This is a genomic window from Endozoicomonas sp. ALE010, assembly GCF_049310165.1.
Classification (GTDB): Bacteria; Pseudomonadota; Gammaproteobacteria; order Pseudomonadales; family Endozoicomonadaceae; genus Endozoicomonas.
The window spans coordinates 1-57,671 of sequence record NZ_JBLYNV010000015.1 but is presented as its reverse complement, the minus strand read 5'-3'; the positions used below and the strand labels follow the sequence as shown (position 1 = coordinate 57,671).

43 protein-coding genes, 2 tRNA genes and 1 pseudogene are annotated in these 57,671 nt (G+C 48.0%); 23 read left to right on the top strand and 23 right to left on the bottom strand.

Going from position 1 to position 57,671, the window contains the following annotated elements; all coding sequences use genetic code 11:
• Nucleotides 1-142 precede the first annotated feature (142 nt).
• Nucleotides 143-233 (bottom strand) — tRNA-Ser (locus ACO6UY_RS08805).
• Between the two features lie 47 nt (nucleotides 234-280).
• Nucleotides 281-371 (bottom strand) — tRNA-Ser (locus tag ACO6UY_RS08800).
• 384 nt (nucleotides 372-755) lie between these two features.
• Between ACO6UY_RS08800 and ACO6UY_RS08795 the strand changes: the two genes are divergently transcribed.
• The 10 genes from ACO6UY_RS08795 to ACO6UY_RS08750 all read left to right on the top strand — a co-directional run bounded on the left by ACO6UY_RS08795 (nucleotide 756) and on the right by ACO6UY_RS08750 (nucleotide 9,360).
• Nucleotides 756-1,427 carry a Bax inhibitor-1/YccA family protein gene (locus ACO6UY_RS08795; RefSeq protein ID WP_209201278.1) on the top strand — a complete coding sequence of 224 codons (672 nt, stop codon included), beginning with the start codon at nucleotides 756-758 and terminating at the stop codon, nucleotides 1,425-1,427.
• An 88-nt stretch (nucleotides 1,428-1,515) separates the two neighbouring features.
• Nucleotides 1,516-1,908, top strand: coding sequence for a sulfurtransferase complex subunit TusD (gene tusD, locus ACO6UY_RS08790; RefSeq protein ID WP_422489665.1), 393 nt, complete (start codon nucleotides 1,516-1,518; stop codon nucleotides 1,906-1,908).
• Nucleotide 1,909: 1 nt separating this feature from the next.
• Nucleotides 1,910-2,269: a sulfurtransferase complex subunit TusC gene (gene tusC / locus ACO6UY_RS08785; protein WP_422448194.1), complete on the top strand. Its 360-nt coding sequence runs from the start codon at nucleotides 1,910-1,912 to the stop codon at nucleotides 2,267-2,269.
• Complete coding sequence (tusB, locus tag ACO6UY_RS08780) at nucleotides 2,269-2,550, top strand: sulfurtransferase complex subunit TusB (protein WP_422459812.1); 282 nt, start codon at nucleotides 2,269-2,271, stop codon at nucleotides 2,548-2,550. The genes tusC and tusB overlap by 1 nt, the downstream gene beginning before the upstream one ends.
• A 439-nt stretch (nucleotides 2,551-2,989) precedes the next feature.
• Nucleotides 2,990-5,080: a S9 family peptidase gene (locus ACO6UY_RS08775; RefSeq protein WP_422489663.1), complete on the top strand. Its 2,091-nt coding sequence runs from the start codon at nucleotides 2,990-2,992 to the stop codon at nucleotides 5,078-5,080.
• A 270-nt stretch (nucleotides 5,081-5,350) separates the two neighbouring features.
• Nucleotides 5,351-6,106, top strand: coding sequence for a hypothetical protein (locus ACO6UY_RS08770; RefSeq protein ID WP_422489661.1), 756 nt, complete (start codon nucleotides 5,351-5,353; stop codon nucleotides 6,104-6,106).
• Nucleotides 6,107-6,351: 245 nt separating this feature from the next.
• Nucleotides 6,352-7,278, top strand: coding sequence for an SPFH domain-containing protein (locus ACO6UY_RS08765; RefSeq protein ID WP_422448186.1), 927 nt, complete (start codon nucleotides 6,352-6,354; stop codon nucleotides 7,276-7,278).
• Nucleotides 7,278-7,727, top strand: coding sequence for an NfeD family protein (locus tag ACO6UY_RS08760; protein ID WP_422489659.1), 450 nt, complete (start codon nucleotides 7,278-7,280; stop codon nucleotides 7,725-7,727). The genes ACO6UY_RS08765 and ACO6UY_RS08760 overlap by 1 nt, the downstream gene beginning before the upstream one ends.
• A 204-nt stretch (nucleotides 7,728-7,931) precedes the next feature.
• Nucleotides 7,932-9,080 (top strand): Na/Pi symporter, encoded by a 1,149-nt coding sequence (locus ACO6UY_RS08755; protein ID WP_422489658.1) that lies wholly within the window; start codon nucleotides 7,932-7,934, stop codon nucleotides 9,078-9,080.
• 7 nt (nucleotides 9,081-9,087) lie between these two features.
• Nucleotides 9,088-9,360, top strand: a complete 273-nt coding sequence (locus ACO6UY_RS08750) for a hypothetical protein (protein WP_422459805.1) — start codon at nucleotides 9,088-9,090, stop codon at nucleotides 9,358-9,360.
• 174 nt (nucleotides 9,361-9,534) lie between these two features.
• On the opposite strand, the gene ACO6UY_RS08745 is transcribed toward ACO6UY_RS08750, so the two are convergent.
• From ACO6UY_RS08745 to ACO6UY_RS08730, 4 genes are all read right to left on the bottom strand, one after another.
• The gene (locus ACO6UY_RS08745) at nucleotides 9,535-9,849 is read right to left on the bottom strand and encodes an AzlD domain-containing protein (RefSeq protein ID WP_422459803.1); all 315 of its coding nucleotides are present in this window, start codon (nucleotides 9,847-9,849) and stop codon (nucleotides 9,535-9,537) included.
• Nucleotides 9,849-10,574: an AzlC family ABC transporter permease gene (locus ACO6UY_RS08740; RefSeq protein WP_422459801.1), complete on the bottom strand. Its 726-nt coding sequence runs from the start codon at nucleotides 10,572-10,574 to the stop codon at nucleotides 9,849-9,851. The genes ACO6UY_RS08745 and ACO6UY_RS08740 overlap by 1 nt, the downstream gene beginning before the upstream one ends.
• A 356-nt stretch (nucleotides 10,575-10,930) precedes the next feature.
• A complete protein-coding gene (locus ACO6UY_RS08735) occupies nucleotides 10,931-11,713 on the bottom strand; it encodes a hypothetical protein (RefSeq protein ID WP_422459799.1) in 783 nt (260 codons plus the stop codon).
• A gap of 44 nt (nucleotides 11,714-11,757) precedes the next feature.
• Nucleotides 11,758-12,867 carry a hypothetical protein gene (locus ACO6UY_RS08730; RefSeq protein ID WP_422489656.1) on the bottom strand — a complete coding sequence of 370 codons (1,110 nt, stop codon included), beginning with the start codon at nucleotides 12,865-12,867 and terminating at the stop codon, nucleotides 11,758-11,760.
• A 635-nt stretch (nucleotides 12,868-13,502) separates the two neighbouring features.
• On the opposite strand from ACO6UY_RS08730, the gene ACO6UY_RS08725 reads away from it, so the two are divergent.
• Nucleotides 13,503-14,171: an RraA family protein gene (locus ACO6UY_RS08725; RefSeq protein WP_422448170.1), complete on the top strand. Its 669-nt coding sequence runs from the start codon at nucleotides 13,503-13,505 to the stop codon at nucleotides 14,169-14,171.
• Nucleotides 14,172-14,289: 118 nt separating this feature from the next.
• Here ACO6UY_RS08725 and ACO6UY_RS08720 read toward each other — a convergent pair whose 3' ends face one another.
• Nucleotides 14,290-15,612, bottom strand: coding sequence for an MATE family efflux transporter (locus tag ACO6UY_RS08720; protein WP_422489654.1), 1,323 nt, complete (start codon nucleotides 15,610-15,612; stop codon nucleotides 14,290-14,292).
• Between the two features lie 81 nt (nucleotides 15,613-15,693).
• Here ACO6UY_RS08720 and ACO6UY_RS08715 point away from each other — a divergent pair, with 81 nt between their 5' ends.
• Together ACO6UY_RS08715 and ACO6UY_RS08710 are read left to right on the top strand one after the other, a co-directional pair.
• A complete protein-coding gene (locus tag ACO6UY_RS08715) occupies nucleotides 15,694-17,298 on the top strand; it encodes a hypothetical protein (RefSeq protein WP_422448166.1) in 1,605 nt (534 codons plus the stop codon).
• Nucleotides 17,299-17,586: 288 nt separating this feature from the next.
• Nucleotides 17,587-19,164, top strand: coding sequence for a hypothetical protein (locus tag ACO6UY_RS08710; RefSeq protein WP_422448164.1), 1,578 nt, complete (start codon nucleotides 17,587-17,589; stop codon nucleotides 19,162-19,164).
• Between the two features lie 160 nt (nucleotides 19,165-19,324).
• On the opposite strand, the gene metH is transcribed toward ACO6UY_RS08710, so the two are convergent.
• A complete protein-coding gene (gene metH, locus ACO6UY_RS08705; protein WP_422489686.1) occupies nucleotides 19,325-23,032 on the bottom strand; it encodes a methionine synthase in 3,708 nt (1,235 codons plus the stop codon).
• Between the two features lie 202 nt (nucleotides 23,033-23,234).
• Between metH and ACO6UY_RS08700 the strand changes: the two genes are divergently transcribed.
• Both ACO6UY_RS08700 and ACO6UY_RS08695 read left to right on the top strand, forming a co-directional pair.
• On the top strand, nucleotides 23,235-26,564 hold the full coding sequence (locus tag ACO6UY_RS08700; protein ID WP_422489652.1) for a hypothetical protein: 3,330 nt from the start codon (nucleotides 23,235-23,237) through the stop codon (nucleotides 26,562-26,564).
• A gap of 154 nt (nucleotides 26,565-26,718) precedes the next feature.
• Complete coding sequence (locus ACO6UY_RS08695) at nucleotides 26,719-29,994, top strand: hypothetical protein (RefSeq protein WP_422489650.1); 3,276 nt, start codon at nucleotides 26,719-26,721, stop codon at nucleotides 29,992-29,994.
• Here the strand turns inward: ACO6UY_RS08695 and ACO6UY_RS08690 are convergent.
• The 4 genes from ACO6UY_RS08690 to ACO6UY_RS08675 all read right to left on the bottom strand — a co-directional run bounded on the left by ACO6UY_RS08690 (nucleotide 29,987) and on the right by ACO6UY_RS08675 (nucleotide 32,472).
• Complete coding sequence (locus tag ACO6UY_RS08690) at nucleotides 29,987-30,439, bottom strand: deoxycytidylate deaminase (protein WP_422448158.1); 453 nt, start codon at nucleotides 30,437-30,439, stop codon at nucleotides 29,987-29,989. The genes ACO6UY_RS08695 and ACO6UY_RS08690 overlap by 8 nt on opposite strands.
• 63 nt (nucleotides 30,440-30,502) lie before the next feature.
• Nucleotides 30,503-30,835, bottom strand: coding sequence for a type II toxin-antitoxin system HicB family antitoxin (locus ACO6UY_RS08685; RefSeq protein ID WP_422448156.1), 333 nt, complete (start codon nucleotides 30,833-30,835; stop codon nucleotides 30,503-30,505).
• Nucleotides 30,832-31,086: a type II toxin-antitoxin system HicA family toxin gene (locus tag ACO6UY_RS08680; RefSeq protein ID WP_422448154.1), complete on the bottom strand. Its 255-nt coding sequence runs from the start codon at nucleotides 31,084-31,086 to the stop codon at nucleotides 30,832-30,834. Before ACO6UY_RS08680 ends, ACO6UY_RS08685 begins: the two co-directional genes overlap by 4 nt.
• Before the next feature lie 171 nt (nucleotides 31,087-31,257).
• Nucleotides 31,258-32,472, bottom strand: coding sequence for a multidrug effflux MFS transporter (locus ACO6UY_RS08675; RefSeq protein ID WP_422448152.1), 1,215 nt, complete (start codon nucleotides 32,470-32,472; stop codon nucleotides 31,258-31,260).
• Nucleotides 32,473-32,730: 258 nt separating this feature from the next.
• On the opposite strand from ACO6UY_RS08675, the gene ACO6UY_RS08670 reads away from it, so the two are divergent.
• The 3 genes from ACO6UY_RS08670 to ACO6UY_RS08660 all read left to right on the top strand — a co-directional run bounded on the left by ACO6UY_RS08670 (nucleotide 32,731) and on the right by ACO6UY_RS08660 (nucleotide 37,609).
• A complete protein-coding gene (locus ACO6UY_RS08670) occupies nucleotides 32,731-33,768 on the top strand; it encodes a hypothetical protein (protein WP_422489648.1) in 1,038 nt (345 codons plus the stop codon).
• A 288-nt stretch (nucleotides 33,769-34,056) separates the two neighbouring features.
• Entirely contained in the window at nucleotides 34,057-35,106 is a 1,050-nt protein-coding gene (locus tag ACO6UY_RS08665; protein WP_422489646.1) for a potassium channel family protein, read from the top strand.
• Between the two features lie 442 nt (nucleotides 35,107-35,548).
• Nucleotides 35,549-37,609 carry an AarF/UbiB family protein gene (locus ACO6UY_RS08660; protein WP_422448146.1) on the top strand — a complete coding sequence of 687 codons (2,061 nt, stop codon included), beginning with the start codon at nucleotides 35,549-35,551 and terminating at the stop codon, nucleotides 37,607-37,609.
• 108 nt (nucleotides 37,610-37,717) lie between these two features.
• Here ACO6UY_RS08660 and ACO6UY_RS08655 read toward each other — a convergent pair whose 3' ends face one another.
• The 5 genes from ACO6UY_RS08655 to ACO6UY_RS08635 form a co-directional block, all read right to left on the bottom strand.
• Nucleotides 37,718-38,206, bottom strand: a complete 489-nt coding sequence (locus ACO6UY_RS08655; RefSeq protein ID WP_422448144.1) for an efflux RND transporter permease subunit — start codon at nucleotides 38,204-38,206, stop codon at nucleotides 37,718-37,720.
• A complete protein-coding gene (locus tag ACO6UY_RS08650; protein ID WP_422448142.1) occupies nucleotides 38,203-39,486 on the bottom strand; it encodes an efflux RND transporter permease subunit in 1,284 nt (427 codons plus the stop codon). The genes ACO6UY_RS08655 and ACO6UY_RS08650 overlap by 4 nt, the downstream gene beginning before the upstream one ends.
• A gap of 2 nt (nucleotides 39,487-39,488) precedes the next feature.
• The gene (locus ACO6UY_RS08645) at nucleotides 39,489-40,382 is read right to left on the bottom strand and encodes an efflux RND transporter periplasmic adaptor subunit (RefSeq protein ID WP_422448140.1); all 894 of its coding nucleotides are present in this window, start codon (nucleotides 40,380-40,382) and stop codon (nucleotides 39,489-39,491) included.
• Between the two features lie 226 nt (nucleotides 40,383-40,608).
• Complete coding sequence (locus tag ACO6UY_RS08640; RefSeq protein WP_422459777.1) at nucleotides 40,609-41,265, bottom strand: hypothetical protein; 657 nt, start codon at nucleotides 41,263-41,265, stop codon at nucleotides 40,609-40,611.
• A 229-nt stretch (nucleotides 41,266-41,494) separates the two neighbouring features.
• Complete coding sequence (locus ACO6UY_RS08635; protein ID WP_422489644.1) at nucleotides 41,495-43,252, bottom strand: hypothetical protein; 1,758 nt, start codon at nucleotides 43,250-43,252, stop codon at nucleotides 41,495-41,497.
• A gap of 114 nt (nucleotides 43,253-43,366) precedes the next feature.
• Here ACO6UY_RS08635 and ACO6UY_RS08630 point away from each other — a divergent pair, with 114 nt between their 5' ends.
• Nucleotides 43,367-44,530 (top strand): ankyrin repeat domain-containing protein, encoded by a 1,164-nt coding sequence (locus ACO6UY_RS08630; protein WP_422489643.1) that lies wholly within the window; start codon nucleotides 43,367-43,369, stop codon nucleotides 44,528-44,530.
• A 189-nt stretch (nucleotides 44,531-44,719) separates the two neighbouring features.
• Here the strand turns inward: ACO6UY_RS08630 and ACO6UY_RS08625 are convergent, their stop codons facing one another.
• The gene (locus ACO6UY_RS08625; RefSeq protein ID WP_422448133.1) at nucleotides 44,720-45,346 is read right to left on the bottom strand and encodes a hypothetical protein; all 627 of its coding nucleotides are present in this window, start codon (nucleotides 45,344-45,346) and stop codon (nucleotides 44,720-44,722) included.
• A gap of 451 nt (nucleotides 45,347-45,797) precedes the next feature.
• On the opposite strand from ACO6UY_RS08625, the gene ACO6UY_RS08620 reads away from it, so the two are divergent.
• Nucleotides 45,798-47,954, top strand: a complete 2,157-nt coding sequence (locus ACO6UY_RS08620) for a hypothetical protein (protein WP_422489641.1) — start codon at nucleotides 45,798-45,800, stop codon at nucleotides 47,952-47,954.
• Nucleotides 47,955-47,986: 32 nt separating this feature from the next.
• On the opposite strand, the pseudogene ACO6UY_RS08615 reads toward ACO6UY_RS08620, so the two are convergent.
• Together ACO6UY_RS08615 and ACO6UY_RS08610 are read right to left on the bottom strand one after the other, a co-directional pair.
• Nucleotides 47,987-48,133, bottom strand: a pseudogene (locus tag ACO6UY_RS08615) (IS110 family transposase); the annotation flags it as partial.
• Between the two features lie 130 nt (nucleotides 48,134-48,263).
• Nucleotides 48,264-50,501: a Rho termination factor N-terminal domain-containing protein gene (locus ACO6UY_RS08610; RefSeq protein ID WP_422489639.1), complete on the bottom strand. Its 2,238-nt coding sequence runs from the start codon at nucleotides 50,499-50,501 to the stop codon at nucleotides 48,264-48,266.
• A gap of 328 nt (nucleotides 50,502-50,829) precedes the next feature.
• Here ACO6UY_RS08610 and ACO6UY_RS08605 point away from each other — a divergent pair, with 328 nt between their 5' ends.
• A complete protein-coding gene (locus ACO6UY_RS08605; RefSeq protein ID WP_422467640.1) occupies nucleotides 50,830-51,024 on the top strand; it encodes a hypothetical protein in 195 nt (64 codons plus the stop codon).
• Between the two features lie 1,028 nt (nucleotides 51,025-52,052).
• Entirely contained in the window at nucleotides 52,053-52,643 is a 591-nt protein-coding gene (locus ACO6UY_RS08600; RefSeq protein ID WP_422489638.1) for a hypothetical protein, read from the top strand.
• 325 nt (nucleotides 52,644-52,968) lie between these two features.
• On the opposite strand, the gene ACO6UY_RS08595 is transcribed toward ACO6UY_RS08600, so the two are convergent.
• The 3 genes from ACO6UY_RS08595 to ACO6UY_RS08585 form a co-directional block, all read right to left on the bottom strand.
• On the bottom strand, nucleotides 52,969-53,568 hold the full coding sequence (locus tag ACO6UY_RS08595) for an ankyrin repeat domain-containing protein (protein ID WP_422489636.1): 600 nt from the start codon (nucleotides 53,566-53,568) through the stop codon (nucleotides 52,969-52,971).
• Nucleotides 53,540-54,760, bottom strand: coding sequence for an ankyrin repeat domain-containing protein (locus tag ACO6UY_RS08590; RefSeq protein WP_422459759.1), 1,221 nt, complete (start codon nucleotides 54,758-54,760; stop codon nucleotides 53,540-53,542). The genes ACO6UY_RS08595 and ACO6UY_RS08590 overlap by 29 nt, the downstream gene beginning before the upstream one ends.
• A 172-nt stretch (nucleotides 54,761-54,932) precedes the next feature.
• On the bottom strand, nucleotides 54,933-57,092 hold the full coding sequence (locus ACO6UY_RS08585) for an ankyrin repeat domain-containing protein (protein ID WP_422448117.1): 2,160 nt from the start codon (nucleotides 57,090-57,092) through the stop codon (nucleotides 54,933-54,935).
• A gap of 202 nt (nucleotides 57,093-57,294) precedes the next feature.
• Between ACO6UY_RS08585 and ACO6UY_RS08580 the strand changes: the two genes are divergently transcribed.
• A complete protein-coding gene (locus ACO6UY_RS08580; protein ID WP_422448115.1) occupies nucleotides 57,295-57,648 on the top strand; it encodes a hypothetical protein in 354 nt (117 codons plus the stop codon).
• Nucleotides 57,649-57,671 lie beyond the last annotated feature (23 nt).

Sequence of the window (57,671 nt, the reverse complement as noted above, 5' to 3'; positions counted from 1 at the left end):
GTCGTTAGGTTACCGTAAAGGGGGTTTCAGTGGTATAGGGGGGGTAAAACATATAGCGAGATAGGGTGGTGTACAGTGATGGGGGGTGAAGAGGTCTTGCAATTCAGAAGGTTATGACTGATAAAGCCGGGGAATTAAGAAGTGGCGGAGGGACAGGGATTCGAACCCTGGGAAGGCTATTAACCTTCGCTGGTTTTCAAGACCAGTGCTTTCAACCGCTCAGCCATCCCTCCAAGGATGATTTTTCTGTCACGAAGAATGAAAGAAAAGAGTGCTGATATGGCGGAGGGACAGGGATTCGAACCCTGGGAGGGCTATTAACCCTCGCCGGTTTTCAAGACCGGTGCTTTCAACCGCTCAGCCATCCCTCCGCGACGAGAGGAATAGTACCTGAAATCAGAATTCTGTCAACGCCTTGATAAACGGTAATCTTTTTCTATGCTCCCAGCTCAGGAAATTTGAAAAATAGTAGATAGCATCTAGTACATGTAGTACATGGTTTCAATGAGTTTGACGGGTTGTCGTGCCTCCGCACTCCGTTCGTCCTGAGCTTGTCGAAGGGCGGAAACTCCGGACTCTGATAGATCGTGCCAAGCACCCTTCGACTCCGCTCAGGGTGAACGGAGGTTGTACACGTCAAACTCATTGAAACCATGTACTAGGAGGCAAAATGTCAGGAATTGTTAAAACTATAGCCCCAGTAAATTGGTCTGATATAATGACTGGTATTACATCTATATAGAGGAATGACAAAGATGGATCGCAAACCCGTAATGACCGCTGCTTCTACCAGCCTGGGTGCAGGCGTTGAAATCAACAAGGTTCTGCGCAATACCTATATGCTGCTGGGTATGACTCTGCTATTCAGTGCTGTCACCGCCGGCGTTGCCATGGCTCTGCAGATCAGCCAGATGACGGCACTGGTTCTCTCTCTGGTCGGTTTTGGCCTGCTGTTCGTGGTTAACAAGACCGCTGATTCTGCCAAGGGTATTGTCGCTGTTTTTGCCTTTACCGGTGTGCTGGGTGCTGCCCTGGGGCCAATGCTTAACCATTACCTGGGTATGGCCAATGGTCCATCCCTGATCATGCAGGCCCTGGGTGGAACTGCCGTGGTGTTCTTTGCCCTCTCTGGCTATGTTTTGACCACGCGCAAAGATTTTTCCTTTATGGGTGGCTTCCTGATGGTTGGCCTGATTGTCGCTGTGGTCGCCAGTATTGCCCTGATCTTCTTTAATATCCCTGCTGCCAGCATGGCGCTGTCTGCCCTGATTGTACTGCTGATGTCCGGTTTTATCCTGTTTGACACCAGCCGTATTATCCACGGTGGTGAGACTAACTATATCCGTGCCACTGTCTCCCTTTACCTGGATATTTATAACCTGTTCACTGCGCTGCTCCACCTGCTGGGTGCCAGTAGTGACGACTGATGTTTGATTTTGCTTTTAGCGGGCCCCGCCATTTGGTGGGGCTTTTTTTGTTTGGCTATTTTTTTCCTGTTAACGCAAGGTTATTGTTATGAAGTTTGCACTGGCCGTGTATGGCGCTCCGGCCAACAGTCAGGCACCACAAAATGCATTGCACTTTGCCCGGGCGGTGGTGGCCGGGGGGCATGAAATTGTCCGGTTGTTTTTTTATCAGGATGGGGTGAATACGGCGACCGCCATTGCCCAGCCACCCCAGGATGAGTCCAACCTACCTGAAGAGTGGCAGCAGTTTATCCAGGCGCATAATCTGGATGCCGTGGTTTGTATTGCGGCGGCATTAAGGCGGGGTATTGTGGATCAGTCAGAATCTGACCGTTATGATCTGCCTGGTCATAATCTCCGCAAGGGGTATGAGCTTTCCGGTCTGGGGCAGTTGCTTGATGGCGCACTGATGGCCGATCGCCTGATCACCTTTGGAGCCTGAGATGAGTCATTCTGTGTGTGTTATTTCCAGCCGGGCTCCTTACAGTGGACAGTCGGCCCGTGAGGCGCTTGATACGGCACTGGTATCCGCTTCTTATGATATTGAGACCAGCCTTTTACTGATGGGCGATGGGGTCTATCAGTTATTGCAAGGGCAGGAGGCCGGTGACATTCCCCGTAAGAATCTTGCTGCCATGCTTCAGGTGCTGCCTCTGTATGGCATAGATACCATTTATGTGGATCAGCAGTCTCTGGAGGAACGGGGTATCAGTCCTGATGCGCTTCAGGCAGGGGTGGCAGTGCTTGCCGGGGGCGAGTTGTCTCTGTTTATCCAACAGCATTCCAGGGTGTTTAATTTCTGATGAGTACGCTGCATACCGTTAATAAGCCTGGTCAGGCGATGGCTCTCTGTGTTCGTGCTGTTGTCAGCGGCGATTCTGTGTTGTTGATTGAAGACGCTGTTTATGAACTGCTGTCACCGGCAAGCCCGTTGAATGCTCTGCCGGATGGCTGCGCTGTTTATGTGCTGGATATTGATGCAAAGGCCCGCGGGGTGGTGGTGTCTGCGCCGTTTGAAGTCATCAACTATGATCGCTTTGTTTCATTATGTATTGATAATGAGAAAGTGTTGTCGTGGTTTTGAATGATATTATCCAATCATATATTCTATGCTTTCTTCCTAATCTCTCTATCTCTGTATATCGCCGTTAACTGGTGGACGGCTTCAATGTAATTGATGGACCTCTTCCATTGACATCCAAACTCCGTTCACCCTGAGCGTCCTCCGGCTCCGCTCAGGATGCACGGACGAAAGGCATTCAACAATACCCTTAATAAAGACTGTGCCAATCACCCTTCGACTCTGCTCAGGGTGAACGGAGATTGTACGCTTCAAACTCATCTGCTCTTGAAAGGAGATTGTACGTATCAAACTCATTTGCTCTTGAAAGGAGATTGTACGCATCAAACTCATTTGCTCTTAACTGTTGAGTTTTTTCCTCATAGGCCGTGGTATGCTGGCAAACCGTTTATTGTGTTTACTGACACTGGCTTTGACATTATCTGCCTCTGAGGAGATCCCTTTGAAAGCACCGGTCGCTCAAAAAATTCCACACTCCATTATTCAGCACGACCAGACCCGTATCGATGAGTACCACTGGTTGCGGGATGAGCACTGGCAGAAGATTGTGGCAGGCGATCTGGATTTTAAAAACCCGGAGGTGCTGGCCTATCTTAACGCTGAAAGTGATTATAAAGATGCCCAAATGAAAGACAGCAAGGTCGTTCAGGAGCAGCTTTATCAGGAAATTCTGTCCCGGATAAAAGAAGACTATCAGTCCTGGCCGGTTAAAAAGGGAGATTTTCTCTATTATTACCGTGAAGAGAAGGGGAAGAACTATCCTATTCTCTGTCGTCGCCATGGCTCGATGGATCTGCCTGAAGTGGTTTATATGGACGTTAACCAGGAGGCAGATGGCAAGGACCTCTATATGTTTGGCCCGTCCATCACCAACCGGGCAAATACTTTTCTTGCTTATGGTTATAATCTCACCGGCTCCATGGAGCGAAGCATTCGGGTTCGGAATCTGGCGAGTGGGCAGGACAGTGAGTGGATCTACCATAACAGTACCGGCTCCATACTCTGGATAGATGATGAGCACCTTCTGGTGGTGGAGCGTGATGAGCAGGCCCGTGGTAAACATGTCTATAAAATCAATATCCATCAGGGACCGGAAAAGAAAGCGCTGGTGTTCTCCAAACCTGATGAGTTTGACGGGATGTTTCTTTCGCTGGCAGAAACCACAGACCGTGAATACGTTATGGTGTATCTCAACAGTGGCTCCAGTCAGGTGGTTTATGTTTCTCCCCGCGCGGCGATCGATTTCCGTCTGTTTGCCCATGGCACTGATGATGTGGTGTTCAGCCTTGATCACTATCTTGATGGCGACAGTGATGACTTCTATATTCTCACCAATCTTCATGGTGCCAATAACTTCCAGCTGTATAAGACATCGGTAAACCAGTGGCAGCAGAAGCATTGGCATCTGATTCAGGCGGAAAGCAACACGCTCAGCCTCACCGATATTCATTTCTACAATCATTACCTGATTATTGAGCAGAAAAATAACGACAAAGCGCTGGATGAGCTGGTGGTACAGGATATGGTATCCGGTACCCGGCAGAGGGTATCCATGCCTGACGAAGCCTATGAACTGGATTTTTCCGGTGACTGGGATCATAACGCTACAACCGTCCGGCTGGATTACTCCTCACCGGTTATGCCCAGTACCGTTCTTGAGTTGGATCTGAAGACCGTGCAAACCACAGCGGTCTATACCCGGGAAACACCCAGCTTTGACCCGGAAAAATATGAGGTCAGGCGGGAGTATGCCACCGCCCGGGACGGTGAGCGTATTCCGGTCACCATTATTCATAACAAAGGTCTGGTAAAGGATGGCTCCCATCGTGCCCTGGTTTACGGTTACGGTTCCTACGGTTATGGCATGACCGCTGGTTTTTCATCCAGGCTCTTCAGCCTGGTGGATCGTGGGTTCGTTTATGCAACGGCTCATATTCGTGGCGGAGATGAAAAGGGCTATCAGTGGTATCTCAATGGCAAAATGCGTCATAAGATGAATACCTTCAATGACTTTATTGATGCTACGGAGTATCTGGTCAAACAGGGTTATACCGATAAAGGGCAGATTGCCATTAATGGTGGCAGTGCCGGTGGCTTGTTAATGGGAGCGGTTGCCAACCTGCGTCCGGATCTGTTTGGTTGCGTGGTGGCCGATGTGCCTTTTGTTGATGTTATTAACACCATCAGTGATGCATCCTTGCCATTGACACCACCGGAATGGGAAGAGTGGGGCAACCCGGTCACCAGTGCTGACGACTTTGATTACATTATGCAGTACTCGCCTTATGACAATGTGCAGGCCAGGGATTATCCTCCGATGTTGTTTAACTCCGGGATATCCGATGAGCAGGTCACCTACTGGGAACCGGCCAAGATGGTGGCACGCTTAAGGGCGCTGAAAACCGACGATAACCTGCTGCTACTGAACATGAATATGCACGCAGGCCATGCGGGTGCCAGCAAGCGTTATGAATGGATTGATGAAGAAGCGTTTAACTATGCCTTTATCCTCAAGTGTTTTGGCATGAAGTAGCCTTGATCGACGGATGTATTATGTGAATCTGTCATCGTTCCCGGACAGCCTCCCGGTCTTGAGAACAAAGATTAATTGGCCAGCAAGGTAAAAAATGCACTAACTATATAGTTGCTGGCCTTTTGATCAACAAGTTGTATTCGGTGGGTGATATTCATGCCCGAACAGGCTTTTAACCCACTACTGAATAAATATTAGACAGAGTATTTCAGGGATGAACTTTTATAAGAAAGAATGGTCTTAAGGTAAATTCAACAATTCTGTAATTCAATGGAAAGACCTGCTACCTTTGCTCAATTAAATGCAGCTTCTGATCATTTATCCTGTTTGCAGGGTACTCCTTTTTCCAAATCTCATGCATCAGGTGCGGCCTTCTCCCGGGACATCATAGAAGCTGCTGTTATTCTATGTGCTATGCGTACTGCTGAAACTGCTAAAAAGTGCCTTCAGCAATCGACGGTGCCTTTTCATAATCCAGTTGATGCTACCCGGCTGGAAAAAAGGTCGATAGCCAGCGTTGATAATATTAATAAAGAAGATCAACTATTTTACTTACCAGTCAGAATCGAATCGTTAAATAATGATCATGCCCACACAGATATTCCTGAAAATCAGTGTTTTCTGATTCAGCCTCCGACAGATACAGATCAATCAACCCCGCAAATCTCATCCGTTGTCAACAACAACCAGAATGACCCCGAATACGCTGAGCTCGAAAAGGAACGTCGAAGGACGCGCCGAAGGGCGCGCTACCAGAATGATCCCGTTTACGCAGCGCGCGAAAGGGAGCGCCTGAGGATACTTAGCAAAGATCCTGCATTCACCAGGCGCAAAAGGGAGCGCATAAAGGAACGCGAAAGGGAGCGCTGTCAGAATGACCCCGATGGCGTCGAGCGAAAAAAGGCACGCCAGAGGGCTCGCCGAAGGGAACGCTACCAGAATGATCCCGCTTTCGCAGCGCGGGAAAGGGCGCGCATAAGGGGGCACCAGAATCGCAGAATGACTTCGCTTACGCAGAGCGCATAAGGGAGCGCATAGGGGGGGCAACGAAGGGAGCGTTAAAAGAAGTTTTGCAACAATACATACAATATAAAAACCGCGACTTTTAACGCATAGGTCAAAAATATGATGATAAACTCTTTTTCAGGCCTGATTGCCACCGGCTATTCCAATTTTTTTGAGACTAAGGTGCAGTCATGCCTTATGAGATGTCATAAGTCGGACTTCGTGTGAGAATAAATAAAGTCTGTAAACAGGAGCCTCCTATGGGTATGGAAATCACAGCAATTGTGTTTGTTGTCCTTATTGCTGTTCTTATATCAACCGGTGTACGAATTGTCCCCCAGGGGTATAACTACACCGTCGAGCGATTTGGCAAATACACCAGTACGTTAACGCCCGGGCTGCATGTGATTGTGCCGGTGATTGATACGGTTGGTAAAAAAATGAACATGATGGAGCAGGTTCTGGACATCCCGCCCCAGGAGGTGATCAGTGCCGATAACGCTCAGGTGACCACGGATGCAGTCTGTTTCTACCTGGTCCAGGATGCGGTCAAAGCCTCCTATGAGGTGAACGATCTTGATCGTGCCATGAAAAACCTGGTGATGACCAATATCCGGGCGGTATTAGGGTCCATGGAACTGGATGAAATGCTGTCCAACCGGGATCGAATTAATGAACGCCTGCTGATCAAAGTGGATGAAGCCACCGATCCCTGGGGCTTGAAGGTGACCCGTATTGAGTTGCGTGATATTGCCCCGCCTGCGGACCTGGTGGAAGCCATGGCCAGGCAGATGAAGGCTGAGCGGGATAAACGCGCCCAGATCCTTGAGGCGGAAGGTGCCCGCGAAGCGGCCATTAAAGTAGCCGAGGGTGAAAAGCAGGCGCAGATCCTTAAGGCGGAAGGTGAGCTTGAAGCCGCCAGGCGGGAAGCGGAAGCCCGGGAACGTCTGGCAGAAGCCGAGGCGGTGGCAACCTCTATGGTGTCCAAGGCTATTGCGGAAGGTGATCATCGGGCAATTAACTATTTTGTTGCCCAGAAATATGTAGAAGCTCTGAAAGACGTTGCGTCTGCGGAGAATAATAAAGTGATCATGATGCCCCTGGAGGCTGGTAGTCTGATTGGCTCAATCGCCGGTATTAAGGAGCTGGTGGGAGAGGCCACTCTTAAAAAGGGAAGTGAGAAGGAGGCCTGATGACTATTGCTATTACCCTGGAACCCTGGCATTGGTTGATTCTGCTCTTTATGCTTCTGGGCGCAGAGGCGCTGGGCGCGGGTGGTTTCCTGCTGGGCAGCGCCGCTGCTGCTGCGGTTGTCGCTTTGTGGCTCTGGCTGGTGCCTGATACGAGCTGGCCCATTCAGCTGGTGATGTTTGGAACCGGCAGTTTGTTGTTCTCACTGGCATACTGGAAGCTGTTCCGCAAAGTGAACAACAAGAGCGACAGCCCTGAATTAAATAATCGGGCATCGCAGTTAATAGGCCGGACCATTGTACTTGAGCATGACTTGCCAGCCGGGCAGAGTAAACTTGCCATTGGTGATACACTCTGGAAGGTGGAATCGGACAGATCTGTCGCTAAAGGGAGCAAAGTCTCGGTAACGGGCAACCAGGGGATGATGTTACTGGTCAGAGAGCTGGTCTGATTATTTGACACCGGAATGTTGGAGTAACCGACACTGGCTTTCTTATTTCAATTCTCTCCGGGACAGGCTTGAGACTCCTTTACAGTTTCTTTATGCTTGTCCCCCTTCAATGGAACAATCGTTTTTTCGGTAATCCAGTTTGATGCCGTGACATCCAGTGTTATTTCTGGATAGTCGAGTTTATTCACCTTGCAGGATGTTCAAATGCAACCCAGTTATACAGCCGAGTCGACGCAATCGAAAAGTCAGGTTGTTCAGTGGCTATTTGTTGCGCTGATGATCTACCTATTGCTGGTCGCTGTCGGGATGATAGGTTCTGGCTTTAAGTGGGCTTCTGGTGGTGCTGATGGTGCCCGACAGTTATTTGCTTTTGCCACCAACCCGGTGATGGGGCTGGTGGCAGGTGCACTGGCAACCGCGGTTGTTCAGTCATCCAGTACCGTGACCTCGGTGATTGTTGGCCTTGTTGCCGGAGGTCTTCCGGTTGCCACCGCCATCCCGATGATTATGGGGGCCAATATTGGTACCACTGTGACCAATACGCTGGTCAGTATGGGCCACATCGGTAAGAAAAAAGAGTTTCGTCGTGCGTTTTCTGCGGCTACCGTTCATGACTTTTTCAATCTGATGGCGGTTATTATTTTTCTACCGCTGGAGATCATGACAGGGTTCCTGTCAAAGTCGTCTGATTTTCTGGCCGGACTGCTGGTTGGCGGCGACTCTGTCAGCATCAAAGGTTTGAACTTTGTCAAAGTGCTTACAGGGCCTTCTGTAGACCTGTTCAAGGGGCTCTATGGCTCTTTGCCGGACCTGTGGGCGGGTGTCTGTCTGGCGTTGACGGGGTTGGCCTTTATTTTTATTTCCATTATCTATCTTGGCAAACTGCTTAAGCATCTGATGGTGGGTAAAGCCAAGCAGATTATGCACAAAGCCGTTGGGCAGGGACCTGCTACGGGTATTTTCTCCGGCATGATGATGACCATTGCCGTTCAATCATCCTCAACCTGTACCAGTCTGATCGTACCTCTTGCCGGGAATGGCATCTTCAAGCTCAAGGAGATATATCCATTTACCCTGGGATCCAATATCGGCACTACGGTCACAGCCTTGCTGGCGGCGACAGCAGTCCAGGGAGCCATGGGATTCTTTGCCCTGCAGATAGCAGTTGTCCATCTGTTGTTTAATGTGTCAGCCGTACTGTTGATTTACAATCTTCCATTCCTTCGTAATATACCACCAAGGCTTGCCCGTCGTTTTGCCCTGGTGGCCAGCCGGAATAAATGGATGGTGCTGGCCTATGTGGTGGGTGTCTTTTTCATTTTACCTGCTATCCTGATCGCGATAACTGCCTGAGGAGGACATGATGACAACACTCAAGGAATACAAGGCACACAGGAAGGAGTTGAAAGCCCAAATCAAAGAGGTCAAGGCAACCCTGAAACGCCTTGAGCAAGAGCTGGAGGCTGAGCGGCAGGATATGCAGCATGAAGAAGTCGATCATCTTGATGAGTACCTGGACAAGGCAGAGCCACACCTGGTGGATGTTAAAAAGCTGGGTGTTTCGGCCATTGAAGACTTTAAAAAGTCAGTATCTAACCTGATGAGTTCGATTACAGGCTCCGGTAAAAAGTAGCGGGGCATACCAATAGCCGTGAAAATAAAGCCAGTGATTATTTGCTGGCTTTACTTTTGACCTGATCAATAACCCCTGCCAAAGTAATTTATACATAAGTGTTCCCCCGAAAAAGTCCCATCCCTGAAGGAGAATTCCTGAGCGGGAAGTAGACAGACCGAAGGCTTCCCGTATTTACAGCACATGTCTTAGCAGCAGAAATGAAAGCATACCCAGGATGACGGTCAGTAATGTGTTCCTGGTCATCAGGGCAAGAAATACTACGATAATGCCGGCAATCAGATAATGGTTGCCCATGGACAGGCTGAGCTGATCCTCACGAATAAAGACAATCGGTGCCGCAATGGCGGTCAGCACGGCGGGTGCGGAAAAACTCAATGCCTGCTGAACCGTGTCACTGAGTTTGAGGGGGAGCCATGGCTCCATCAGGAGGAAGCGGCTGCCAAAAACCAGGGCCGCTACGATGAACAGAATAACCCAGGTATCCATTAGCTTTCTCCTCTGTCAGTGGCTTTGGCACAGGCAAAACCAGCCACCATGGCCAGGGGGGCTGAGATCAGCAGGCCGGCCTCAATCTGCATTACCTGACAAATGACCGATGTTACCAGCGCAGTGAGGACACAAACCAGTACCGGGGCATTTTTGATGCTCGGGATAACAAGGGCGAGGAATGTGGCAGCAATGGCGAAATCCAATCCGAGGGCATCAAGATTTTCAAAGCTTGCGCCAGCGATGATGCCGCCAAGGGTGGCAAGATTCCAGCCAAGATAAAAGCATAATCCTCCTCCCAGTGCGTACCAGCGGTCAAAGCGTTTCAGCTGACCGGGGTTGGCAATGGCGAACAGTTCATCGGTTAACAGGAAGCCCAGGGCGAGACGCCATTTGAGCGGCAGCGGGCTGATGTTCTTCCGCATCACCATGGAGTAAAGGAAGTGGCGGGAGGTAATAAGCAGGGCTGAAATCAGAATGCTGCCCAAACCCACTCCGGCCTGGATCATGCCCATAATGGCCAGCTGAACGGCACCGGCGAAAATAATGCCTGACAGTGCCTGGCTCTGAACCGGGTCAAAGCCCGACTCAATAGCCAGCGATCCGGTCAGGATACCCCAGGGCAGGACCGCGACAGTCAGCGGAATAATGGCTGCGGCACCCTTGAAAAAAGCCCTGACTTTTTCATCGTTGCTCGAGTGGTGAACAATTTCAGCCTGAGACATACAACACACTTCCTTAACAATTCATCCTCATAACTGAAGATTCTGGAATCTTACAATCTTGAACAGTTTAGACATTCGGCAAGAAGAATAGTTTGTGATGGTTGTAAAAAAGTCCATTCAAGGGGCGGAATCACAGTAACCACTGTTTTCATTCTTGTTCGCCAGAGCAAGAGCATCGTACAAAAAACATCACCGGAGATGCAAGGCACAAGCTGCCCGCAGTAAGAAGCGTGGATTCTGGCGTCAGCAGTTGCCTGCAACAGGCAGATAAGCCCTTGATTAAAGGGAAAATAGTTTTCTAACAATTTAATAGGGAATGCTCGGTCAGCCTCCTGGGAGGCTTTCTGGGAATAGACTCAAACCATCGAAGAGGGAGGAATATTATTGCCCGAGTGGAAGCCATATTGACGCCAGACTTTATCGGGGGCATTGTCTGCGGTCAACAGCTGGTGACATTCAGCGCGTCGGGGCTCCAGATAAGCTCTTAATATGCCAATCCGCATATATTTTTCAGAGCGCATGTGACGGTTGTTGACACGCTCTTCTTCCAGCGACTCCAACTCTTTTGCCGCCTGCCGGTAATCATGCAGAAAGCGCTGTTCCGGCGAACGCCAGAGGTAGGCTGCTGAACGCACCAGCCCCTTGGCGACACCATAACCTGCCAACATGATCATTCCCCCGGCAGTCCCCACTAATGCCCCCACCACCGCCGCTGGGGCGCTAATAGAGAGTGACGGTATCAGGGTAACCATGGAGAGACCCCCGGTCAGCGAAGCCATCAGCAAGACGCCGGATGTCAGCCCCACCAGACCACCCAACAGGCCACTGAGCAGCAGTCGCCGGGTGGTTACGCTGTCATTAACTGCCCTGATGACATTAGCACCAATGATTTTTATGGCGGATGCCAGTTTTTTTAATCGGGAGGGTGATTGTTCATTTACAAGATTGTAATCGCTAACCTTAATGGTGCGCTTTTCCAACGGGACCTGGGCAATGTCTGTAAAATTTTCCTGGGGAGTGGTTAAAGGCGGTACCACAACGACGCTGCCTGACGAGTCAGTTGCAACTTGATCCGGGGGAAGCAAAGGCCCTTGGAAAGGGGGTAATACCTGTTGTGAGTCAAGATGTGGCAACGTCATCAGTCTTTCCCTGTTATGTTTTTATTACATATCAGTCTAGCCATTCAGGGAATACCTGCTGCGGTGGCATTCCATATCAGTTCCCGGTCAAAATGAAGTCCATCAACGGAATAGGACATTTTGACCCGATACTGTTCCCCGGCGACAAAACCTCCAATCGGAAAAACAGCGTGGAGATAACCATCAGGGCGATAGTAATTTTTAGAGGCGATTTCCTGCCATGAGCCATCGAGCATCAACTTTTGCAGCTCAAGCTCCCTGTAAAAATAAGAAAGTGGCCGATCAGCAATAAACATAAAACGTCCACGGCCAATATTGCTATTCAGGCCGATAGTTCCCCCTGGCTCAGGATACACCGTAAAATGTGGCTCAACCTGATCATGCCCCTTGAACCTTGCCCAGTAGTAATCCCATAACCTCGCAACACTGATCCCGGTATAATTGATGCCGCCAATGCCGTCCCGGTAGTTCTGCCGGAGCCATGGGTATAACCGACTGTCCATAAGATTGCTGAACGGATTGACCAGCTGCCGCTCCCAAACGGCTGCTGCCACAATATTACCCTGTCCTTCTTCAAGGTGGCTAATTTGTACTCTCGATTTCAGCAGTGGTTGCAGCGCCTGATAAACCACATCCAGCGGTGATACCGCAGTAGGATGCACATCGTAGGCTCCCTGGTAATCGTACAGGGCGTATTTGTCGACGATGGTATCCTTGGACGTGGCCAGATGATCCCCCCCACGCCCATCCACCTCGTCGGATAAACTCATCAATAAATTGTCATAAATTTCATCCTCAAAGCCATGAGCCACCATACCCATAAAATGGGAAACCAGTTTTTTACACTCTGCCAGCTGCAGCTTGTCAGGAGGGCAGGTTTTCTGGACTCGGGAGAAATAGGAGCGATGGAATTTCGACCAGTGACTGATCTCGGCATAAGGATAACCATTCAGGTAACCACCGTCCGGTAGGCCAGAACCAATCACCCACTGCGCCTGGTACTCTTGCAGGATACTCCTCAACGCCGGGTCAGAGACCAACTCAACGGCCTTCTTGCTCATCTGGATATGGACGCTGTGACCGGCACTGAAAGCCTTGACCGCCAGGCAGAGACTGACCAGCAGGACCCATCTGACCCTTGACAATCTGTTCATGGGAACGCTCCTCAATATCGACTTATTAGTAGTTGTTATTATCGGTCGATGGGGTGTAATGATGATCTCTTCTGGCCCCTGAAGGAATGGCATTCCTGCGTGAGTATTTTTGCTACAGCATCATAGGTAAAATCGGCTTTGATAAATTTCCGACCCGAATTTTCAAGTGCTTTATTTGCTGCTTTTATCTTTTCCAGGCGTTCCTGGGCGAACTGTAAATCCTCGGGAATGCTATAATCATTGGCCTCTTTGTAAGTAAGTAGTTAACCAAATGAAATCGTATTTTCTGACTAAGTGGACAGTCACTCCCGGCAACTGCTCCTGCGTTGCTCTAGCTCCTGCATCCATGCAGTCGTGCGGCGTTACAACTACGGTCACATAGCTACGGCTATGCTCCCTACGTTGTGCCTTGCATAGTAACTGCCCACTTAGCCAGAAATATACGATTCCATTTAGTTAACTACTTATCGTCTTCCTGTTGGTCAGACAGGCTGGCTTTATTGATCAGTTCATCAATTTTTGTACTGAGCTCGGCTTCTATGCTTTTCAGCCTCCTGTGTTGGTGATCTGACAGCACTTACCGGCAGAGTCTGGTGGTCAGGTCAGCTGTAAACCCGGTATACCTGAGGTTCCCCATGGAGTTAAACGAAATACGTTCCCGCCTGGCTGATTTGAAAACATCCCATCTTGCGGATGCTGACCAGCGTCTGAGAGTGATGAACTCGGCAATAAGACCGCTTCAGACGGGTCTTAAGCTGATCGGATCTGCCTATACCGTGAACTGTCATAATGACTTTCTCACGGTGATCAAGTCAATTCAGGAAGCCCAATCCGGGGATGTTATGGTTATTGAGACCCAGGGCAGTGTATTAGCCGTGGCAGGGGAGCTGTTATCAACGGAAGCGATGCGCAAAGGGGTTGCCGGTTTTGTTATTGACGGGGCCTTTCGTGATACGGCATCGGTAAGAGCAATGAATTTCCCGGTTTATGCACACACGTTTACCCCAATGTCAGGCACGTCAAAACGGATATTTCATACCCGGGAGGTTGTTGAGTGTGGCGGTGTAGAGGTTCGTCCGGGTGAGATTATCTTCGGTGATGATGATGGGGTACTGGTTTTATCTTTGGAAGAAGCAGCACATTTGATTCCTGTCGCTGAAGAGATTAAGGCCAGAGATGAACGGGTACTTGCCAGGCTTCAGGAGGGGGTTTCACTGTATGACCTGATCAATTTCGATGAACACTGGCAAAAAATAGAGGCCGGTGAAAAAAGTGAACTGACATTTACGGTCGACCAGGGGTGAAGTGCAACCAGTGCATAACTCACTTCAAGGCGGAATATTGCCTGAGCGGCTTGCTGCTGGTTGGAACAATGCAGCTCTGAATCGGATGAGTTGCTGTTTAACCGGGAAAATGCCTTCCTTAAATCTGTACTTTACTCCAGCGCCGTGAGCGCCAGACAACCAGGAAGCTGACGGAGGTAATCATTCTCTGCAGTATGGGTACTGACCAGACGGTGGTAAGTCCAAACCCCAGAACAGGGCCTATAAGCCAGCACAGCGGCAACAGAATCAGCCACTGTGCAACAAATCGGATATAGAGCACCGTTCGGTTGGCACCCGCTCCCAGTAAAGCCTGAATAAAGACCAGGGAGGGCGCATCCAGAACAATGCCTATGCCGGTTAACTGCATCGGGATTGAGCCCATTGCCAGTAGTGAAGGGTCATGGAGAAAGAGCGACAGCACAGCCTCCGGGGTAAAAATCAACGGCAGGCTCAGTACCAGTAACACGGCGCTGGCTGTATACATGACTTCCTGCCCCCAGCGCCAGGCAACCTCTGGCTCCCGGGCTCCCAGACTCTGGCTGACCAGGGTATTGGCAGCCATGCCCAGACCCAGACCCGGCAGTATCAGCATCAGGGAGGTATTCATCAACACATGGGCGATGGCCATTTCACGGATACCTAATTGGGCAACAATGGCAAACAGCATCATCATGCCAAGGGCAAACAGGGTCTGTTGCAGGGAGTCAGGAATCGCCAGAAGAACCAGGCGCTTTAAGGCCGGCCAATTTCTCCAGTGCGTCAGGAATCCGAATTTTCTGGCTCGCTTATTCAGCATCCGGAAATTAAGCAAGGCTCCCAGGTACATGGACAGCAAGGTTCCCAGGGCCGCTCCCTGCACGCCCAGGGCAGGCAGGCCAAGCTTTCCGTAGATCAGGATAAAGCTGAAGATCACATTGCAAATATGGGTGCAGACCAGCAGTTTCAGAAAACCGTTTGGCTCACCAATGCCGTTCCAGAAACCTCGAAATGAGAGGTTCATGGCGGCTGCGGTAAGGGCCATGACCCGAATCTGAAAATAGTCCGTTGCGTCCCCTTTAAAGGTGGGAGATCCCTGATCAAATAACGCCAGCAACCAGGGGGAAGTGATGACCAGGATAATACTGACTGGCATGGCAAAGCAGAAGGCAATGATCAGTCCATGATTGGTTGGCATGGCACATTCATCAAAACGGCCTGCACCAACACGGCGGGCAACCTGAGCCTGGACAGCCGCTGAAAGGCCGGTCATCAACGATAGCGCTACAAAATTCGCATAGCTGCCAGCACCCACAGCGGCAAGGGCACCTTCTCCCAGGGGACCCACCAGTGCGGCATCAACAAGGTTGATCATGCTCTGGGAGAGCATGGCCAGCATGATGGGTACGCCTAACTGAAAAATGGTGGCAAGCCTTTGCTTCATTAAGCTAAATATCTCCAGCATTTATGAACTATCGGGCAAAAAAAAGTCCAATAAAAAACCGCACAGAAACCTGAAATTATTATGAACATAACATCATCAAAACCGCTATGTGTACAGGATTTACAAGAAGCCATTGCCGATGTTGCCAATAAACCATTGGTCACCAGTCATTTTGAACGCAAAAACACGGTATCCTTGTTCAGATCTATACAAGACAGAACGATCACTGGCATTAGAATATCAGGTTCTGTGTCCGATAATCTGCAGTTTTTATCAACACTTGAAAACCGACAACTATTAACCACAGCTGAGGTCATGGCATTGTCACGGGCTGTTGTCAATGGAGAGTGCATTATTAGCCCGGAACAGTGCAAATTTCCCCTGAGTATTAACCTGTTAAGATGGCTCAGTGGGTTCCTGCGGATTATGGAGCGATCGCCGTTAGTGAAAATGGCCGTTGAGAAAATTATCATTGATGCTCCGGTTCATTCAGCCGTTGATTTTTTAATGTCTGAAATGCCGAATGAAAATAAGGATAACGTGGAAGATTTCCTCAAAATAAATGTTATGACCAGTATGCTGAAGTCACACAGCCAAATGAAGTCGGTGAAGGACCAGTGTGATAAATATATCTCTGAAAATCAAAGCTCAATGACTGATGAAGAAAAGAAGCTCTATCTCTATGGGCTATTGTTACCCTTTTGGGATGATTGGGAAGAAGATAATCAAAGTTCTTTATTGGCACGGAATCAGTTTTTCAAACTTAATTTTTCGTTCCATTACGAACATATGATTAACGTTATTAATCAACTTGATGAGAATATACAATACTCAAGCTGTATGCATGAACGAATTGATCGACTGGGTATCAACAAAGTTTTAATACTGAAAAAAGAATTCTGTGAATTGGTAAGATCGGTCGCATTCCAGCGCTTGCCTGATGAGAATATCCCTTGTCTGGATGATATGGAATTAAACAAACTGTTTGACACAAGAGCACTGCTGGATAGAAGTTATGCAGAGTTCACTAAATACCAGACTGTTGGAAGGGTACGTATGGAAAAAAGTCCGATTGTTCCAATGGCTCTGGCAGAAAAGGATTTAGAACATTTGTACGTTAACTACATGGGCATTCATCTTGAATTAGATTTAGGCGATAAAAGGCGGGCTAATCTGGTGAATTTTATTGGCTTGAATAGTAGATGTTATTCAGCGTTGGGTTCCCGGTTCAATAGTATTAACAAGTATATAGGGGATGTTTACCATAACAAATATGTTGAGCTTTGCTATACAGCATTTCAAGACTGGTTCAGGGATCATAAGACCACAAAGTTAGAAACTATGAGTTGCTTTCATCAATTGTGGTGTGATGATTATTCAAAAATGAATGATATAAAATGGTTTGTATCAATAATCGCCCGGGCTGGATTGATGCCGGGTAATTGTATCTGGTTCTCTGATAACCCGTCGTTGATCTGCCCTGAGTGTCATTTTAAAGAAAATCTCAAAAAAGTCGAAAAGTCCGGGCTGAGTAACATACCAGAAACAATCAGGCAGTTCGCATCAGAGTTGATACGTCTGTTGCAACATCACAGTGAGCGTGATTGTCATTTGGCGCAGAGTATAGATCCTCAACGATTGTGGAATGAAAAGTATGAGGGCAAACTGCCCTCCGGTTACTTTTGAGACATTGAAATGTGCAATTTATTTTGGAAATACCCCTTATCAGGTCTAGCAGACAAGATTGGGGTGGATCCAGCCTTCAGCTTCTTTTAAAGACCAGCCTTTACGTTCAGCGTATACTTCCAACTGGTCTTTATCGATTGATCTGGTTGGCAGGCCAGAAGCCTATGGTTCCCCGGGTACTGATCAACTTTTCGTTGACCAGTTTATCCAGCATATATGAACTATCAGTATAAAAAAGAGTCCAAAATCGGCGGTTGATCAAAAAATAAAAACAGGTATTGGATTATTATGGATACAACATCATCTAACCCAATATATTTACAGGATTTACACAGAGCCACTCCCGATGTTGCCAATAAACCATTGGTCAACAGTCAGCTCGAACGCAAATGCAATGGGGTGTCCTTTTTTAAATCTATTCAAGACAGGGCTATCACGGGCTACGAAATACCCGGTTCTGTGGCTGATAGCCTCCGATTTTTATCCACCCTCCAAAGCCGACAACTATTTACCCCTGTTGAGGTTTCGGCATTGTCACGGGCTGTTCTCAGGCAGGAGTGCGTTATTAGCCCGGAGCAGTGCAAGTTTCCCCTGAGTATTAACCTGTTAAGATGGCTCAGCGGATATCTGCGGATTATGGAGAGATCACCGTCAGTGAAGCAGGCCGTTGAGAAAATCATCACTGAAGCTCCGGTTCAATCAGAACCTGAATGCGTATTACCAGAGCTCAGCCTGCCACAGTTATACGACGAACTGAGTTCAGTGAAGGCTCAATGTGATGAATATATTACTGAAAATCAAAGCTCAAAAATGCTGACTGAGAGAACAAGGAGGCTCTATCTCCAAAGGTTATTGATACCCTTTAAGGGTACATTGATAAAATATTCCATAACGTCAAGACACCTGACCTGCACGAACCTGAATATTTGCTTTGACGAATGCAGTTTTGCAAAAATTTATGACAATCTGAAGAAAATGATTGGTGGACTTAAAGAGGCTATCCAGTATTCAACATGTATGCATGAGCGCATTGATCGATTGGCTATCAACAAAGTTTTAATCGTAAAAAAAGAATTCTGTGAACTGGTAAAGTTGATCGCATTCCAGCGCTTGCCTGATGAGAATATCCCCTGTCTGGATGATATGGAAATAAACAAGCTGTTTGAAACAGTGGCACTTCGCGATAGCAGTTATGCAGAGTTTATCAAATGCACAACTGTTAATTATTTATATACTTCGCAAGGGGATGATATTCCAATGGACATATCACAAAAGGACTTGCAACATTTGCACATTAACTACCTGGGCGCACACCTTGAGTTAGATTTTGAATATCAAAACCCGGGGGATCTGGTGGATTTTATCGGCAGTGAACGTTATTCAGTGTTGGGTTCCCGGTTCAATAGTGATGATAAGCGTATAGGGGACGTTTACCTTAAACAATCTTTTGAGTGGTGCTACGCGGCATTTCAAGACTGGTTTAAGGGTAAAAAAGTTGATATCGATTATTTTGTAACTGATATATTCCTTCATAAATTGTGGCATCATGATTATTCAAAAGTGGGTGATATAACATGGCTGGTATCGGTAATCGCCCGGGCTGGACTGGTGCCAGGTGATGATCTCGGTTTCTCCTATTACCCGTCATTGACCTGCCCTGCCTGTGGTTTTTCCGAAAATGTCAAAAAAGTCGAAAAGCCAGCTCTGAGTGACATGCCAGAAGCAATCAGGCAATTCGCATCGGAGCTGATACATCTGCTACAACATCACAGGAAGCGTGATTGTCATTTTGCCAGGAGTGTAGATCCTCAACGATTGTGGAATGAAAAGTATGAGGGCAAGCTGCCCTCCGGTTACCAGGTCTAATTGGCTAGGAGGCTGACCGAGAATAGCGCCCGTAGCGAGGATGGCAGAAAATTGAGGATAAAAATTTCGTTTTGTGAGGTGAATAGCGGGGCTATTTGCCGAACAAAACGTAATTTTTAGACCAATTTGCTGCCACCGCAGTAGGGCAGTCTATTCTCGGTCAGCCTCCTAGATTGGGGTGAAGCCAGCGTTCCGCTTCTGCTAAAGACCAGCCTTTACGTTCAGCATATACTTCCAACTGGTCTTTATCGATTTTACCCAGGCCGAAATATCTCGCTTCAGGATGGGAGAAATACCAGCCACTGACACTGGCCGCAGGCATCATGGCAAAGTGTTCAGTGAGTGACACGCCGGCATTTTCTTCACCGTTCAATAGAGCGAACAATGCCGTTTTCTCCGTATGGTCCGGGCAGGCCGGGTAGCCGGGCGCTGGACGAATACCGGCGTATTTCTCCCTGATCAGCTCTTCATTACTGAGCTGCTCATTGGAGGCATAACCCCAGTACTCCTTGCGCACTTTTTCATGCATACATTCAGCAAACGCTTCGGCAAAACGGTCTGCCAGCGCTTTCACCATAATGCTGTTGTAGTCATCACCGGCTTGTTCATATTGCCTGGCCAGTTGGTCTGCACCAATACCTGCCGTTACCACAAAACCGCCCACATAGTCTGGCAGGACTGATGATTCCGGGGCCACAAAGTCAGACAAGCTGTAATTGGGCTTATCCTCCGGTTTTGGTGCCTGCTGACGGAGGTGATGCAGGATTGTTTTGATGTGGCTTCTTTTTTCATCCTGATAGATGGCCAGGTCATCGTGATTGATCTGGTTGGCGGGCCAGAAACCAATGGCTGCCCGGGCACGGATCAACTTTTCGTTGACCAGTTTATCCAGCATCTGCCGTGCATCGTGATACAGGTTGGTGGCTGCTTCGCCGACCACTTCATCTTTAAGAATGGCGGGAAACTTACCGGCCAGATCCCAGGTCATAAAGAACGGAGTCCAGTCGATGTAATTGACCAGTTCTTCCAGCGGGAAGTCATCGAACACTTTAACGCCGGTAAACGTCGGAACCGGTGGCTGGTATCGGGACCAGTCCGGTTTGAAGGCGTTATCCAGGGCTTCCTGATAAGTGAGCAGTGCCCGTTTGTTGCTCCGTTTTCCGTGACGGATCCGGATTTTTTCATACTCGGAGCGGGTCTCTGTCACCAGAGCGGGCTTTAATGAATCACTCATCAGCCGGGTTGAAATCCCCACACTGCGGGAGGCATCGGTGACATAGATGGCAAGATCATCCTGGAACTGCGGCTCAATTTTTACCGCCGTATGGGCCCGTGATGTGGTCGCTCCACCAATCATCAGTGGGCGTCTGATGCCCTGACGCTGCATTTCACTGGCCACATAAACCATTTCATCCAGTGATGGGGTGATCAGACCGCTGAGCCCGATAATATCAACGTCTTCTTCCACTGCGGTTTTCAGAATGGTTTCGCAGGGAACCATGACCCCAAGGTCAATAACCTCAAAGTTGTTACAGGCCAGAACGACACCGACAATGTTTTTACCAATGTCGTGTACATCACCTTTGACCGTCGCCAGCAGAATCTTGCCATTGGATCGCGCACTCTCGCCTTTCTCTTCTTCGATAAAAGGGACCAGGTGAGCAACCGCCTGTTTCATCACCCGGGCACTCTTCACCACCTGGGGCAGAAACATTTTACCCTCACCAAACAGGTCGCCCACCACGTTCATGCCATCCATCAGTGGGCCTTCAATCACTTCAATAGGACGGCTGGCGGCCAGTCTTGCCGCTTCAGTATCGTCAACAATCCAGGTGGTAATGCCTTTGACCAGTGCATGTTCCAGCCGTTTGTTAACAGGCCATTCCCGCCAGGCCAGATCTTCCTCTTTTTTGCCGGAAGAACCACCTTCCCGATATTGGTCTGCAATGGCCAGCAGCGCTTCAGTCCCATTCGCTGAGCGGTTGAGGATGACGTCTTCAACCTTGTCTTTCAGCTCCGGGGGAATTTCTTCATAGATCTCCAGCTGTCCGGCATTGACAATGCCCATGGTCAGTCCGGCCTTGATGGCGTGGTAGAGAAAGACCCCATGAATGGCTTCCCGAACCGGGTTGTTCCCCCGGAAAGAGAAAGAGACATTACTGACCCCACCGGAACTCATGGCGTGGGGCAGATTCTCGCGAATGTATTGCACCGCATTGATGAAATCCACCGCATAGTTATTGTGCTCATCAATACCGGTGGCCACAGCAAAAATATTGGGGTCAAAAATAATATCCTGGGGCGGGAAGCCGACGTCATTGACCAGAATGTTGTACGACCGCTGACATATTTCTATTTTCCTGGCTTCGGTATCCGCCTGACCCTGCTCATCAAACGCCATAACCACAACGGCGGCCCCATAATTGCGGCAAAGACGGGCCTGACGGCGGAAAATATCTTCACCTTCCTTCAGGCTGATGGAGTTGACAATGCCCTTGCCCTGAATGCATTGCAGCCCGGCTTCGATGACCTCCCACTTGGAGGAGTCGACCATGATCGGGACCCGGGAAATATCCGGTTCAGAGGCCACCAGATTCAGGAATGTAGTCATGGCGCTTTTGGCATCCAGCATCCCTTCATCCATGTTGATGTCGATAATCTGGGCACCGTTTTCCACCTGGTCACGGGCAACATCCAGAGCCGTATCGTAATCTTCTTCGATGATTAAACGTTTGAAGCGGGCGGAACCGGTGACGTTACAGCGCTCACCGACATTGACGAACAATGAGTCCCGATCAATGGTAAATGGCTCCAGACCACTTAAACGACAGGCCACCGGAATGGTTGGCATGACTCGTCGGGGAATATCAGCAACCTTGTCGGCAATGGCTTTAATGTGTGCCGGTGTGGTACCACAGCAGCCACCAATAATATTGACCAGGCCGGATTGGGCAAACCCGGCAACAATCTCTGCCATCTCATCGGGACTCTGGTCATATTCACCAAACGCGTTGGGCAGACCGGCATTGGGGTGAGCACTGGTCCAGGTACCTGCGCAGTTGGACAGTTCTTCAAGATAGGGGCGTAACTCACTGGCACCCAGGGCACAATTCAGACCAACGGACAGTGGCCGGGCATGTTCGACCGAATTCCAGAAGGCTTCTGTCGTTTGACCTGACAGGGTGCGACCGGAAGCATCGGTAATAGTGCCGGAAATCATGATCGGCAAGGCAAAGCCCAGCTGGTCGAACAGGTCTCGCAGCGCATAGATGGCCGCTTTGGCGTTCAAGGTGTCAAAAATGGTCTCTATCAGCAGGATATCAGCGCCGCCTTCAATCAATGCTTTGGCGGCCAGCTGATAGGCGTTCACCAGTTCGTTGAAACTGGTATTTCGATAGCCGGGATTGTTGACATCAGGGGAGATGGAAGCGGTTCTGTTGGTTGGGCCAAGAACACCAGCGACAAAACGGGGTTTATCCGGGTTGGCCCGGGTAAATTCATCGGCCACTTCCCGGGCAAGAAGGGCTGCCTGGTGATTAATTTCCGGTACCAGATCTTCCATCTGGTAATCTGCCATGGCGATGGTGGTGGCATTAAAGGTGTTGGTTTCCAGAATATCAGCACCGGCTGCAAGATACTCCCGGTGGATCTGTTGAATAATGTCCGGACGGGTCAATACCAGAAGATCATTGTTGCCTTTCACATCGCAGGCATGGCTGGCAAAGCGTTCGCCACGGTAGTCCACTTCCTCCAGCTTATAGTCCTGAATCATGGTGCCCATGGCACCATCAAGGATCAGAATGCGTTTTTCCAGCAGTTGTGTCAGGTCAGAGAGGGCTTTTTTTTGGTGTGGCGTAGCTTGCAGCATAGATAGCAGACCAATGTTATTTTTTCTAGCGGGCATAGTACCAGAACTTGGCTCCCGGATGCCTCTGGTTTCTGTTGGGTCAGGAAGAAGTGTAAGTGTATGGGTTCTGTAAATAAACGACCCATGGTACCAACATAGTGAAACCTTCTTTCATCGAGGGTATCCAATTGTTATGAAAAAATAGTTAAGCAGGAGGTAAATCATGGAGCCAATGAGTAGCAGCCACACCCGGATAAGGCTTAACTCCGGGGATGGGAAGATGTGTTCTGATACACGACCGTTGATGGTTACTCCAACAAGTGATCAAGCGCTGACTGATGCAGCCGCGATCAGAGATGGTCATGGGAAGAGCTTTGTTAACAGGGAGGTTCGTGTAATTGAAGTGTCCGAACAGTTTCATGGAGTCAGTACAGGTGCTCTATTGAAACCGAGCCAGAGTGAAACGGTTCAGGTAGCGCTATGTGAAGGTGCGCCACAGGAAATTAAACCGCAGAGTGTCGAACATGTTGAACAAAAAAAAGTTCTGGACCCGGAGATGTTGACCCGGCAGCTTGATGAAATAGAAACACAGATCATTGAACTCACCGGTGTTCATGGTGAGATACCACAAAAGGAATTGATGAGATTTAAGTTAGCTGCACTGTATATCCAGGAGAATATTCTCACAAGAATGTTGTACGGCATGGCAAGTCAGGAGGAAGCATTCAGTAAGTTGGAATCGCTTGGAGACTTATTACCACAGTCATCAAATGGTGCTGCTCTCATGAGGGTGCTGGATTTATGGTGGCTTCCCGGTAACGCGAAATACTTTCCTGAAACAACCACTATTTCTTTAAAGAGGCTTAATTCTGTTAGTGAGTATTTGGAGACAGCTCTCGGGGATTTGAATACAGTTGACGAGCCTTTTGACAAAGGCCGGTTGCTTTTTAACGACGAGTTGAAAAAAAAGCTGATCCCATCAGAAGGAAGCAGTGATAACAGCACTGCAAGTTCTCTTACTTCAGAATGTTTTAGTGAAAAAGAGTTTAAAGAGGTCTTGGGCAGACTTCTTAAAAAAGGGGGCAATGAATGTTTTACGGCCAGTCAGAATAGATCTCAAGTGCATGGCTCTGCTTTAAGTGATGTAGAGGATAATCCCTGCAGGGATGAATCGGAAGGCGTAAAAAGTAATAGTATTAAGAGGGAGTTATTAGAACAGTCATCCAAAGCTATGAAGTCTGACTTCAGTTTGACCAAGCTTGATAAATTAGTGGTTATTTTCCACCATCTTTACCAAATACATAACAATAAAATGTATATTGAATCACTTAATCTTACCAATATTGATGTTCTTGAAAATTATTTTAACGAGCTTTTATTGGAAACAGAGTTATCCATTTATGAGAAAGAGATTGCCTGGTTTGCTTTTCTACAATCATTAGGACATTTTTACTACAAGATAGCTATGGAGTGCACAGTCAGTTACTGTGCTGGAAATAGTAATTATGTAAAAACAGCTCATTATAATAAGGCAATAACTTACAATGCCAGGCTTCATAAAATGGCGATGGCAAGTATTAAAAGTGATGTTTGTCAGAGTGCTGACTTTTGGGTTTTAAGCCTGCTCGGTTCAGGGTTTCTGATGAATTATCGCTGGACATCCAGAGACAGGGCTCAATTAACCTCTCTAAGCATGGCGGTGGCGAGAAGCCCTAAACAGGAATCGGAGATTGCACTGGCAAAATATACCTGTTTTTCTATCGCAGAAGTTCTGGAGGATGTTGGAGCGTACAGAAGTGTTGCTGATAATTCTGAAAAATACAATACCTTTGCACTATTAACCATGCTTTGGAATGATCTTGGGTTTTCCCGTTGGCCATACTCAAACACCTTGAATCCGGAAAAAGCGCTTGAATATCTGGAATTCATTCGATATGAAATAGCCAGTAATGATAATCAAAGTGCCGAATTGTTGAAGCAATCCATGGATATTGCCTGTGAATTTAATAAATTGATGCAGGGGTCGACGCCGATTTCACAGCTGTATTCTGAAAGAATCGCCCTGTATTACTTTATGCGGAATGATCCTCAAAAGGCATCGGAACTTCTTAAGTTTACCAAGGGTAAAAGCAAATCGCTTTATTTTGGGCTTTGCATGGCATCAAAGGGTGAATACCTGTTTGCCATTCAGTTTATTGAAAAGGATAAAATTAAAGATGCTTGTATTAAAGCACTGTTAGGTATTCTGTGCGAAAGGCATGCCAGCTCTAAGAACGAATCATCTGAAGAATATAATGAATTGCTCACAAAAGCAGAGCTTAATTATCGGGCCGTGATTGGCTCACGGCCTGAAATGAATAAATATTTAGCCATGTTGATTGAAAAACGAGGGCATCTGTCAGACTCGCTAAAACACTGGAAAGCTTACCGCTGTTTTTTACATGATCAGGAAGATAAAAGTAATATAAGGTCGGTAAGGTTTAAAATTCCCATGGAGATTAAACTGGTTGGTGAAAAAATTCTGGAGTTGGAGAGCCTGATAGGGGGAATTAAATCTGAGAAAAAGGCCGAGTCACTATTGGGTGATGATAAATCTTATGGCCAGGGAACTGTGGAAAAGAAGCCTGAACGTCAACCTGCCAGGAAAAGGAAAGGCAAGAAAAAGAGCCAACCTGCTGCCGATAGGAAACCGGCTTGCCAGGAACAAAAGCCAGCAGACATCCACAGCGAAAAGCGTTGTTCTATTCAAGTGCCGAATCCCGGGGCTGAGCTACATCTTACCAGTGGATCAGAGTTTGAGGGACAAACCGATCCTCAACACCATTATCAACAGGGCCTGAACGAAAACCAATGGCAGCTGGTCACTGGGAAGTCTGACCCGTTTCGGCTTGTTGTGAATCAAGGGGTTAAAATTCCTGTTTGCTTTTCAATAAAAGAAGTCGAGCGTCACTGGGGAAATACCCGCAATTTGAGAAATGTTTTAACCAATCGGCTACTCTTCCTTGACATTGGCCGGGGAGATTATGATGGGGTTTTGGGACTCATTGATCAATATGTGGGCAAAACTGACAATCCGGTAGCACAGTTACACTTCATACAAAATAGAGAGTGGCTGTTGAGATGTAAGAGTTTTGATAACCGTGCACTTTATGTCCATTGTCGTCGTTCTGGGCAAACGATCCAGGCATTAAAGGCAGAGTTACGGTTATCTATTTTGCAGTGTGTGCGGGAACAGGTGGAGTCTGTTTTTCAGCATGCGTTTCAGTGCTTACCTACACCTCTGTGGTTCAGTAATCCCGAGTTGTTGAAAAAGGACATGAAATACCTGATAGATCACGTTCATCCTGAATTTTGTGTACAGGTTGGCGCTCAATTTTCAACAGCGGCCCATGTAATGAAAGATATTCACTGGGAGTTTACCTGCCAGAGGGTAACCGACCAGACATGTCGCTCACTGTATGGCCACTCCCCCGGGGACTATGCCAATTTGGCTGAAAAGTTCTATAACTTTCGTGATTTTATTGATCCTCAACATCTTTCGGACATTATTTAGCCCGGATGGCGACGCCGTTTTCCCGACAGGCTCCCAGGGTATCTATTGATCAATATAAATAAACAGGCGACAGATTATGGACCCAATAAGTAGCAGCCACAGCCCGGTAAGGCACAGCTCTGAGGGCGGGGAGGTGTGTTCTGATACACAACCGTTGGAAGTTACACCAACAGTATTGGTCGGTGAAAAAGCCCTGAAGGAAGCGGGCACGTTCAGAGATGGTCATGGGAAAAGCATTGCTAACAGGGAGGTTCGTGTCATTGCAGCTTCCGAACAGTCTCATGGTACACATGATCTGTTGAAATCAAGCCAGTGTACTTCGGAGCAAGTATCGCCGTGTGAAGGTTCGCAACAGGACGTTAAACCACAGAGCACTGAACATGCTGAACAACAGACAGCTCCGGATCCGGAAATATTAGCCCGGCAGCTTGACGAAATAAAACAACAGATTATTGATCTCACCAGGGTTCATGGTGAGATACCCCATCAGGAATTGATCAGGTTTAAGTTGGCGGCTCTGTATATTCAGGAGAATTTCCTCATAAGAATGTTGTACGGCATGCCAAGTGAGCAGGAAGCATTCAGTATGCTTTATTCTCTCGGAGACTTAATACCACCATCAAATGGCAATGCTCTCATCAAGGTGTTGAATTTATGGTGGCTTCCCGATAACGACAAATACTTTCCTGAAATTGAATCCTTAACGAAATTTTATTCCGTTTGTGAGCAGATGAAGGCAGTTGATAAGGAGTTGGAAAAATCTATTGAGTCTATTGATAAAAACAAGCTTTTTCTGAAAGCTTTTGAGAAGTTGAAAAAAGCAGTTGTCTCATCAGAAGGGGACAGTGATAGCAGTAGTTTAAGTTCTTTATCTTCAAAGTTACTCGCTAAAGAGTCAGAATGCAAAGAAGCTATGGTTAGAATAAGATCTATTATTGAAAAAGTTCACCATGAAACGGCTATTGCTGGCTATAATCGGTGCCAAATGCATAGCCCTGCTTCAGGTGATGTAGAAGAGTGTCGATACGGGGATGAACCGGGAGCCGTAAAAAGTAACAGTGCCAGGGAACAGCAGGAGGGACAATTGGCTGAAGTTGCAAGATCTCCCTTTAGTTTGACCAAACTTGATAAAGTGGTGATTATTTTTCACCATCTCTACCAGGAATATTGTGATGGTCATTATGTTGAAGTAGTTAATGCTGGCAATGTTGACTTTCTTGATAATTACTTTAACGCACTTTTATTAGAAACAGAGTTGGCCGTTCATGAGAAAGAGATTGCCTATTTTGCTTTTCTTCAGGCATTGGGACATTTTTACAACAAGGTAACTATGGAATACTCAATGTCATCCTATGGCTACTCTTCCGGAAAAAATGCTGCTGTAAAGTTAGCCCTCCCGGGACAGGTAAAAACATACAACCGTATTCTTCATAAAATGACGATTGCCAGCGTTGAAAGAGGCATCTGTCGTGTTGCTGACTATTGGGTTTTAAACTTTCTGGCTGCAGGATTCTTGGTAAATTATCGCTGGAAAACGACTGACAGGGTCCAATTAGCCGCACTAAGCTCGGTATTGGAGAGATGCCCTAAACAGGAATCAGAGATTGCACTGGCAAAATGTACATGCTTTGCAATCGCAGAAGTCCTGGAGGATGTTGAAGTATTTAGAAGTGTTGCTGAAAACTCTACAAAATACAATACTCTGGCACTGTTAACCATGCTCTGGAATGATCTTGGGTTTTCCCGTTGGCCTTACTCTACCACTTTGAATCCGGAAAAGGCACTTGAATACCTGGAATTCATTCAAGTGGAAATAAATGACCATAAAAATCAATCTGCTGAAATAGTCAAAAGAGCTATGGATTATGCTTATGAATTAATTCTATTGATGCGTGGATCGACACGAAGTGCACAACTGCGTTCTGAAAGAGTTGCCCTGTATTACTATATGCTGGGTAATCCTTCCAAGGCATCAGCGCTTCTTGAATTTGCCAGGCATAAAAGTAAAACACTTTATTTTGGACTTTGCATGGCCTCAAAGGGTAAGTATCAATTAGCGATTCAGTTTATTGAAAAGGACAACATTAAAGATGTTTGTGTAAAAGCATTGTTAGGTATTCTTTACGAAAAGCTGGCCAGCTCTCAGGGCGAGTCAAGTGAACAATTTACAGACCTGCTGAATAAAGCAGAAGTTAACTATCGGTCGGCGACTGGCTCACGGCCTGAAATGAATAAATATCTTGCCATGTTACTTGAAAAACGAGGAGACCTGCCAGGCTCACTGAAGCATTGGAAAGTTTACCGATGTTTTTTACATGACCAGGCTGATAAAAGCAATGTAAGGTCGGTCAGGTTTAAAATCCCCATGGAGATTAAACTGGTTGGCGAAAAAGTTCTGCAATTGGAGAACCGGTTAGAGGAAATTCAATCTGAAAAAAATGCCTGTTCATTATCGGGAGATAATCAATTTCACTGTAAAGAGGCTGAGGGAAAGGCACCCGAAAGTGGACCTGCCAGGAAAAGCAAAGCCAGGAAAAAGAGCCCGCCTGCTGTCGTCAGAAGGCAAGCCTGCCAGGAACATCGCCAGGAGAAAAAGCTAACTGACGTCCAGAGTGAAAAGCACTTTGCTATTCAAATGCCCGATCTTGAGTCAGAGCGAAAACCTGACAGTGAATCAGAGCTTGAGGAACAAACCGATCATCAGCAACAGAGCCCGGACGAGAACCAGTGGCAACTCGTTACTGGCAAGCCTGAGCCGGTTCGCCTTACTGTGAATCAGGGCGTTAAAATTCCTTTTGGCTTGTCAATAAAAGAAGTTGAGCGTCACTGGGTGTATACCCGCGCTTTCAGAAATGATTTAACCAATCGGTTGCTCCTCCTTGACATAGGCCGGGAAAATTATAATGGGATTTTGGCAATCATTGATCAATATGTGGGTAAGATTGAAAATCCTGTAGCACAGTTACACTTTATCCAAAATAAACAGTGGCTGTTGAGATGCAAAAGCTTTGATAACCAGGCGCTGTATGCCCAATGTCGCTATTCCGGACAATCGATCCAGGCGGTAAAAGCAGAGTTACGGTTATCTATTTTGCAATGTGTGCATGAACAGGTGGAATCTGTTTTTCAGCAAGCCTTTCAGTGCCTGCCTTCATCGCTTTGGTTCAGGAACCCCGAGTTGTTGAAAAAGGACATTAACTGTCTGATAGGTCACGTTCATCCTGAATTTTGTGTGCAGTTTGGTGCTCAATTCTCAACAGCGGCACATGTCATGAAAGACATTTTTTGGGAGTTCACCTGCCAGAGGGGAAAAGGCCAGACGTGCCGCTCACTGTATGGCCACTCCCTTGACGACTATTCCGATTGGGCAGATAAGTTCTATGACTTTCGTAATTTTATCGATCCACAGCATGTCTCGGATGTTATTTAATGGATACCTGCTCAATGGCAACGCCGTTTTCCCGACAGAACTGTGATAGTTCTTCCTGGGGATTGCGGTCGTACTGGATGTCATAAACAATGCGCCGGATACCGGCCGCTAACAGGTTTTTGGTGCATTGATCACAGGGGCTGTGGGTCACATAAGCGGTAGCCCCCTCTATGGGAGTACCCAGCCGTGCTGCCCAGATAACCGCATTGAGTTCAGCATGAATTTCATGCCTGAGTGACCAGGGGTGGTGTTCTTCGTAGTCAGCCTCATTACAGTTGATATAGCCTGAAGGCGTGCCATTAACCCCTGTGGAAAGTACCCGCCCATCCTTGACCAGCAGACAGCCTACCTGAAGGCGCACACACTTTGATAATTTGGCCAGGGAGTGGGCCATCTCCATATACACAGTATCAACCGATCTAATGCCCTTGCTATCAGTGGCCATTGGTCATTTGTTCCTTGAGTTTTCTGAAAACGTCGTCTTTACGCTTACCAGACACAGAAGCTATTAATTCAGGCTCTGGCGCAATGCATCATTAATAAACTGATTCAAACTGCGGTTACTGGCCGCTGCTGCCACACTGGCGGATTCGTGCAGATCCGGGTCAATACGCAGGTTCAGCTTGCCGGAGAAAGACTTGCGTGGCTCTATACCTTCCTCCTGACAGGCCTCCAGAAACACCTTCAGGGAGACTTTGCCTTCCTGGTGCAGGCTTTTGACATCCGCCGCGTAAAAATCTGCGCCGCCATTCAGGCCAATAAACTCGCCACGGAACAGGTCAATGTCCGGGTCGTAAGTAATGACAGCGATATAGCCGTTGATGTTCATCTGGTTAATCATGGCGTCACTCCGTGGTTCTCCAGCCACCGGCGGATACTGGCCACCGCGCCCTTGTCGGTATCCGGTGACGGATGTGGGCGGTGAAAGATCCGTACCTCACCAAACAGTACCACCTTGATCCGGCTGCCTTCACGCTCTTCAACTTTGGCACCAAGAGCAAGAAACAGGTTTTCAATATCGGCCCAGTGAATGCTGCCGCTGACCGGTCTGGCAAACAGTTTGCGCAGTGTCGTGGCATGTTTCTTTTTCATTGTATTGATTGGTAAATAGTATAGTTGCAATGGTACCGGATAATAGTACTATCGACAATAATCCGTTTATATGGCCTGCTCCCCCCCCCCCCCCCCGCACTCTCTGACCCGTTGGCAAGCCGACTGAGAAACCGGGTATGGTGATTCATACCCGCTTTGATAACAACAGATTCAGGCAGCCTGTGGAGTGACTGCTGATACATCGCTGGTTTTCATCAGACAGACACCGGAGATGGCAACTGCGATTAAGGTGATCACTGACAGCGACAGGGTACCCGCTTCAGGCAGAAAGCCGATCAGTGCACTGATCAGTGTTGCCAGCAGCATCTCAATAAAGAAAATCAGGCCCGCTGCGGTACCCATATTCTCTTTCATATGTTCAGTGGCCCTGGCCTGACAGAGCGGCATAAACAGACCGAGACCCAGTTCATAAATAGCGATACCCGCAACATAGCCGGTGATGGATTGACCATCCGTCAGCAGACCGCTCACCAGGGAAACCATGGCACCAATCATCAACAGGCTACCAGCGACCAGGGTGCTCTGGGTCCGGCTCATGTTGGCGGTCAGTTTAGGGCCCATGGATGCGCTGAACAGGTAGCTGGCAATAGCCACAGCAAACAGGTAGCCATAGGTTGCCGGAGAAATGCCTAACTGACCAATAACCACAAAGGAGCCTCCGGCAACAAACACAAAGGCTCCGGCAAATGCCGCACCGGCGGCAATGGTAAAGCGCAGGTAGCGGGCATCCGTCAGCACCGCTTTATAGCCTGCCAGCACAGAATTTTTCGATGTGGTTGCCGTGGTTGTTTCCTGCTTGTGTTCTGGCAAGAGCGTCAGTGCCAGTATCGCAATCACCGCCATGGCTGCCATCACGTAAAAGCTGTACTGCCAGTCGGCATACTCCTGCAGATAACCGCCGACAATGGGTGCGGCCATGGGGGCAATGGTCAGGCAGCCGCCAATATAGGCCAGCATTTTCACTTCCATCTGGTCACGGTAATAGTCCCGGGCCATCATTCTGGCAACGGCAGTTCCGAAGCAGCCAAAAACGGCCTGGGCAAAACGGGCGGCAATGAACAGATAGATGCTATCCGTCAGCAAAGTGATTGCTGTTGCCGCAAGGTAAAGGGAATAGCCCATCAGCAGGGTTTTCTTTCGGCCCAAACGATCAGCCAACGGGCCGACAATCAGCATCGACAGGGAAAAGCCCAGCATGAATAAACCAACACTCCATTGAGCGATCGCGGAGGTGGTGCCAAAAAACGCGGTGATTGCCGGCAGCGAGGGGGTGAAAATATCAATGGACACAGGTCCTACCACCGCAAACAGGGTCAGGAGAATCAGAACAAAAGCGGGGTGTTTTTCGGGAGTCAGGTGTCGCATGGTGGTCCGCTGATAAGTTGAAAAATAGGGAGATAATGCGACAGGTACGATTGATCAACAATCCGTGTTTATGCCAATTATCAGGATGTTGATCGCTGTTTATAGAGCAGACATTAATTTAATTATGATGTCTGCGCTGGTTTGCCGGTGGAACTCAAGATTGATATAAGCGCAAAGGGCTGTTAAACCGATTGACTGAAGCCTTGACCAACTACTCAGCGGGGCTGAACTATTTGCTGATCATAAGGTCTAAAATTGGTGACTGATTATCAGTCGTTTTTACGAGCTAAATTATCGGGTGTTCAAAAAATGATTACAGCTACTCGTGACGTAAAATCACCGCAAGCAATGAGTCTTTCTATCCTGGAGGAGGGCCCAGCTTCATCGAAGGATGTAAAGTTCGGTGATACCTTCCGGACGATACAACCGGTTGTTGAGCCGGGAATTCTGCAACGGGCCAACGATGCAATCAATATAGATAGCTATGATTTTGTTAAAGATGAATATAATACAATACTGAAATCCAGACTTTGTTCACGAGTGTTGCCAGGAGTTGATGACAACCAATGTATTTTTTCTTTAATCCCTGAAGGCTATCCAGAAACCAAAGTACGCGTACAATTTGCTCCTGATTCTCGGATTGTTAATCAGAAAAGCTTTGAGTGCCAATTAATGACCAGTGATAAGGCATTGATTGATCTGGCAATAAAAGGTGTAGAGGTGTTGGCCGGGCAATTCTCATTGCAGGGTCAGACTGTGGAATTGTGTGCGTTGAGGATCATTCGAAATTACATTCGCAGTGACGGTTTAGTCGGAACTGAATGGTTTCGTGATAGGGGGGATTATAGCCTCGTGATGTTAATGAATGATGATTCAGTTAAAGAGGGTGGTCCTTATTACACGGGAGGAGGGCTGGCAACAGCGGAATTAGAGGGGAGGGATTGTTTTGGAATATATTATGCTACTAAGGGATCTGCTGAAGACCACCCTTTCGAAAAAAACCTTGGTCATGTTTACTCAAACACAGACAATCTTATTCATCGATTCGCTAATGCCAAATATGTCCCGGATGAAACTGAAAAGCAGCCGGCTAAACCTCGGGAAAACTATGTTGTAGAGCCACCCTGGGGAAAGCCTGTTGAACAGAGGTTATTGCATATTGTTATGACCCCCTCTTATGATACCCTCCAGCCAGTTGTTATGACCCCCTCTTATGATACCCACCAGCCAGTGTCGCGGTTTATGTCCGTCGTGTCTGACTTATCCAGGCGAGTGCAATCCTGGGTTAATGATTAGTTGGTGAATTTCCACCCATAGTCTCTGGTTATACATCAGGTGTCAGATAATAGGCTTTCCTGTGCAGCACACCATCATCTGCGTTGCTCTGGTACGCTGTACGGGACTATTGCCCGTAGCGAGGATCGCGAGAAATTGAGGATAAAAATTCGGTGTTGTCTGGCAAACAGGCCTGGGACCTGAAAAGGCCTGAATCACAGATCTTATAAGTTAACGTCATGAATATATGTGTTATTATCACGCACTGGTGATATATCAGACTTCTGGACCATGCATGGTAGGGTTAACTTGAGTTTTCTGAAATCAACTTTGCGGTTCTTTCACCACCAGTTTCTGAAACTGAGCTGGCTGGTTTTGCTGATCGTTTTGCTGGGCCACTTTATTTTATCCTGGGCGCTGATGTGGCTGGCCGGTGAATCAGCGCTTCTGCCTGTTGATCAGTGGTTTTATTTTTATGTCACAACATCGACCACCGTCGGCTATGGCGATCTGAGTCCGGGTACTGCCTCAGGGCGGGTTCTGGCCGCGTTGTTTATTCTCCCCGGTGGCGTTGTGCTTCTCACAGGAGGCCTGGGGAAGCTGTCATCATTTTTTCTCAGGGTATGGAGTAGAAGAATGCAGGGCAAAGGGGATTACTCAGATTTGGATAATCATATTGTCATATTTGGCTGGAAGCGAAATCACACCCCGAAAATGTTGCAACTGATTTTTGGCGACAAACGTCGTGAGAATCGTAAGATACTGCTCTGTACCAGCCAGGAAATGGAGAATCCTTTTCCTGACCAGATTTTGTTTGCCCGAGGGGAAAGCCTGACGGAGCCGTCGTTTATTCAGCGAACCGGCATTGGCAATGCGGCCAGAGTGATCGTGTTCCGTGACTCCGATGATCAGACCCTGGCCACCTGCCTGAGTATTGCCGCGACGAAAACCAAAGCCCATGTTGTTGCCTGGTTTGAAAGCCAGCAGATGGTACACCTGCTTCAGTCCCACTGCCCGCAAATAGAGTGTCACAGTAATTTGTCCATGGAACTGCTGGTTCGCTCAGCCCAGGATCCGGGGTCTTCTCGTGTGCAACAGCAACTGTTATCAACATTGACAGGGCCAACACAGTACAGTGTTCGCGTGCCTGAAGATTTTGGAGGGACGACGTTTGGTCGACTGCTGGAGTTTTTTAAAATTCATCACGAAGCCATAGCCCTTGGAGTGGCGGGGTCTGCCACCGGAGATAACCTGAGATTAAATCCGCCCGGCAATGACCGGGTGACAGCCGGACAGGTTGTTTATTACCTGTCTGCTCATCGGATTCACGGACATGAAATTCAGTGGGAGCAGCTGTAGTTCCGGCGCTGCGGTAATCAACCCTAATTCTCGGTCAGGCTCCTGGCATTGAACTTGAGACCCATGCGGTATTAAACATTAATACCGCAATTTGGCCTTTTTCGATGATTCTCTCCCTTTGCCAACCTTTTGAGCCAGTAAAAACCAATCTCTTTCGATAATGCTGCAGGTTTACCAGAATTCTTAATTGGTACCTTAGTTTTTATTTGTGAACTATGTTTTCGCCGGGTTTATCTTTTCAAATCAAGAGCATTACTTGATGAATAATCATGCTTTTAAGTAATTGGTATATTTTAAACAGAAATAATAGTGAACTTTTCATCTTTTATTCGGTCTCAATAACTAAATAACCATTATGTGATTACTCCTCAATTGGGCTTAATCACTTATTTTTCTAATTTAAACAGTAATGTTTCCACTAATAACAATAAGGAGTTCTGTTATGATGCCAGCTAATGCACGCACTGAGTCGGCCAGCGAAATCCCGGATCAGACTCATGCTCATCCAGGAGTTGGTCAGGTTGACCCATTATCCCAAGGTGTCCATTCTGCGACCTTTACCTCGCAACAATCACCTTATGGACCCGTGGCTGCCGGTCACACTGTCAGGGCTGTCCCCCCTGAGTCACACCTGGGTGAACAGCAGTTTGACCCTGAAGACCCCTCTAAAGTGCCTGATGATCAGGTCATCGTTGGACGCCAGCCTCGTACTCTATCTTCCCTTGAATGGCTGGGTGATAGGATTAAAAAGGGGTTTGCCAGCCTGGTCAGAATGTTCAAAATGATGGGGATTCTTTTCAGTATCTATCGGCATGGTGGCAGTATAGAGAGCTTCCAAAACGCTGCTGCTAAAGCCCGGGGGGGGATTCTGGTAAAGGCGATTCAGTTTGCATGCAGTTCTCCCTCAATTGCCCAAGATCTTTTTGGTGATGACCATGAGAAATTTACCAGGACTTTATCTCACGTTGCCACCAGCAATAAGCCAATGACCGAGGCAGAGCTGATTCATTGCCTTGATGAAGCAGGTATTGATTACAACCCGGATCGATTGAATGAAAGGCGTAATCTCGGTACCGGTTCAATTGGTGAGGTCAATGAGATCATCCTGAAAAGCGGAGAGAGTCTGATTGTCAAGACCGTTTCCGAGTCAAGTGAAACCAGGGTTTACTCTGATTTACGGGTTCTCAGGTTCGTACTTGGGCTGATTACCTTCCTTGCACCGGGTTCAATTGGTAAAGGGACCAAACATGCCATTTTCTCATTCTTTGACAGTGTCAAGGAAGAATTGAATCTGATCACTGAGGCCAACAGAACACGGCAACAGGATTTTGCTTTCAAGGCCGTTGCACAGCAGCATATATTTGATATTCGGCAAGACGAATTACCGGATTATGCATACGCGCTGCCTCCCCGGCCAAATGGGTGGGAAATCCAGCATCCTGGCACCGGCACGGTTTTGCTAAGTCTTCCGGTTAATTTTAAAGTTCCAGCCGTTGATGGTAATACTGCCTCTTCCCATGCCTTGGGCATGGAAAAAATTGATGGGGTTACGCTAAGTGAACATGACCAGCCAAAACTTCGGAGTCTTGCGGCAAAGTTATTGAATATCGATGAGACGAATATATCGGACGATCATTTACTCGCCTTCAGGTTAAGTCTGAAAAAACTGGCATTCGAACACTGGTTTTACTGTTATGCCCAGACGGGGTTTTTTAATGCAGATATGCATGATGGCAATGTCATGGTTACCGTTGAGGATGGCAGACTGAACATTTACTTTATTGATCTGGGTAATGCACAAAAAGTCTCGAGGGATGCGGTGAAAGCCACCTATACCATTCTTGGCGCGATGGAGCAACTCCGTGAAGAGTCCGGTGTAGCCAGGAGAAGTCAATATGCAGATCAGGTAGTTCAATGTCTGAAAACTTTGGGTGAATATGAATCTGATAAAGCAAATTGGGATAAGCTGAAGCAGGAGGTCCTGAATCTGATGCCCTATCGTGGAGAGGGCAAGATTGATCAAAAAGTCATTGACCTGTTTAACAGAGCCTATAACTGTAATGTGAAGATGCCAAAAGAAACTGTAGCGTTGTTCAGGGCCAAGGTATTAATTGACTCCCAGATCACTATTACCGATGAAGCAAGAAGGTCGTTGGACAGAATCGTGCCTTCATTGATCAAACTGCTGGGCAGTGATGCCAGTTCAAGTGTGCCTCCCGGAAACATTGCTGGTCAAAATGCTCTGCTGATCTTGCTACGGCAGCTTCCAGAATTACGTCAACAGCTAATTGAACTAATGAGCACCATTCAAGTAACTGATGAGGAATTGGAATATGCAGTGTCTCAATTACTCTCAAAAATGCACTTACCACCTGATGAATTCAGACGTGAGGTTGATGAATTAATTCGGCAATGGCAGATGCAGATGCCGCCTGCTCATCCCGGACAGACGCACAGTCATGCTGGGTCCAGCACTGCATATCCACCACCGGTGCCAAGTTAAAGTTAATTGGCAGCAAACCCGGAGTTATCAGGCTTAACCGGTAACCGATAATTCGGTAACCGGTATTAGCCTGAGTAACTTCCCCGCCTGAGAAAATCAGTGAAAGAGTTATTGAGTCAGCAGCTTCTCCAGTTGTCTTGTCACATGGTCAGGAGAGGTGGTTCTTCTGGCCATCAATGAATACATGGCTGGCACCACAAACAGGGTTAACAGGCTGGAGACGGTAACACCGGCAAAAACCACGACCCCGATAGAGAACCGGAACGCTGAACCGGCCCCTGAGGCCAGCAGCAGAGGATTGGCACCAACCACCGTGGTAAGAGCGGTCATCAGAATAGGGCGCAGCCGCAACGCTGATGCTTCAAGTACTGCCTCGTTAAAGGTCCACCCCTGATCCCGAAGCTGGTTGATAAACTCCACAATCAAAATGCCATTCTTGGCCGATAATCCGATCAGCATGATCATCGCCAGCTGGCTGAAAATATTCAGGGTCATGGCGTATTCCGAGAACAGTTGGCCAACAGAGCCTTCCATAAATATGATGGGCACGAAGGTCATCACCAGAACCACCGTGGTTGCCACCACGGCAAAGCTCACCTCCCGGGCACCTTTCCAGGCGGCGACAGGGGCGGTTCGCCACGCTCCAGATGCTGGTGGATATTTTCCAGCACCACAATCGCATCATCCACCACCAGACCAATGGCCAGCACCAGCAGCGTCAGCAGGTTGATGGAGTAGCCCAGCAGGTGGATAACGATAAACGCACTGATCAGCGACACTGGTACCGTAACGGCCGGGATCAGGGTGGCCCGCACATTGCCAAGAAAGATATAAAGCACCAGCACCACCAGGGCAATCGTCATGGCCAGGGTGGCATACACCTCATCAATGGCGGACTGGATATAAATGGAAGAGTCCCGCGTGGTGGTCATATAGGTGCCTTCCGGCAGGAAAGGGGTGAATGCATCGATCTCATCTTTCACGTTCTGAATCACTTCCAGCGGGTTAGCCTGGGAAAGTGGCACAATGCCAAGGCTCAATACGTTCCGGCCATTGGCTTTTGCCAGTGTCTCGATCTCTTTGGCCTCGGTACGGATGGAGGCAATATCTGCAAGATAGACTCTGCGGCTGCCCTCCTGACGAATCAGCAGACGACGGAAATCGTCAATGGTGTTGTAGTCACGGTTTAACCGGACGGGCAAGGTTCTCAAACTGTCGGTTAATTCACCGGCAGGCAGCTCGACATTGTCACGACGCAGGGCGCTGCGGACATCGCTGGTGGTGATTTGCCGGGCCGCCATGGCCCGGGCATCCAGTTCAATGCGCATGACATATTCCCGGGCACCCATAAGGTCAACGGAGCTGACGCCATCGACCAGGGAAAGCCGGTCCTGCAAGGTGCGTTGCGCATAGTCAGTGAGTACAATCAAAGACATGGTGTCACTTTGCAGGCTGACATTGAGAATGGTTTCGCCACTGCCATCGTTCTTCCAGACAATGGGTGACTCGGCTTCATCCGGCAGACGCCAGATAACCCGTGACATGGCTTCCCGGACATCATTGGCTGCCGTTTCCATATCCCGGTCGGGAGAAAACTCGATATTAATCCGGGACGTCCCATTACGGCTGGTGCTTTCAATAAAGCGCACCCCTTCAATACCACCGAGCTGGTCCTCAATGACATTGGTGATCTTGCTTTCAATAACCTCGGCAGAAGCCCCGGCATAGCCGGTATACACCATCACCGTCGGTGGGGTAATATCCGGCAGCTCCCGAACCGGTAACATCTGGAAACAGATAACCCCGAAGGTAATCAGCAGCAGACTGACGACAGTGGCAAATACCGGTCGTTTGATGGATAAATCAGACAGTATCATGGTTACAGCAATCCATTGGCAGCGGCATGTGTGACCGGGTTGGCAGAGAGAACAGACGGTTCTTTCTCAAGCACAGTTACCCGGCGGACATCGGTGACTTTTACCGCACCTTCATTCACTACCCGCTCGCCTTCCACCAGTCCGGATACGACAACGATGAACTGATCAATGGTTTGCCCGGTGGTAATGGTCCTGCGTTCCACCCGGTTTTGCTCATCAATCACAAACACATAACGGCGGTTACCGTCATACAGGATGCTGCGGGAAGGCACAACTAATCGTTGTTGCTGGTTCGGGCGCTCAATAGAGGTACGCATCAGCATACCCGGGAGAAGCTGTGACTCAGGGTTATCCAGCAGGGCCCTGACCTGAAAGGACAGATTGACCGGGTCAATCCGGGGGTTAATGCTGTTGATGGTGCCGGTAAAGGTTTTTCCGGGCCAGGCATCGGTGGTAGCTGAAATACGGGACCCTTTGCTGTTGATCAAAGCTTCCATATAGTCCAGTTGCCGCTGGGCATCCTCAAAGGCAATTCGCGCCTGGGCGGTGATTGCCTCCTGCTCACGGTCATCCAGTTCAACCAGCAGCTGTCCTGATTTGACATTCACACCATCGCGCAGATGCAGGGCAACAATACGGCCATTGATTTGCGGGGCAATGTCAACGGACTGGTTGGCTTTCAGGTTTCCCAGCGCCATCAGATTCTGTTGCAATGTGGTGGCCGTCACTGGAAAGGCCGTTACCGTAGGAGCCTGGCTTTTTGCCGCTGTAGCGGAAGCGACCTGGGAAAAAGCTGCCAGGCAGGTCAGGGCAACCAGCAGGATTGCCCGGGATTTGGTGGTCGCTGCCCGAGCCAATACCAACCCCGGTTGGGTGAAGAGAGAGTTTGCTGTCATGACCCGGAGGTCTCCTGCCTGTGGGAATAAGGGACATCAGAATTTGGCGGAAGTCTGACTGAATTCATTAATGGGGGGATTATATCGCTAAAAGGTTCGATGATACCCTGACGATTACGATAACTTTTCGTAATTTTGAGTCCATTCAAAAGAAAGACCAACGTCAGTTTCGGCTGCCCTGGTTTTTGCGTCAGGAAGACTGCCCCCAGCTCTTTCAGATTCCGCATTACAAGTCAATTTCCTGTGAATTCAGGGATTTCAGAAATACTAATTTATCTCTATTAAACCATGCTGTTGATTCACAACTCCATCCGGGAAGATCAAAGTCTTGTGTACAATGTACAGCATCAAAATCAATGGCCACACGTTCCCAATCTATATAATTATCATTTTCTGAATGAGTGTATTCTTTTAATAAGTGTTCATACTTTTCGTATGAGTCAATATGAAATATATTTGCTGTATCTGAAACCTGAAATTGAGCCGCAGTTTTGCCTAAGAAAATGTGCATACCGTTATTTCTACACCACTCTATCCAGGCAGTTGTGTTTTTTTCGGTTTTGGTTTCTTCGGTTGCAGTTTCCTCGGTTGCAGTTTCTTTTTTTAGAGTACTTGTCCAAAAAGTATTTTCAGGTTTATCTCTCGGCAATCTTAGCCATAGTGGAAAATTCTTACCCAGAGGTTCGGAGTTAAACTGAATACTGGGGTCATTTTTTACTACCTTCCTGCTAGAAAGCAATCGTTGCATATCAAACTGCTGATCACGTCTTGGTATGAATACTTGTGCTGAATGATAATTATCATATATTGAGGATGGCTCTGAAAGGAAAGCCGCACTATGTAAACTGGTTAGCTCACTAGACTTCGCAGGAGATAAATTCATAGTAAGTTCCTTGTGTTTACGTTTATGAGTGTTTATTCACAATGAAAGTTCAAAAAGTCATGGATAAAATTCAAATTATGAAAAGCAGAAAAGCAGAAAAGCAGAAAAGCAGAAAAGCAGAAAAGCAGAAAAAGCAGGGTTCAGGTCTGGATTTTTGAAGGAAGAAAACCGGGGTCAAAAAAAGTGGGAAAGCAGGGGGGGGGAAGGTCCTTCATTTTTACCCTGATTTTTACTCCCTTTGGATCATTTTCTGCGCTGCTGCTATTTTTTCTTCTGTCCAGCGACCTACCTGTGTTGTCAGGCTACGCTCTTCGTCGGCAAGCTCAAGGAGTTCTCCATAGTCTTCCCATGTGTCTTCATTAACAGCATCAAGCTCATCGTAGGTTTTCCTGACGGTCTGCAGCCGATCAAGGGCCTCGCTTTTCCTGGTCACGAAATCCTCCAGTAACTGTCGTTTCTCGCTGTTATCCGGGTCTGGATGTTTGCCACTGCCGCCTGTTTTTGAGTGTTGTAATAAGAGCTGAAAGGCAAGAAGATCGCCCTTACCCATGTCGAGCCTGACTTTCTGGTCTTGCCAGGGCTCCTCAACGGCAAAATGACGGACGATTCTGGTATGTAAACTACCAAACAGTTCCAGCTTTTTAGGGTTGTCCAACGCGTTATTGTTCAATAGCAGCTTTTCACAACTATCCAGCCGTAGCAGTGCATCGTTCAGCTTCTTCTTTCTCGTCTTCTTCTTATAGCCGGGCAGCTGTTGTTGTTCGAAGAGAGCAACGGTTGCTACCACACTTTCATGCCTGTATTTCTCTTCATTGTTCAGCGGTGATGCCTGAATGATGGTTTGCAGTTTATAAAAGGCGTCTATGCTCAAGTCAGCAGCGCTGTCCCGCCACTCTTTGCTGCGGCACTGTGTCAGAAATAAATGGAGCTCGATACGGAACTTCTGGCCTGCAGCTGCTTCGGCCCTGGCAAGCGCTGCGAATTTCCTCTGGTCGGCAGGGGACTGTTTACCCATATCCCCTTTTTTCTGCCGCCATTCTGTTATTGCCGTTTTTGCCTTTTGCCATTGCGTTTTGAGATCTTCCAACTCATCAAGCGCTTCTCTGGTCGGATTTAGTTCGATATTTTTCAGCCCGATCTGTCCGGAGTTATATTTGTCTTTTCGCAATGAGTTAAGCTCTGTTGTGCCCAGCGATTCCTCTGCTGCTATTACCGATTCCATAGTCTGCGTCTGGTACCCGGAATCATTGGTACCTTCGAGGTCTGCCAGCTGGCCAGCATACTGCTCCCTGATATCCTGATACAGGGTGTCAACACCGGTTGACTCAGCGGCTTGCCATGTCTCCGTGGTCGCTGTGGGCAGGGTATTGCCAGATCTGGTAGTGACCATGGTCAGGCTTTCATCGGGCATCTGACCGCTATTGTCAACCGGCAGCTCCGGTAATGGTCTTTTGTATTGCTTAAGAGGAGGCAGTCGCTGACGATTGCTTTTCATTGGCGTCTGCTCACTATGTTGGACAAGTAGTGGCAGCGGCCTTCTGGGTTTTTCCGAGGATGGTTGGTTATGTTTACCGGGCGGTGGTGGTAGCGGCCTGCTATTATTCGACACGGTATGAGAGGTGGGGGTGTCACTATTGTCACCCGGTGGCTTTGGCAGTGGCCGTTCAGGGCGTATTTGGTGACCGGATCCCTGTTGTTTATCAGGTTGCTGTACTTTCGGACTGCTTACGGGGGTGGTGATTTCGACTTTCCTCTGCCGGAGGAGAAACCCCGGCACCTTTGAGATCACAAAAGCTTTTGCGGCCTTTGCGGCCTTTGCGATTTGTGTAGCCCATACCGATACAGACTCAGTCGGTTCATGGACCGATATCTGACGATCGTCGAATCTTGCTGTGTCGGCTTTTTTGTGCTGTTTGTCATTGTCGTCAGACTTATGGATGCCGGGCTGGACGATGTGTTGAGTGGTAGAATTGTTGATTTGTGGCATAAAGATCCAGTCCCCTTGTGCCTGATCTGCAACCTGTTACCTGTTTGCCATATCCGCTAAGGCAGTTTGCAGGGTTATCGACGATTGTCTGAGATAATCCATTTGGAAGTAGTTATGATTACACTGTTGAGAGACGTTGAAAATGTCTTGATGGGCGCAACAAAGAAACTGTCCCCGGACGATAAAAATCTGCTCAAGGCAGCCGAGGATGGTGACCTGGCATCGATGAAGACATTGTTGGAACAGGGGGCTGATATTGAGTCCAGGGGGCGGTATGGCGAAACTCCGCTGTTTCTGGCGGTAACTTCGGAAAAACCGGAAGTTCTCAACTGTCTTCTGGCTGCGGGTGCCAGCGTGAATGTCCGCAATCCTTCAGGTCAAACTCCGTTGCATAGAGCCCGTAGCGGGGAGACTGTGCACCAGCTTCTGGCTTGGGGAGCTGATATTGAGGCCAGGGATAATTGCGGAAACACGCCACTGTTCCAGGCTTGTTCTAAAGCCGATCTGGAGATGTTAAAGGTATTTCTCGATGCAGGTGCCTGCGTTAATGCCCGCTCTGATTCAGGCCGGACTCCGCTGCACAGAGCCGGTAGCGGGGAGGTTGCGAAAGAGCTTCTGGCCCGGGGAGCCGATATTGATGCCAGGGATATGAATAAAGCAACGCCACTAATTTATTCGATCTCCATAAACGATACACTGGAGGTATTCAAGGTGCTTCTGGCTGCCGGTGCCAATATTGATGCAGCTGATAAATATAAACTGACATCATTGCACTATGCGGCTAGCGAAAACTGTTTCGACTTGAATTATCTGAAGCTGCTTTTGTCCGAGGGGGCTAACCTTGAAGTCAGGCAAGACAACTGCACACAATGGACCCCGTTACATTTGGCAGCAAAAAGTGGTTCGGGCAAGAAAGTACAACTATTGGTGGCTGAGGGTGCCAACTGTAAGGCGCGAGCCTGGAATAGGTGTACACCGCTGAATTTTGCCAAGGGCAGAATTCGCAACTTGAAAGTCCTGTTGGCCGAGACTGGCAGGTTTGACAACATCAATCGGAATAATGAGCCGGATAATTTTCAACCCCAATCACTTCAGGTCTGCGCCCGGGCCTCTATCCGCTCGCGCCTGGTTGCACACAGTAAAGAAACGGGACAACCGTTGTCGAAATCGGTGCCGATGCTGCCGCTGAAGCCGCTGCTGCCGCTGCTGCCGGTGGATAAGCCACAGCTCAAAGACTATGTGTATGCGCCTTTGATGGGAAACCTTATTTTTGATTAGCAATATGGTAGGTCTGACACCATCACTGCTGTTGCAGTGCTAATAGAGTCTGGCCGAGGTTGACTCTGGAGCTGGGAGCCAGTAACGGGTCTTGAAGCTTTAATCCATTCAAAAGAAAGATCAAAGCCAGTTTCTGTTTACCTGGTTTTTTCGTCAGGAAGAATGCCCCCAGCTTTTCCAGATGCCATATTACAAGTCAATTTCTTGTGAATTCAGGGATTTCAGGAATACTAATTTATCTTTATTGAACCATGCTGTTGATTCACAATCCCAACTGGGAATACGAAAATCTTGTGTACAATGTACAGCATCAAAATTAATGGCAACACGTTCCCAGTCTACATAATTATGAACTACTGGATGAGGATATTCTTTTAATAAGCATTTATATTTTTCATTTGAGTCAATATGGAATATATTTGCTGTTTCTAAAACCTGAAATTGAGCTGCAGTTTTTCCTAACAAAGAATTCGAAGGGTTTACTCTACACCATTCTATCCAGGCAGTTGTATTTTTTTCGGTTGTGGTTTCTTTTGTTAGAGTAGACGTCCAAAAAGCATTTTCAGGTTTATCTGAAAATACTGTGATCCCTGATAAAAAATTCTTGCCAAAAAGTTTAATGCTCAACTCAGCTGTGGGATCATTTTTTATTACTTTCCTGCTAGAAAGCAATCTTTGCAAATCAAATGGCTGATCACCCTTTGGTATAAATATTTGTGATGAATGATAATTGTCACTTGTTGAGGATTGCTCTGAAATGAAAGCAGCAGTATTTGATGTGGTTAAATCACTGGGCTTAACAGTAGATAAATTCATAGTAAGTTCCTCGTGTTTTTTCTTATGAGTATTTTTTTACAATGAAAGTTCACAAACTCATGAAGAAAATTCAAATCATTATTGCTCATGCCATAAGCCTGACTACACTTGCCGTTTGTTGAGCATTTTTGCTCCGGGGCTTTTTGTCTTGCCCAGTCTCTTTTTAAGTAGCTGGCCATATGGAATCGAATATTTCTGGCTACTTGGGCTGGTACTATGCGAGGCACAACGGAGGGAGCATAGCCGTAGCTATGTGACCGGAGTTGTAACGAAGCAGAGTGCCAGCACAAGGAGTCAGAAATATATGATTTCATATGGTTAGCTACTTATCTGTTGGACAGAAGCTAAACCACAAGATAATAAATATCATTTTTATGAGGTAGTCGTTTTGATAGAGCCATCGGTCGAGTCTAGGGTAGGCACCGCAGGTGACCGGCAACCTGTAACAACAATGTCTTTAGAACCACAGGGACGTTGGGGCAGTCTGGCTGTATTCAGGGAGTCAGGGGTAGAACCGCTTTTGCCGGACAATACTCCGGATAAAATCCTGATAAACGACAACGATGAAGACAACAGCCCATCGCTGCACCGTCGCCAACCGGCCAGCATGGCTCGCACTGGTCAGCCGCTGGATGCCGCAGTGGTGCCGCGAGGGCTGTCCGGTCTTGCCACTGCTGGCATGGCAGTAACCGGCAACCGTAACAATGACCCGTGGATTGCGGTGGCTGATGCCGAAACCCTGGGCAAGATTGGCCATGATCCGGACTACCCGCTCAACGGCAATTACCAGCAAACTGTTGCGTATATTGACGGTGGCCAGTTGCGCCAGTCCATTGGTAATGACACTCATCCCTTTACCGGCATTCTCCGAGGCAACGAAGAAAAACGGACCATTGGCAACCTCAGAAATTGCCTGGTGAAAACGCTGGCCGGTGAGGGGCGTGTAGATAGCCTGCGCTTTACCGGTGCCAATATAACCTCCACAGGCGCCACCGGGGTGGTGGCCTGTAAAATTTCAGACCAGGCCACAGTCAGCAATATTTGTGTTGATAATGCCCGGGTAGTGGCCTTGGGTAAAAAGGCCATTGGGGGGATTATCGGCGGGGATGTCAGTGGCACGGTTGTCAACACCATGGCAGTGAACAGCAATGTACAAGCACACAGCTCCAGATCCAGATCCAGATTCAGGTCCAGTGCCAAGGCAGGTATTGGCGCAGGTCGGCTTACAGGAGGCATGGTTGTCAACACCACAGCGGTGAACTGCACCGTGGCAGCCTCGGCAGGAGGGGGCGCAGGCATTGGCGCTGGACACCTTGATGGTCATGGCATAATTGCCAACACCACAGCAGTGAACTGTAAAGTAGTTACACCTGATTATGGCAAGGCTGGCATTGGTGTGGGATACCTTCGGGTTGGTACGCTTGCCAACACTACGGCATTGAACTGCAAAGTGGCGACTCGCAGTGGCGGGTCAGGCATTGGTGCAGGGTGGCTTGATCATCATATCTGCAGGGTCAGCAACACCACGGCGGTGAATTGTCAGGTGGAAAACGCGGGTGCAGATTTATCCGGATTTTCTGGCATTGGCTCGGCTGGCATTGGCGCGGGCATGGCTAATGTCTTCGACACGGTGGCTGACACCACAGCAGTGAACTGCCAGGTAGTAACCTCTGGAGAGAATGGTGACTCAGGTATCGGCGTGGGCAGAGCTTCTGTTGCTGGTGCGGTTGTCGACACCACCGCAGTGAACTCTACTGTTGTAGCCTCCGGTCAAGGTGGCAGGGCAGGCATCGGTGCCGGGCGGGTGCTCCTTGACCTGGCCACTGTTGCCAACACCACAGCCGTGAACTGTCATGTGGAATCCACAGGTTCTGGTGGAGGCGCAGGCGTCGGGGCGGGCCTGATCAGACATAGCACGGTATCTGAAACGATTGCCAACACCACCGCGCTGAATTGCACTGTGTTAGCCTCGGGCAAGGAGGCAACGGCAGGTATCGGGGTGGGGGATATTGATTCCGGTGGCACTGTGGTCAGCACCACGGCGATTAACTGCCAGGTCGATAGCCTGGGTGAATATTCAACAGCTGCTGTCAGGGGTGGGCCTGAACCCGATATCTGTAATGTTCATGTTCATGGTCGCGAGCAGAACAATACAGACAACGATTGTCGTTCCGAGCAGGATAAGTTATGTGCAGGCCTTAACCATCGACTGCTGACAACGGATTGCCAGTTTAATGATGATTTTGTGGGATTGATCAGAAGTAATACCCGCCGGTTATGCCCTGTTACCCCAACAATAATACCATCTGCCTCCAGTAACAGAAGCCCGTCGACGTCGGGCCTGAGTAACGGGGTCATAGTCGGTATTGCCTTTGGCGGAGTGCTCTTTGTGCTGGTCGGAATTGGTTTCTGTCTCTACCGCTATTATTGCCACAGAGCATCGTCCAGGACTGCGGGCAAACATTACGAGCCTTTGATGGCCAGAGGCAGGAGAGACGTCAGCCTTACCATGGATGGATTCAATAATTCACAGCGAAGCCGCAGAGGACCGGGTAATATTCCTGCACACACTGATAATGAACGGATGCCGTTAATTCTGCGGACATAGGTTCGAACTTTCATTGTCTGTGCAGTAAGGAACTGTTTGCGGATAAAGGCTATATCCTTTGGAATAATGACCCCGTATTCCATCAGCAAGCCTCTGACCTGATTACCCAACGCAGTCCTTCTGGCCACTGCCTGGCTACGAATTCTATGCAGGCTCTGAATATCTTGCTGCTCAATCGACTACATGGATGCAGGAGCCGGAGCAACGCAGGAGCAGTTGCCGCGTAGTGCAGTCTATTCTCGGACAGCCTCCTTGAGATTATTACCGCCCTTGTGTTTTTGCGCCTGCTTTCTGGAAGGGTTAAGCGAGTTAGACACGGTCAAAAACCATACTCTTTCTGATAATTTGGCCAACTTCCGCAGTAATTACATTTACCTTTGGCGTAAAAGCCAACTGCAGTTTTTCTTTTTTACGGGCCTCCCTGGCGGGGTTCAACCAATTAGCCAAAGAACGCATCTGCGCATCATAATGATTATCAAAATTCCGATAAACATACGCCAGAGAGCTTAAATAAGCGGCCACATTGAGGCCTGCGGATGAGCCAGGCATGATGTCAGGGTGAACCTTGAGTTTATCCAGGGCTGCTTCAAAGCTGCCATAGATATCAACAGGTATAAAACTTTTCACCTCAGGGTAATCACGGTTCAGATACTGGCGCAGACCTTTCAATAGCAGCTCAGCGGCTTTTTTTTCATCGCCAATAAGATGAAAGCCCCAACCCGCAGAATGAAGAATCCATATATCATTTGGAAAAAACTGACAGGCTTCCAGGGAAAGACGCTCGACAGCATCCCGGTATTTATGAGGAACGTGATAATAATCCAAAAACAGCTCATTCAACTCTCTCCAGTAATCCCGCTCATTGTTTTCGCTTGCGGGCTCTGAAGAACCGGTTTTCACTGTCCGTGAATGCACAGCATGAGCAGTGTCTTTTTTGAGTTTTACTGTTGGGCAAGGTGGATGGCAGGATTGAGCAGATTCTGTTTTTTCTCTACGTCGAGAGCCCGTTGTACGAGCGTCTGTCCCCCGTTTAAGTCTGTTTTTTCTATTACCTTGCTGCGGTTTACTGCGGCTGACTTTAGCTTGTGGTTTAATATCAACGCTGACATCCACCTCATCTTGCCCTGGAGATTGATCAACGTTCTTCAGATCATCCATCCTGATCATGAGCATCATCGTAGCAACAGCCTTGTGCTCATAGAACTCTTCTCTCCATTTAATACCTTTATCTCTGTAATAATCCGCGGCATTTATACAGGCATTATATACCGCCTCGTTATCACCCATTTTTTCCAGGCAACGAATCAATTCTTCAAATACCGGAACTTGATTTTCTCCACTGACCAGGGACTGATAAATAGAGCTGGCTGTATCAACAGCACCGTATATTTCTTCACATCTGGCCTGCATATAGTTTTTCAATACACCTGCTGAAGGCTGCATAAAGGAAAAGTATTCGTAACATTCAATTAATCGTCGTGCATCGTGCTCAGATTTTTCTAATACACAAACTGTTGCAGTATGCAACAACTGCAACAGCCCATAACGCTCAAAATCATCAGAAACACTAATGACTGACTTATGTTGAAATATCTGACAACTCTCTTTTACGTAGGAAATCACCAGTTCCGTGTTAACCTCTTTTCCGATCAGCAAATTGAAATGTAACGTCTGAATCTTGATTACATCAAGCTTACCCCCATAGGTTTTCATCTGCAGAAATTCGTTTTCCCTTTCACTTAAGTGTGGCAATTGACCAAAACATTTCAAAGCTACTTTTACCGGTAGCTCCGGGCTAAAGTAGGGTGCACAATAATGACTGCCATCAACATTAATGCAGCTGCAGATAATATTTAACGTAAAATACGATTCCCAAATTGAATACCATTGTGGGAAAGATGATATCTTCCCCATATCGTCCTTGCTAAGTACAATCCTGAAAATCAGCTCGACAATTTCTCCAATCTCATGCTTGGCGGCAACAGTTATTGGTAATTTCATAGATTGAGCCTTGTTGAGTAGCGCAGCCGTGATGGACGTAGCCCTGCATACGTTCATGGCTTTAAAATGTTCTCCATACACTTTTTGCATAATACATAACATGCAATTTATAAAATGATCAGGGCTGTAAAAATCAGACAATATCTCAAGAAGACTAGCAATGTCTTGTTGTCTTATTTCTTCTTTAGAATCTAATGTAAGAGAAAAGATCTTGTTTGTAATAAGCTCCAGCTGTCTTAACTTAAAAAGATTTTCAACTTTTAAGTCATTCTTTATTTGCCTAAGTTGAGAAACGGTCATTTTTTTTCTGGAAACAGAACCAATTTTTTCATCATTAAACGTCGGACCTTTTTCCAAAACACGAATAGCTTTTACAAGAAGGAGATATTCCTGAGATCTGGCATCAAAAAAAACAGAGCTAAAGCCTGGAGAGCCAAGGTGATTAGTAGTAACTTCAGGCTCTACAGTACGCGTTGAAAGACTATCAGAAGCAGAATGAGCTGGAACTCCTTTTCTTTGTAAAGGAGTGTCAAGCGTTTCAGACATACTATCCCCGGTAACTGAGGATGCATATTCAGAATGAAATAAATTACACTTCGAGGAGATCATAATTATTCACCAAATCAATAGGAGCCTGTCAAAAAAATAGGAGCCTGTCAAAAAAATAGTCTCGTCAGTAAAATCCGTGCTCACAGAATATAATATGTCGACGAATCTGATGTATAACATCAAAACTGATTTATTATTTGTGGAATCTTGACAAGTAGTAGAGGAGCAGGATTAACCTGCGCAGGAAATAGGACACCTAAGCAGGAACAGGACAGGAAATAGGCCCCCCATTTTTGGCCTGCATGCCTCGCCGGAAACTGTGTTTGTGGCTTTCCCGGATAGTCCGGAAGGCAAACTGGGGGTAGCGCGTTTCAAAGCGGAGTGTTGCCTGAGGGGCCTGCCGTTGAAAGGCCGATGGATCACACCGGATGAGGTGGTTACAGCTTTCCCGGATAGCTCGAAAGGCAAACTTGGGATAGCGCACTTCAAAGTGGCATGCTGCTTGAGGCACCTGCGTTGAATAGCGAGACGATCTCACCAGATTCGGTGGGCAGGGATAACGAACGTGGTGGTTGGTTGCTCAAAAGAGCGTGTTATTATAAAGGGCAAGAGTGCTTTGCGATGTAAGTTTCTTTTTGATAACCACATGACCTTTGGCATCAACACCATGTAGCTGGAAACTCTTTTTACTCAGATCAATTCCGAGGAAAGCTACCTGACCTTTTTGATTAGTTCCTGATTTGTTTTGCGTGCCCGTGGTTCGCTCCGTTTCTTATTCTGAATGGTGTTCCGCAAAACTCATTCTATCTTCTATCTTGGCTCATTTGAAGCCGTTTTGGGAACGGGGCGGACCATTCCATTAGGTCTTGAATCTTGAATCCATTCAAAAGAAAGGCCTAAGCCAGTTTCGGCTTCCCTGGTTTTGCGTCAATAAGAAAGACCTGCCCCCCCGGCTTTCTGACCCCCAGCTTTCCTTGGTTGACATAAATAAATAGTGAATGAGTGGCGAAAGGTAGGAACTTTTATAAGAAAGCATGGTCTTAAGCTTTAATTAGATAATTCATTAATTCAATGGATAGACCAGCTTCTTCTCAATTAAGTCCAGCCTCTAAAGGCCTTTCTAATATTCAGGGCGTGCCTTTAGCTGAATCTGGTGCAACAGGTCAGGCTTTTTCCCGAATGGTTACTGAAGTTGGACAACCTGTAACTAAGCATGACATGACTGACCAAACTACAAGTTCAGATAATCAAGGATATTTAAATCCTAAAAAAAAATGGTTGAAAGATTTCGCTGTACAAAATCAAACTAGCTATAAAGATTCTCCTGCAATTCCAGTAGCTATACCACTGGAAAATTATCAGGTTGCAGAATATGACCCTGAAAATAATACTTTTTCGATATACTCCTTAACAAAGGGTGTTCAATCAACCTCGCAAAACTCGACAGATGTTGATACTAAACTTAATCCACCTATTCAAATTCCTGATCAAGATGGCATTGGTAATTTCTCTAAATCCACAGCGTCGATTGCGATTATTACCCCACGATTGAAAAGTGAACATCTTCAACAATATATATCTCCTGCGATTCAAGCCGAAGAAGCTATTGATGAAAATTCTTCACATATTGAATGCCAAAGGGAGCTTCGCAAAGATCCCGTTTACGCCGAGCGCCAAAGGGAGCGCCAAAGGGAGCGCCAAAGGGAGCTTCGCAAAGATCCCGCTTACGCCGAGCGCGAAAGGGAGCGCCAAAGGGAGCGCAAAAGGGAGCTTCGCAAAGACCCCGCTTACGCTGAGCGCGAAAGGGAGCGCAGAAGGGAGCGCTACCAGACAGATTCCGCTTACGCCGAGCGCCAAAGGGAGCGCCAAAGGGAGCTTCGCAAAGATCCCGCTTACGCCGAGCGCCTAAGGGAGTACCATAGGGAGCGCCAAAAGGAGCTTCGCAAAGATCCCGCTTACGCCGAGCGCCAAAGGGAGCGCCAAAGGGCGCTTCGCAGAGATCCCGCTTACGCCGAGCGCGAAAGGGAACGCCAAAGGGAGCGTCGCAAAGATCCCGCTTACGCCAAGCGTCAAAGGGAGCGCAAAAAGCAGTATCGTCAGTCAGTCAATTCAGCTAAAACTCAGGTGATTTACCACTGACGGGAAAAGGTCAGGTCAACCTGGTTGTTATTGAACTTGCCAATGAATTCGGCATTTCTTATGAGTATGCAAGTGCAGTTCTGACTGAGACTGATTTCTTGAAGTTGTGTCTTGAGGCAATACCTGAAGCTTTTCTTGAATTGCTTTCAAGTCGTTCATTTTTGTTGTTAGTGGGTTCAATAATTGCGTTGTATGGTTTGCCAATCCTGAGAGATTATTTTCAGCAACAATTTTATCCAGGTGATTCTGTGGCTAATGAAGAAACTGAAGTGTTAATTTCTATTCAATAACATGAGTTTTTGTCTCATCAGCACCATCTTACATTTCACTCATTCATTGACTCATCGCCCTCAGGGCTTCCTGCAGGGTTGGCATTAAGCTGTTGTTGCAGGAACTGAACCACCTTATGATGGCCCTTTTGCCTGGCGATGGAAAGTACGTCCGCATTGTTGACCGGGTTGGAGTAGTGAATGTTGGCACCTTGTTGACACAGGTACATGACGGTATCCAGATGACCATACTCTGATGCAGTCCAGAGTGCGCTGCCAAGGCTCTGGTATTCCACATTAACGTCAGCCCCCTGCTCAACAAGGTACTTCACTACATCAATATTGACTTTGCTGCCTCTGTCAAGCAGGTATGCCACGGTATCCATACTGCCAGCGCTGGCCGCCCAATAGAGTGGCGAACCCGACCCGGCATCTTGAAGTCTTGCGCCCTTGCTGTCCAGAAATTTGACCAGTTCCAAGTGCCCCCGGCCGCAGGCCTGACACATTGGGGTTTCCTGGCCCATGCAGTGGGCGTGAATGTCTGCGCCCTTGTCCAGTAGCCACTCTACTGCTTCTATGGAGCCACTGCGGGCTGCAGAAGAGATCGGGGAATAATAACCTTCCTCATCAATGTTGATGGCCAGCCCTGCTGGCAATGTAATCCATCATCACCTTTTTACCACCCTCAGCAGCGCGGCGGAATAGGGTGGTGCCAAGGTCAGGAGCATCAATTCTCAGCTTATAACGCTCAAGCAAGTACTCCACCAGTTTGCAACTGCCAGAATAGGCCGCAGCCTCGATGGGGTGGTGTCCTTTCCGGGTGATGGCGTTGATGTCCGGGCCGCCGGCATTGATGTCCGCTCCCTGGTCAAGCAGATATTTGACCGTTTGCAGGTTGCCGCTGCGGCAGGCAGCCCAGATCAGGGTTTTGGCACCGGTTTCGCCATGGCTATTGTTTGCACCTCGCTCAAGCAGTAACCTGACCAGCTCAAAATGGCCGCAGATTGCCGCAGCATAAACCGGGGTATGTTGCCCGGTACTCTGGTTATCAATGTCCTCGCCCCGATTGAGCAGATACTCTACGATTCTGGAAAACCCCATTTTGGCGGCATGGTGAATCGGGGCATCCCTGCCCGGGCAAGCGATTTGCAGATAGGCACCGTTCATTTCCAGAAACGCCACCAGATCCTGGTGGCCACCATTAATGGCCCAGTACAGTGGCGAATTGACGCCTGTGGTGCTGCCAGCCTGTATGTCGGCATGATGTGCCAACAGAAACTTGATTATCTCCCGACGCCCGGCAGCGGTTGCTACTGACAAAGGTGCATGGAGAGGGTTACTGGCCTCAAGGTGTGACCCCGAAGACAGCAGAAACTTTACCACTTCAAGATTGCCAGCCAATGCGGCCAGCCAGATTGGGGTGTACCACGATCCTTTCTCAACAGCCATGGGCAGTAGGGCGGCAACAGAGGGGTCTAACCCGATAATGTTGACTGATTGCTGATCCAATGTCGCAATCTGGCTGGAGAGGTTGCAATTAACATCGGCACCCTGTTGAAGCAATGCTGAAATGGCGTTAATTTCTCCATGCAAAATTCCAGACATCAATTGCCATTGCCAGTCTTCCGGCAGGGGCGTAGGGGTATACTGCCCTGATGGCGCGATGGTTCGGTCTATCAGGGCGGTAGCGGCGACAGGGCTGTTGTGGGCAGGGGCAGCCTCTTTTGGCAAGGCAGGAAGAACCGGGGCCGATGACTTATCGGTGGCATCAAGGCCAGAAGGCTTTTTGTCGGTGGATATGCCGGTGAATGCACTCTGGCCATCAGGACTGGAAACTGCACCATACATTTTTTTGATCCTAATTCAGTTTTTATAAACCTACTTGACATTTATCTGCCCTTTTTTATCCCTCCCCGGACAATTATTTTTATATGGAACTACTAATGTATCAAAAAAGTGACTGATTCCTTGGCAGTAAAGATAGGGAAACTTTTTGGCTTCATTAGCCCAAACTTTCATTTCACTCATTTTTTGACTCATCAAGGATAAGCGCTTCCGGGCTTCCGGCAGGAACTGCTGCTGCAATCTGTTGTTGCAGGAATTGAACCACCTCCTGATGGTTCCCTTGCCTGGCAATGGAAAGTACGTCCGCATTTTCAGCCGGGTTGGAGTAGTGAATGTTGGCACCCTGTTGACACAGGTACATGACGGTATCCAGACGACCAGACTCTGATGCAGTCCAGAGTGCGCTGCCAAGACTCTGGCATTCCACATTAACGTCAGCCCCCTGCTCAACAAGATACTTCACCACATCAATAGTGCCTCTTTGTGCCGCTAACCAGAGAAGGTCGGAGATGTCAGGCCTGGGGTTAGCACTGAAATGGGTCTTGAATGCGCCGAGCAGGTACTTTATTGCGTTCAGTTGGCCTCGACAGGTCGCTTCAGTGAGTGCCATAGAGATGTGTGACGGCTTGATATGCTGCAGTATCGCCTTATTTTCAAACAGGTACTCCAATACGGGGCAATGACCTCCGTTTGCGGCGACATTGAGCAAAAGGTCTGCTTCAATTATTGCGGATTTATGTACCAGATATTTGACCAGCCGAAGGTGCCCTTGCGCTGCGGCCTCGACGACAGGCGTAGTGCGCCCGCTATCGTTGGCATTAACATTGACGCCCCTGTCAAGCAGGTATGCCACGATATCCATACTGCCAGCGCTGGCCGCCCAATAGAGTGGCGAACCCCACCCAGTACCTTGAAGTCTTGCGCCCTTGCTGTCCAGGGATTTGGCCAGTTCAAAGTGCCCCCAGGCGCAGGCCTGGCATATTGGGGATTGATGGCCTCGGCAGTGGGCGTGAATGTCTGCGCCCTTGTCCAGTAGCCACGCCACCGCTGCGATGGAGCCGCTGCGGGCTGCGGAAGAGATCGGGGAATAGTAACCCTTCTCATCAATGTTGATGGTTGTCCTGCTGGCAATATAATCCATCATCACCACCTTGCCTCCCTCAGCAGCGTGGCGGAATAGGGCGGTGCCAAGGCCGGGAGCATCAATTCTCAGCTTATAACGCTCAAGCAGGTACTCCACCAGTTGCCAACTGCCAGAATAGGCAGCAGCCTCAATAGGGGAGGTTTTTTTCCAGGGGCAGGTATTACTGTTGATGGCGTCGAAGTCCCCGCAACCGGCGTTGATGTCCGCCCCCTGGTCAAGCAGATATTTGACCGTTTGCAGGCTACCGCTGTAACAGGCTGCCCAGATCAGGGTATTTTCACCGGTTTCACCATGGCTATTGTTTGCGCCTCGCTCAAGCAGTAACCTGACCAGCTCAAAATGGCCGTTGAATGCCGCGGCATAAACCGGGGTATGCTTCCCGGTACTCTGGTTATCAATGTCCTCGCCCCGATTGAGCAGATACTCCACGACTCTGGAGGATCCTACTTTGGCGGCATGGTGAATCGGGGCACCCCTGCCCGGGCAACCGATTTGCAAACGGGCACCGTTCTGTTCCAGCAACGCCACCAGATCCTGATGGCCACCTTTAATGGCCCAGTACAGTGGCGAATTGACACCTGTGGTGCTGCCAGCCTGTATTTCGGCATGATGCTCCAGCAGAATCTGGACTATCTCCCGATGCCCGGCAGCGGCAGCTCCTGTCAGTGGTGCATGGAGAGGGTTACTGCACTCAAGATGTGCCCCCGAAGACAGCAGAAGCTTTACCAATTCAGGATTGCCAATTGTTGCGGCCAGCCGGAGTGGGGTGTATTGCGATTCTTGCTTAAAAACCCTGGCCAGTTGGGCGGCAATTGAGGGGGCTACCCCGCTAATGTTGACAGGTTGCTGATCCAATGTCGCAAGCTGGCTGGAGAGGTCGCAATTCACATCGACACTCTGTTGAAGCAATGCTGAAATGGCATCAATTTCTCCGTTCAAAATTCCAGACACCAATTGCCATTGCCAGTTTTCCGGCAGGGGCTGTAGGCTATGATGCCCTGATGGTGCGATGGTTCTTTCTATCAAGGCAGTGGCGGAGGCAGGGCTGTGGGCAGGGGACGTCTCTTTTGGCAAGACAGGAAGAACAGGAGCTGACGACTTATCGGTGGCATCATGGCCAGAAGGCTTGTTGTCGGAGGATGTGCCGATGAATGCACCCTGACCATCAGGACTGGAAACTGCACCATACATTTTTTGATCCCAATTCAGTTTTAACAGTACCGTTGGACATTTATTTCCCCTTTTTTATCCCCCCCCGGACAATTATTTTTATATGGAACTAATGTATTAAAAAAGTGACTGATAACTGATAAATAAAGAATGAGTTGTGAAAGAGAGGAACTTTTACAAGAAGGCGTAGTCTTAAGCTGTAATTCAACAATTCAATAATTCGATGTATCAAGCCAATCAATTACCTTCATATGATGCTTCTTTTTTTTATCTTTGGTCCAGCGCATTAGGTTTAGTAGATCAAGAACTGCAATTTGGTGCCACCGAACAGCAGCCTGTTTATCAAGGCATACCAGTTCGAGTGCTGAACCCTGTTTCTATTTACAATAGCGGACTAGATACATATCAGAATGAATCTGATTATTCTAATTCATTAATTAAATATAATATCGAATCTCTAACAGACTTCGATGCAGAAAACACTTCTGGAGCAGGTATTCAAGAGATACTGCATATTCTGGCTAATCGTGAACGCTCATTCTGGCAAAGCGTGAACACGAATTCTGGCCAGGCGTGAACATGGATTCTGGCTGATCGTGA

Excerpts from the sequence above, each read along its gene's own strand:
- ACO6UY_RS08585 (WP_422448117.1), bottom strand. The coding sequence starts at position 57,092 with ATGTATGGTGCAGTTTCCAGTCCTGATGGTCAGGGTGCATTCATCGGC.
- ACO6UY_RS08745 (WP_422459803.1), bottom strand. The coding sequence starts at position 9,849 with ATGGATACCTGGGTTATTCTGTTCATCGTAGCGGCCCTGGTTTTTGGC.
- ACO6UY_RS08795 (WP_209201278.1), top strand. The coding sequence starts at position 756 with ATGGATCGCAAACCCGTAATGACCGCTGCTTCTACCAGCCTGGGTGCA.
- ACO6UY_RS08610 (WP_422489639.1), bottom strand. The coding sequence starts at position 50,501 with ATGTCTGAAACGCTTGACACTCCTTTACAAAGAAAAGGAGTTCCAGCT.
- ACO6UY_RS08625 (WP_422448133.1), bottom strand. The coding sequence starts at position 45,346 with ATGAATTTATCTACTGTTAAGCCCAGTGATTTAACCACATCAAATACT.
- ACO6UY_RS08660 (WP_422448146.1), top strand. The coding sequence starts at position 35,549 with ATGATGCCAGCTAATGCACGCACTGAGTCGGCCAGCGAAATCCCGGAT.
- tusB (WP_422459812.1), top strand. The coding sequence starts at position 2,269 with ATGAGTACGCTGCATACCGTTAATAAGCCTGGTCAGGCGATGGCTCTC.
- ACO6UY_RS08675 (WP_422448152.1), bottom strand. The coding sequence starts at position 32,472 with ATGCGACACCTGACTCCCGAAAAACACCCCGCTTTTGTTCTGATTCTC.
- ACO6UY_RS08710 (WP_422448164.1), top strand. The coding sequence starts at position 17,587 with ATGGATACAACATCATCTAACCCAATATATTTACAGGATTTACACAGA.
- ACO6UY_RS08750 (WP_422459805.1), top strand. The coding sequence starts at position 9,088 with ATGATGACAACACTCAAGGAATACAAGGCACACAGGAAGGAGTTGAAA.
- ACO6UY_RS08580 (WP_422448115.1), top strand. The coding sequence starts at position 57,295 with ATGTATCAAGCCAATCAATTACCTTCATATGATGCTTCTTTTTTTTAT.
- ACO6UY_RS08630 (WP_422489643.1), top strand. The coding sequence starts at position 43,367 with ATGATTACACTGTTGAGAGACGTTGAAAATGTCTTGATGGGCGCAACA.
- ACO6UY_RS08725 (WP_422448170.1), top strand. The coding sequence starts at position 13,503 with ATGGAGTTAAACGAAATACGTTCCCGCCTGGCTGATTTGAAAACATCC.
- ACO6UY_RS08770 (WP_422489661.1), top strand. The coding sequence starts at position 5,351 with ATGGAAAGACCTGCTACCTTTGCTCAATTAAATGCAGCTTCTGATCAT.
- ACO6UY_RS08620 (WP_422489641.1), top strand. The coding sequence starts at position 45,798 with ATGTCTTTAGAACCACAGGGACGTTGGGGCAGTCTGGCTGTATTCAGG.
- tusC (WP_422448194.1), top strand. The coding sequence starts at position 1,910 with ATGAGTCATTCTGTGTGTGTTATTTCCAGCCGGGCTCCTTACAGTGGA.
- tusD (WP_422489665.1), top strand. The coding sequence starts at position 1,516 with ATGAAGTTTGCACTGGCCGTGTATGGCGCTCCGGCCAACAGTCAGGCA.
- ACO6UY_RS08730 (WP_422489656.1), bottom strand. The coding sequence starts at position 12,867 with ATGAACAGATTGTCAAGGGTCAGATGGGTCCTGCTGGTCAGTCTCTGC.
- ACO6UY_RS08685 (WP_422448156.1), bottom strand. The coding sequence starts at position 30,835 with ATGATTAACCAGATGAACATCAACGGCTATATCGCTGTCATTACTTAC.
- ACO6UY_RS08755 (WP_422489658.1), top strand. The coding sequence starts at position 7,932 with ATGCAACCCAGTTATACAGCCGAGTCGACGCAATCGAAAAGTCAGGTT.
- ACO6UY_RS08645 (WP_422448140.1), bottom strand. The coding sequence starts at position 40,382 with ATGACAGCAAACTCTCTCTTCACCCAACCGGGGTTGGTATTGGCTCGG.
- ACO6UY_RS08635 (WP_422489644.1), bottom strand. The coding sequence starts at position 43,252 with ATGCCACAAATCAACAATTCTACCACTCAACACATCGTCCAGCCCGGC.
- ACO6UY_RS08650 (WP_422448142.1), bottom strand. The coding sequence starts at position 39,486 with ATGATACTGTCTGATTTATCCATCAAACGACCGGTATTTGCCACTGTC.
- ACO6UY_RS08700 (WP_422489652.1), top strand. The coding sequence starts at position 23,235 with ATGGAGCCAATGAGTAGCAGCCACACCCGGATAAGGCTTAACTCCGGG.
- ACO6UY_RS08690 (WP_422448158.1), bottom strand. The coding sequence starts at position 30,439 with ATGGCCACTGATAGCAAGGGCATTAGATCGGTTGATACTGTGTATATG.
- ACO6UY_RS08720 (WP_422489654.1), bottom strand. The coding sequence starts at position 15,612 with ATGAAGCAAAGGCTTGCCACCATTTTTCAGTTAGGCGTACCCATCATG.
- metH (WP_422489686.1), bottom strand. The coding sequence starts at position 23,032 with ATGCTGCAAGCTACGCCACACCAAAAAAAAGCCCTCTCTGACCTGACA.
- ACO6UY_RS08740 (WP_422459801.1), bottom strand. The coding sequence starts at position 10,574 with ATGTCTCAGGCTGAAATTGTTCACCACTCGAGCAACGATGAAAAAGTC.
- ACO6UY_RS08640 (WP_422459777.1), bottom strand. The coding sequence starts at position 41,265 with ATGAATTTATCTCCTGCGAAGTCTAGTGAGCTAACCAGTTTACATAGT.
- ACO6UY_RS08760 (WP_422489659.1), top strand. The coding sequence starts at position 7,278 with ATGACTATTGCTATTACCCTGGAACCCTGGCATTGGTTGATTCTGCTC.
- ACO6UY_RS08735 (WP_422459799.1), bottom strand. The coding sequence starts at position 11,713 with ATGACGTTGCCACATCTTGACTCACAACAGGTATTACCCCCTTTCCAA.
- ACO6UY_RS08680 (WP_422448154.1), bottom strand. The coding sequence starts at position 31,086 with ATGAAAAAGAAACATGCCACGACACTGCGCAAACTGTTTGCCAGACCG.
- ACO6UY_RS08765 (WP_422448186.1), top strand. The coding sequence starts at position 6,352 with ATGGAAATCACAGCAATTGTGTTTGTTGTCCTTATTGCTGTTCTTATA.
- ACO6UY_RS08715 (WP_422448166.1), top strand. The coding sequence starts at position 15,694 with ATGAACATAACATCATCAAAACCGCTATGTGTACAGGATTTACAAGAA.
- ACO6UY_RS08590 (WP_422459759.1), bottom strand. The coding sequence starts at position 54,760 with ATGTATGGTGCAGTTTCCAGTCCTGATGGCCAGAGTGCATTCACCGGC.